This is a genomic window from Acetobacterium tundrae (assembly GCF_008086615.1).
Lineage (GTDB): Bacteria > Bacillota > Clostridia > Eubacteriales > Eubacteriaceae > Acetobacterium > Acetobacterium tundrae.
The window spans coordinates 1-57,671 of record NZ_RXYB01000021.1; the positions used below are offsets into that span (position 1 = coordinate 1).

Genomic DNA, 57,671 nt, shown 5'->3' on the forward strand with positions numbered 1-57,671 from the left:
CCGGAATGGACAAACCACTGGTGCACCAGTTGTTCCGCCAGGAGCATAGCTGGGTAGCTAAGTTTGGAAAGGATAAGTGCTGAAGGCATCTAAGCACGAAGCCCCCTTCAAGATAAGATATCTCACCGAAAGGTTAAGGTCCCTGGTAGACGACCAGGTAGATAGGCTGGATGTGGAAGTATGGCAACATATGGAGCTGACCAGTACTAATCGACCGAGGTCTTGATCCAAATATATACACTGTGCTGTTTTGAATGATTTGTCCGATTTTTGATAAAAAATCGTATTGAGCTTGGAGCGTTAGCGCGTGAAAGGTGACAAACATTCGGCATTTTTCAGGGTTTCTTATCCATTTAGAGATAAGAGAAGAAAGCCTGAAAAATACCATCCAATAAAAAAGAGATCATAAAGACAATTGATAAATGCAATCATAATTAAATAGTATTAGCTAGTCTCGCGACGATGGCGGAAGGGCTACACCTGTTCCCATACCGAACACAGAAGTAAAGTCTTCCAGCGCCGAAAGTACTTGGTGGGTAACTGCCTGGGAGGATAGGACGTTGCGGGACTTTTATAATAATGAAGCCGTGCAAAAAAATAGATATATGAATATTGATTCAAGTTCACTTGAAAATCAATGTTCATATATCTATTTTTTTATGGGGCGAAGCCCCTAACGGAGGCGCAGCGTGAGCGGAGACGGAGTTGCACGGATTCATTGAACAATAGTGATGTTAAAATTATTCTGGCTACTGACGCGACTGAGGCGCAGCGCAGCGGAGACGAAGTGTATGTCTTCATTTAAGCGGCAGTATTTCCACGAGCTATCTGACGACTGACGCGATGAAAGCAGTCCAATTGATGAGACGATTGGACTGCTTTGGGGATTTCAATTAACAGCGGCATTCTATGTTCATTTTTAGCTTTGATGAAAAAGAAACCGACGCTTGTCCAGTGCAAAATACAAAACTGAACCCAAAACAACACAAGAGATCACTTCACCGATACCAACTGTTGCCATCATAACCGGTATAGGTAAAGGGATACCATAGCTGAACTTTAAAATAAAAGGTACTACGATCATATTTGTAACAACTGGAGGAAGTGTAACCAGAAGCGGGTACTTATGGTTTCTCAGCTGATAACTGAGGACCGCGGCAATGAGGGTTGCCAGACTTCCAAAGAGAATATCAATTACGGTACATCCGGTTAAGAGATTGCTCAGTAAACAGCCGAGGAAAAGGCCTGGAATGGCTGCCGGTGTAAAAGCCGGCAAGATACAAAGTATCTCGGAGAGTCGAATCTGAATTTCACCACTGGACAAACCCAGTGAGCTGGACACAAAGGTTAGAACGACATACATTGCGGCAATGACCGCCGCCTGGGTAACAAAGAGAACACTGATTTTTTGCATAAAAAAAACTCCTTTAGTTTTGTTTTACGTGTGGAAGGTCACGAACACACGAAGAAATTTACTGAATCCGAAAAAAATATCAGTTCAATTATTATAACTATATCGGATTTATGAGAAAAATGCAAGAAAAAAGGGAAAGTATTAAAAATATAAAGAAAAGTTTATAATAGGCTGCAGTAATCTGAGCGCCCCGAAATAAGAGCTTATAGAATAACCTGATGGCGCTCTTGTGAAAGAGAAATCGGCCACAGCATCTTCGATAGCAATAATTTCAAACAATCATCTTTACATTCTGATAAACATTGATTTATTTGGTTTAATTTAGTATGATTATATTAGTAATTCAGCATGATGCTGACAAGCTCCTTAAATGAATTGGAGGAATGCGGTATTGTTCATTAGGAATCCTACAATGAGGTGCCACCAAAGGTCGAATACTCTAAGGGCAAGCTTAATGCCAATTTTATTCGAACTTGGCCGCTGGAACTCACAACTAAATATGAATAAGGATAGGGCAAATGAATAACGAAGAAAAATTTTCAACATTAGATGAGCTTATTGGAAATACGCCATTATTAAAAATCAATTTCTTGTATCAAGGAAAACCGCGTTGTATTTATGCAAAGGCTGAACATTATAATCTTACCGGAAGTTTGAAAGATCGAGTGGCTTTGCATATCTTGAAAAAAGCCTATGAAAAAGGTGAAATATTTGAAGGGGAAACCATTGTTGAAGCAACAAGCGGAAATACAGGCATTTCATTTGCGGCCATTGGTGCTTATTTAGGACATCCGGTCGTCATTTACATGCCGGATTGGATGAGTGATGAGCGAAAAAATTTAATTAAAGGTTTTGGCGGTGAAGTTCGTTTGGTATCAAAAGAAGAAGGTGGATTTTTAGGAAGTATTGCACAATCAGAGGCTTTGGCGGCAGAAGGTAATGCATTTTTACCTTGTCAATTTTCGAATCAGGAAAACAGCCAGGCACAGTATGAGACAACAGCGCCGGAATTAGAGGCTCAATTAGACAAGTTTCACGTGAAACCTCAAGCCCTAGTAGCAGGAGTTGGAACCGGTGGTACTATCATGGGATTAGCCAAATATTTCAAAGAAAAGAATCCGGAAATCAAAGGCCATCCTTTGGAGCCGGTTACTTCACCAACCTTATCAACGGGATATCGTGTGGGAAAACATCGAATCCAGGGTATTTCAGATGAATTTGTGCCTGATCTTATTAAACTGGATAAATTGGATGAGATTATTGCAGTGGATGATGGCGATGCCATCATCATGGCTCAGAGGCTTTCCCGAGAGCTGGGCTTAGGCGTTGGAATTTCTTCAGGCGCTAATTTCTTAGGTGCCATCATGGCGCAGAACTTGCTGGACGATTCGCAAGCAGTAGTGGCTACCGTATTCCCAGATGACAACAAGAAATATCTAAGTACCGACTATGTTAATGAAGAACCAATGAAAGGCCGTTATTTATCGAAAAATGTCGAGCTTATAGATTTTGACGCCTGCCGATAAAAGTTCGAATGTACAAATGAAATAATTGAAAGGTTAGGATGAGTTATGGAAAATAAATATGTTGATGTTGTAATCGAAAAAACTAAAAAGATAGCTTTGATTGCACATGATGGAAAAAAAGCGGAACTATTGGATTGGGTTGTCAGAAACAAAGAAATATTACAAACCCATTTCTTATGTGGAACGGGAACAACTGGTCGGCTGATCCAGGAAAAAACAGGATTGCCGGTGAAAATTTTTAAAAGCGGACCTTTAGGCGGTGATCAACAGATTGGTGCACAGATTGTGGACGGTAAAATCAATATGCTTATTTTTATCTGGGATCCTTTAGAGGCTCAACCTCATGATCCAGATATAAAGGCATTACTTCGGATTGCCACTGTTTATGATATCCCAGTAGCCAATAATCTGGCAACGGCGGATTTCATAATACATTCCCGATTTATGAGTGAAGAATATGTGCACCCGATAGAGGATTACAGTAAACAAATAACAAAAAGAGTTGAAAAGTTTTAATAATAGAAAGAGGAAAAAATGACATATCGATATATACCCCAAGGCGTTTGCCCCCAGGAAATTGATTTTGAATTAGACGGTGATAAAATTATAGATTTATCTTTTGTGGGTGGCTGCAGCGGTAATTTAAAAGCTTTATCCATCATGATTAAAGGAAAAACCGTTGATGAAATCAGCAGCTTGTTTAAAGGTCATACCTGTGGAAATAAGACGAGCTCTTGTATGGATCAATTAGCAATCGGATTAGAAGAAGCCCAGAGGGTATCATCATGAATGGACAAAAAAGAAGTGATGTAAAAGTTGGCGCATTGGTTGATATTGTTTTAAAGGCAGATCAGAGAACTGGAAAATTAACTCAAGGACGAGTAGGTCGATTGTTAACTAAAAGTCCTAATCATCCCCACGGGATTAAAGTGATGCTTGCCGATGGTCAGGTTGGACGTATTGCAAAAATATACGAAGAAAACAGATAATAATAAAGTGTTTTATAAAAAACAAAGCCACCAGTTAGAAAATAATCGGTGGCTTTGTTTTTTTTTTGTGCAATAAAACTCAATAAGATCGATTGACATAAAAGAGGTTGTAATATAAGATTACATACAACTAAAAAGAGCAAAACATAATAAAACATAATAAAAAAGACTAAAATAGAATGACGTAAAATTGCGGATTATTAAAAGATGCCATCATGCCATAAAAAAATAAAGTTAATAAAGGAAGTATGTTTACAAATATAAGCTAATAACGGAGGAGAAGTTAAAATGTATAAAAAACCAGGTTTTGAACCGAGTAGAAATGAAATGTTTAGCATCCTTGAAAATAATATTAAACCCATGTTAGAAGATGAAACAATATCGGTAGCAACATCACTGGGAAGAATTTGTGCTGAGGATGTTTATGCGAAAAATACCCTTCCCAATAAACCGGTCAGTGCACGTGATGGGATAGCCGTTCATTTTTCTGATTTTGCAAAAGGAACGCCTGATACTTCAGAATGGTCAGAAGGAAAAGAATATTGTTTTAGCAATACCGGGGTTGCTCTAAGTGAGGGCTATGACACGGTTATCACGATAGAAAATGTTAAATTTGATAAATCAGGAAAGGTAAGACTTTTATCGGTTCCCGAAAAGTGTGGTGAAGGTGTTGGTGTTGAAGGCGGTCAGGTAAAAGAGGGGGAACTGTTGGCGTACACCGGCGAGCGAATCAGCCCATCTTTAATCGGGATCCTTCTCACCGGTGGGGTTGCAAATATCAAGGTTCTATCAAAACCTAAGGTGGCATTTATTCCAACCGGAGACGAACTTGTTCCTAGTGGATTTGAGATCCCATTGGGTAAAAATGCAGAGTCTAACAGTCTTATGCTGAAAGCATACATAGACGAATGCGGTGGTGAAGCGATTCTTTATCCGATTATTCCGGATGTGTTTGAAAAACTGAAGGAAGCGATTCTATCGGCCATCGAAATTGCGGATTTAGTTTTGATTTGCGCAGGTTCTTCAAAAGGAAGCAAGGATTTCACAATAGACATACTGGAAAGTGTGGGTAATGTGATTGTGTATGAGTTAGGGCATGGACCAGGAAAGCATTGCAGTTTGGCGTGTTCGGGAAATACACCCATTATCGGTTTGCCGGGACCGCCTACCGGTGCGGATTTGACGGCAGCACTGTATGTTAAAAACACATTAAGATTAATGCAAATGCAGCCGATACACTTGCCATATCGAATCATTGCGATGCTTGCGGAAGATATAAATGGACGCAAGATTGATTTTGTGAGTTTTATGAGAGTGTTTATTAAAGATGGCCAATATTATGCAAAACCGGTTGAGATGCAGGGAAAAACAAGAGCAGAAGTTTATCACTTGCAAAATGGACAGTTTTATTTAGAGAAGGGATCCGGTATTAAAGCAGGAACGTCGATTTCGGTAGAAATGCGGTATCCCAGGGAATATATTACGGAGGCATAATGATGTAAAATGAAAGAAAGGAGTACCGAGTGATAAATCTAGAATCAAGTAGCAAGTCGATCCCTATAGATAAGCCCAAACCGCAAATATCCGCGGTTTGGCATGCCCATAAAATAATTTATTTTTCAATCTTTTTATTCATTGCTGCTTTTTTAATCTCGCTGTCCATCGGACGTTTTAATGTACCGCTCATTCAAGTCGTTAAAATATTGATTTCACAAGTAGTTCCGACAGGCATGGAAGTCACCTGGACAGAGCAGATGCAAAATGTAATCATCAATATTCGCTTGCCACGCTTGGTGGGGGCTTCGTTGGTAGGGGGCGCACTGGCATTGTCCGGGGCGACCTATCAGGGATTGTTTAAAAATCCACTAGTTTCACCTGATCTGCTTGGCGTTTCCAATGGCGCCTGTGTCGGTGCTGCCATCGCAATCCTGCTGGGTTTTCCGTCATTGGTGATTCAGGGCTGTGCACTTTTGACCGGTCTTTTGGCAGTCTTGATTTCAACCAGTATTCCTAAGTTCTTCAAGAACAATTCTTCATTGATGCTGGTACTGGGCGGGGTGATTGTATCTGGTTTTATGAGTTCGTTGCTCGGAATTACCAAGTACGTTGCTGATCCGGATAATCAGTTAGCTGCGATTGTCTACTGGACGATGGGCTCCTTCGCCACGACGAATATGAATCAGGTACTTTTGGTGATGCCGGCAATACTGAGCGTCATGGTTGTTCTGCTACTGATGCGCTGGAGGATCAATCTGTTGTCTTTGGGTGATAAAGAGGCAAGATCGCTGGGCGTTAATATTCGAAAAACACGTGGCCTGGCAATCTTTTGTGCTACTATCCTCACGGCGTGTGCGGTCTGTCTGTGCGGGACCATTGGGTGGGTTGGCTTGATCATTCCTCATTTTGGCAGACTGATTATTGGACATGATAACCGCTATTTGCTGCCGATTTCCACCATCATCGGGGCGGTATTTATGATTGTGGTAGATACGATTGCGAGAAATCTGACTGGCAGTGAAATTCCTTTGAGTATCATCACCGGATTACTGGGGGCACCATTATTTGTCTGGTTGCTGGCTCGTCAGAAAGTGAGAATCAGCTGATGTGTGATGAGGTAATGCTTGAAGTGAAAAACCTTGCCTATTCCTATGATGGGGTGAAAAAAATATTTACCAATATTGATTTTGAACTGCATAAGGGCGAAGTTCTTGTTATTTTAGGTGCCAACGGCGCCGGTAAATCTACGCTGCTTGATTGCATAAGCAATATGCTGACACCCACAACGGGAGAGATTCTGCTAAAAGGGAAGAACATTGCAAAATATGCAATTAACGATGTAGCGAAGCTAATGGGTTACGTCCCGCAAATTTCTACTCCGACGTTTTCCTACACAGTCAGGGATTATATTGTCATGGGCCGCGCACCTCACATGGGGATTCTCAACGTCCCTGGTCCGGCTGAGTATGACAAAGTGGATGAGGTTATGAAAGATATGTGGATCAGTGGTTTGGCTGATAAAATTTACGCCAACATCAGCGGAGGTGAGCGCCAGCAGGCGCAGATAGCTCGTATTCTGGTCCAGGAGACGGATATCATTTTGTTGGATGAGCCGACTAATCATCTGGATTACGGCAACCAGTTGAAAATTATCCAGATTATTTCCAAACTTGCCAGGAATCGAGGATTGACAGTGGTGTTGACATCCCATATACCGGATCACGCGATCATGATTGATGAAAAAGTTGGAATTATGGATAACCTTGGGCATATGACGGTCGGTCCGGTAAAAGAAGTAATCTCGGAGGAGTCCCTGAAGGAGCTCTACCATACGGACCTGCACTTGGTCTATATTGATGAGCTTAAACGTATTGCCTGTGTAGCAGGAAAATTGAATGATGAGAATCGGAAGTAATTCCGTTCCATATAAATAATGAAAGAGAGATAATATTAAATGGAGAAAAAAATGAAAAGAAAAATTGTTGGTATGATGTTGGTAGTTGTGATGATCGCAACACTGGCCACTGGTTGCAGTAGCAGTAGTAGTGCAGAGACTTCTAATTCGACCAAAACCGGTACCCATACCGTTGTTGACCTGGCCGGTCGTGAGGTCACCATTCCAAACGACGTAACCAAGGTTGCTACTCTATGCGGTCCCAGCTACGAGACGGCAATCATGCTTGGCGTAGCTGACCAGGTTGTCATGACAGGTAGCAAAAGCGGTTCAACAGGTTGGGCGAATGTCGTCTGTCCGGAGTTTGCCAGTATTCCTGTTTCAGAGAATGCCATGGCCCCCAATGTCGAAGAGCTAGTCAGCAAGGGTACACAGGTTGTTCTGTACTGGGACTCTTATCCCGATGTTATTAAAGAACTGGAAGATGCTGGTATAGCCGTTGTTGTGACGCAGCTGGATAAGACTGGCGTCAATACAGACGCGGATTTTCTTAAATTGAAAGAAAAGGAAGTAACCCTGGTGGGAGATGTTTTTGGTGGGGATGCTGTTGAAAAAGCCCAAAAATGGTGCGAATATGCGGAAAAAACCACGACTTCCATTACCAGCAAAACGGCCAATCTGACTGCGAACGAGATCCCCAGTGTCTATTATGTACGTGGCCCTGAAGCACTGAGCATCCATGGCGGTCAATCCTACACTAATTATCTAGTTGATATGGCCGGTGGCAGCCTTGTCAGTAAAGTTGATGATGAGCTGCTTTATACTACCACTATGGAGCAGGTCGTTCAGTGGAATCCCGAGTATATTTTCATGGGGCGTGTTAACAATGTCGAGTTGATCACTCAGGACCCTGCTTGGAGTTCGATCCAGGCTGTGAAAAACGGAAAAGTGTACGTGAATCTCAAAGGTGTCGGCCCGGCGGATTATTCGACCGACTGCTTCTTGCTGATGGAGCAGATCGCAAAGACTCTTCATCCAGACTTATTTAAAGATCTGAATATGACTGAAGAAGTCAAGTCCTATTACAATGATTTCTACAACTACAAACTGACGGACGAACAGGCTAATCTTATTTTGAATTTTAAGACTCCAGACGGAAAGTAGAATGAAAATGGAAACTAATCGATGGAGATTATATGATTCTCTATTGGAATCGCTGCCTGACAATGCCGTGATTGAGTCGTGCATGATCGGACCGATCTGGACCGTCGTGTGCACCTCAGTCGGCACGGGAATGGCAATGACACCACCCGATGCTCCACATGCTAATCGATTGGCAGGGACGATTGCGGGTACACCGCTCAGAGAGCTTGCCGAACTGGTGAAATCCTGGGATTTTGGAGAGGCCGCAATAGGGCTGGCCGCCATCAACGCCTGGTATAATCAACCGGAACGGGTGCAGAGCAAGTGCTGCAGATCAAAAGAAAATGAATCAATGTTTAGCGAGTTTGAGACCCGCATGGTGGGAAAAAAGGTGGCAGTGATCGGTCATTTTCCAGGAGTGGAACCATTGCGGCCAATCTGTGAGCTTTCAGTGTTGGAACGCATCTGTCAGACTGGTGATTATCCAGACCCCGCTTGTGAATATCTACTGCCCGATCAGGACTTCGTTTTTATAACGGCAACGGCATTGGAAAATAAAACAATGCCGCGTTTGTTGGAGCTTTGCCAAAAACCATTTACCGTGATTTGGGGACCAAGTACCCCCTTGACGAATGTTCTGTTTGAATTCGGTGCCGATGCACTGATTGGAAGCCTGGTCAGTTCAACGGCGGATGTAATCCGCATTGCGGGAGAAGGGGGAATCGCAACCCGTCTGCGACCCTATATGGAAAGCCGATTGTGGCTCTCTGATGGTGGGACGAGCTAAGAATACAAGGACGTTTTTGGCGGGTGTAACTGAATTGGGAGGATGAGATGAAAAAAATTGCTATTTATGGAAAAGGTGGAATAGGAAAGTCGACAACCACTTCCAATATTTCAGCAGCCCTAAGCGAAAAGGGATATAAGGTCATGCAGATTGGCTGTGATCCGAAATCTGATTCAACAAAAACATTGATGCATGGGATAAAAATCCCAACAGTTTTGGCTCAAATGAAAGAAAAAGGCGAAAATATTGAGCTTGAAGATATCGTATTTGAGGCTTCCAATGGGGTTTTTTGTGTAGAAGCGGGTGGTCCGACGCCGGGGATAGGGTGTGCCGGTAGAGGCATTATCACGGCTTTTGAAAAACTGGAGGACCTCGGAGCATATGAGAAATTCAAACCGGATGTAGTGTTCTACGATGTGTTGGGAGATGTTGTTTGCGGTGGCTTTGCGATGCCTATTCGAGGGGGATACGCGGATAAAGTATTTATCGTAACCTCTGGTGAAATGATGGCGATGTACGCGGCGTCCAATATCGTATCGGCAATCAATAATTTTGGGAAACGAGGCTATGCAAAATATGGAGGCCTGATTTTAAATTCCCGTAATGTTGAAAACGAAGTGGGACTGGTTTTTAAACTGGCGGAGGAAACCAATGGCAGTATTGTCAGTATCCTGCCACGGGATGGGATTGTGCAACAGGCGGAAGAACAGAATCGGACAGTTATTGAGTCTTTCCCTGAAGCGGATATGGCAAATTGCTATCGGGAACTTGCTGAGAAAGTTATCAATAGGCTTTGATGTGGAAAAATATTTTGAAGAATCTCTGCAATATTACAATCCTAAGTCATCAATGAGGGAGGAAAATGCCAAAACGCTGATTCCGGAAAGTCACGAATTGCACGTCGGCCCCTCTGCCTGCGCAAGACGTTTATCCATTGGTGCTTACCAATACCACAATGAGGATAGGATCACAAATTTGTATATTACCGAAGACGATATTGTTTCCGGCTCCTATGAAGATATCATACCAGATGCAGTTGAAGAGTTGCTGGAGTTGCTGGAGAAAAAACCGCGTGTCATTATCATTTTTGTAACCTGTATCGATGATCTTTTGGGAACTGATCATGAGGCGTTATTGATACTGCTGAAAGAAAGATTTCCGGATATAAGATTTATAACCTGTCACATTGATCCCCTGATTATGGACAGATCGATTAAGCCGGGAATGAAGATGCTGGAACAGCTTTATAGTGTATTGGATAAAAGCGAGCTTCGAGAGAAATGCATTAATTTGATCGGAAACAAGTTTCTATTGTCCAATAAAAGCGAATTTAGAAATATCATGAATTCCGTAGGCTGGGAACTCAAAGAGATGAATGCTTGCAAAACATTCGATGAGTACAATGAGATGGGAAAAAGCAGTCTAAATATCGTGGTTGATCCGGTTGCAAAGTATGCCGCCGAACAGATGGAAAGAGCCTTGGATATACCACTTCGACTGACATATGACTCCTATGATCTCGATATTATTGAGGAAAACTATAAAAAAATATTTAAGGCCATCGCTGAAAAGATGCCGAAATTAAGCGATTATCGTAAAAGCACAGTGAAAAAAATCAGTGAAACGGTAAAATATTTAAAAAATATCCCGATCGTTATTGACAATGGCGCGGTGAGTCGGTCGATACCGCTGGCAAGAGCACTGGACAAATATGGTTTTAATGTAAAGTTAGTATTTGATGGGACGATCATTTTCAGTGATGTTGAAGATTTAGAATGGCTGAAAGAAAATCGACCGGATATCAAAATTGCCGATGGCCGGAATTTCAACATCATGAATATGAAAAATAATTTAGGAGATTGTCTCTGTATCGGTTTCAGCTGCGGCTATACTTTAGGTGCAAAACATATTGTGGAACGGCTGCCTTCCTGCTTCGCATTTGGATACTATGGGGTGGAGTTGTTAATGGAGCTTATGATTCATGCATACAACACGGTTGTCGATTATGAAAAAATTAGAGAGCGAAGTGAGGCGTGGAAATATGAGCCAATTAAGTAGATATTTACCGCCCTTTTCAAGTGATTATTCTGGAATTTGCTCCAGTTTATTTGATTTGGATGGGATGGTTGTCATTCATGACGCCCATTGTTGCAGTATGAATTATGTCAATATGGATGAACCACGTTGGTACGGAAATAAAAAACCGATCTTTTCTTCTGGACTTCGGGAGATAGATGCGATCATGGGCGATGATGATAAACTCATTCGTAAAATCATCAAAGCATATCATGAGCTGAATCCAGAGTTTATTGCCATACTTGGTAGCCCCGTTCCAACGATTGTCGGTGCCGATATGGCGGGAATTGCTCAGGAATTGGAAAATAAACTTGAGATTCCGGTTTTTGGTTTTTCTTCAACGGGACTAAGATATTATAATCGCGGCATTTCCGAGACCATGATAAAGTTGACAAAACGTTATGCCCAGGAAGGTTCTAAAGTCAATAAAAGCGTCAATATTCTGGGCCTGAATGCGCTTGATTTCTCTGATAGCAATAATGCCGAGGATATCAGAGAAGTGCTGAAATCAGCAGGCTGGAAAGTGAGCTGCAGTTTTATGATGGGTTGTTCCATAGCGGAGATTATAAATTCTCCCCGGGCAGCGGTAAATGTTGTTGTCTCTCAATCCGGTATGGATTTAGCAGAATACATGGAAAGAACATGGGGAATTCCATACGTTGCTTTTACACCGATGGGTTTAAATGATAATAAGATGATATTCAGTATCATTGAAAAAGCATTCAGAGAGGGAAAAAGCCGGGTAATCCGTTCTGATGATTTATACGATGGCGAAATACTGATTATCGGAGAACAACTGATTGCGAATTCAATCCGTGAAGTGTTGGCTAGCCATTATGGAGTAAAGGGTGTTACGGTTGGTTGCTTATTTGGAAAAGACAAAAGACTGGCGACTGACTTTGATATCGATTTAAAAAGTGAGCTCCAGATCGCCAGAAAATTAAAAGAAAACAAATATACGGTTGTCATCGGCGATCCGCTACTAAAAGCTTTGGTGGATAAGTCACAGGCAAGGCTTTTTTCTTTACCACATGTTGCGGTATCAAGCAAGTTATATTGGCATCAGTATCCAACGTTTGTGGGCGATGAGATGGAAAATTTTATTAGTGCAGCTTTTAAGGCGTCAAAAAAATAAATCAGATGCCTGACCATCAAACGAGCTAACATAAAAAAAGACGTGCTTTTAAAAAGAAAGCACGTCTTTTTTTGACTGAAAGTTAGGGTTCAACAGAGATGAGCTTATCACCAAAATTCTTCACAAAATCATCAAAATGGTCAGGTCCTAACAGCAGGGTACGGTTGGTGGTTTGTACCAGTAAAACGGTATTGCCATCGTAAAATACGGTCGCTTCGATGCCATTTTCCAAATTGAAAACCCCTTCATGATAATGACGGATTCCGGCCCCGACAACCTTGGATTTAATGGCATATTCGGGATGCTCATCCAAGTTAATTACCTTAGCGGAAAGAATATCCTCTTTAGGTATGGTTTCATAAGTCAATCCAGACGGAAGACGAAGGGACAGATTGTTTTCATTGATGGTTATCCCGGCTAATAGAGGAAGTACAATAAAGGCGGCAATAATAAAAATAAGAACCAGGCTGCCCAAGACTATTTCTCTAATGGCTTTTCCCCGTAAATCACGATAAGTTTTATACGTATAAATGGCCTTTCCCAGAAGGAGACCGACTATAGCTAAAGCAGCAAAAAAAAGTGGATTGATGGTACTTAAAAGAGAAACTGAATAATTCATGGTTAGTTAATTATGGCAATATTCTAATTTGAAAAGCCATACCCTTCTATAATAATTAATAAATTTACTGATGACCTATTTATGATTCTTTTTTTCATAACGAGAAAGTTCGATGCTTAATTCTGATGGTGATTTGTCTTTTAGATTTGCCAATTGCACACTAAAATAATAATAATTGATATACTCAATAATGGAAAAAATATAAAGAATTAAACCGAAAATATTCATTGTTACCAAAAGATTTTCCGGCTCTGTGATGATCAGATAAAGACAAAACAAAGGGTAGAGAAAAAATAAAAACTGGTCAAATTTCTTCAATACTGAAAAAAGCGGCATGATCCACTCATCAGCTGAGCCGGGATTATCCACTTGATAATGGCGGTAATACCAATAACCGGCGCTTTGCAGGATAATGAAAATAAGGATAGCACCAGGTAAAAGCAGGCGCAAATCCAGCGGCTGATCGGTAGAATCGGTGAGTAAATACATTAATATCCCGCAGATCATCGCGGTTACCAATTCACTCATATATAAACGATAAAGTTCTTTTTTTGTTTTTTCTGCCATCTAAAGCTCCTTGTCATGTGGTTCTTGATTTGAATTCGCATCTTTTCTTTTTTTACTTTGGTGAATATAGGTGTCCAATCGTTTGCGATTAAGAAAAAGAATTAAAGCAAAAACAGCATAAATGGACACGGCGATAATAAATTGGGTGGGGGTATCATCCATGATACCGGCCCCAACCATGTTATTGATAAAAACACTGGGACATCGTGCCAGCGTGGCGATGACCAAAAATGTTTTGAAAGGCATCGTCGAAAGACCGGCTATGAAACAGAGCATATCGTCAGGAAAAAGCGGAAACAGAAAAATAAGAAAAAGAACAATGTTTAGCTTTGAGTCCTCGATATTGTCATATTTTTCGACCACTTTCGAACTTGCAAATTTTAAAACAAAAGGGCGGCCAAATCGTTTAGCTAAAAGAAAAACAATCGCAGAACCGATCAAGGTGCCCGATGCGCTTAATAAAAAACCGCCGACTGTGCCAAAAAGTGCGCCACCGATTAAACCAACAGTTCCCCCTGGAATTGGAGCAATGATGATTTGAAGAAGCTGCAATATAAAAAAGGCCAATGGGGTCCAAATTCCAAATTGTAATAAAAAGTTCTGGAGTGAATCCAGCGTTGAAAAAATTTCCATCAATTACCTCTTATATCTCTTTGATCATTTTAGCATAAAAGCGGCAGATCTTCACCATGTTTTGCAGATCTGCCGAAAGTAAAATTTTTATTTCAGATTTTAGATGCTAAGTTAGACAATGGCAAATTGCGGTGTGCTTCGCTGCCAGTTGATACGTGACAAAGTTATGGGTAAAAACTGAAATCAAAGCAATGGATCATTTGTTTAGCTAGTATTTTTCGGTTTCGAAAGACGTCCAGGGAATATCGACGGCAGCCCCGTTGTTAATAATGTTATCAACATGCATGAGTAGCGGGAAATCGCTTAACTGAAGCATACCTCTTTTGGCAAGCCGTCGCACACAACAGGCGGTACGGGTGGCAATAACGATGGACTCCAAGGTGATCCCTTCCAGTTCTCCCATGGCCTTTTCGAAAGAAAAGCCCCGTCCCAAAAGGGTGCCGATTTTTCGGGTGCGTCCGCCAAAAATGGTGACATATAAGTCTCCGGCGCCGTAGATAATATTTTCTGCGCCGCCATTTATGATTTCCAGCAGGTGTTTCATTTCTTTGACGCTTTGACCAAAGAGGGCGGCCTGGGAATTGTAATGTTCTTTCCCAGATCCATCTGTACCAATAGCCAGGCCGACAGCCAGAGAAACCCCAAGGGCATAAGCATTCTTCAGAGCAACGGCACATTCAACACCGACCACATCTGTGGAGAGACTGATATGGTAATAGGAAGTTTCAAAAAGTTTTTTGAATCGTCTCAGAATTTCTATGTCGGTTCCGCAAAATGCAACAGCGGAGTGATCCTTATCTGCCAGTTCATAGCTAGTACAGGGCCCTCCAATGGCGTTAATGGAAAGTTTCTTTCCATCCGGCAGTTTACTGATAAAGTAATCGGGGTAGGTTATCATAAAACCGTCCGCCAGAGCAATCATTCCTTTAGTGACTAAAAGCAGGGGAACGGAATCAGGAATCAGGGGCAGAATCTTTTCACAGAACCAGTCCACACCAAAGCTGCTGACACCGCAAAGAACGGCATTCGTCCCATCTAAAGCCAGTTCAACATCTTCAATTTGATAGTATTTAATCCCTTCATTGGGTAATTGCCGTTTTAAAGTCGGGTGAAATCCGCTTGCTTCGGCGGTCTCAATAATTTCTCGGTCCAGATGGGTACCAACCAGACGCACTTCGTGGCCATTTTCGGTAGCCGGAAAAGATAAGGCGGAAGCCATTTGTCCAGCTCCCACAAAGGTAATGATACTCATAATAAAGCTCCTTTTTTTATTTATTTGAATCTCAGGTTTTGTTCAGGCCAACGGCATTTCGGGAAGCGGAGAGGGCATCGTAGAAAACAGATTCGTTTTTCATGAATGCACTCAGATAGAGGATATCGATGATGGTCAGTTGGACAATTCGGGAGGCCATGGCTTCAGAATGGTACTTTTTATCATTGGTGGAGCTGGATAAAAAGACATCGGCCTTTTGAGCTAGAGATGAATTTTCAAAACTGGATAGGGCGATGATTTTGGTGTTATTCTTTTTGGCGATAGACACCGTATTCAAAACCTCTAAACTTTCACCAGTATGAGAAACCGCAAACAATACATCATCCGAAGTGGCATGGGATGCAATGATGTTCATAAAATGAGGATCGGGATAACTGCAGACATTTAGTCCGATTTTACTGAACTTATGCATGGCATCCATGGAAATGGAGGCAGAAGCACCTACTCCAAAAAACAGAATGCGTTTGGCAGCAAGCAGGATGTCCAAGGCTTTTTCAATGACCTCATCCTTAAGAGCATGTTCCAGATCATTAATGGCGGTGATGGTATGACCAATGACTTTTTTCTTAATGGTATTGATGTCGTCATCCCCTAGAATTTCCTCAATGATGCTTTCTGAGGGGGTATCCGAAAACTCTTTGGCCAGATTGATGCGAAAAATCTGGTAGGAGCTGTAATCCATTTTTTTCAAGAGTCGCATGACAGTGGTTTCGCTGGTATTGCATTTTTTAGCCAGCTCGGTGATGGAAAGCAGGGATACCGTATCCGGGTGGTCTAATATGTAATTGGCAATTACTTTTTGGGTGATTGAGAACAAGTTGTATTTTGTGCGTATTTCAGTTAGTAATGAAGTCAATGAGCGTGCCTCCGATCTATTTTCTAAGATCATTATACGTTAAAAAAGGATGTTTGACAATTGCGGGAAACCTAAAAAAGTTAATAATTGACGCAAAGAGTATTGACAGCGTTAATTTATGATGGTAGAATGAGTTTAAAATCAACGGTATCTATCAACACATAGTGTATTTTAAACGGTCTGGCATTTTGAGAAGTAGGCAATAATGATGCTTATATATTTTTAGGTAAAAAGAAAAGGGTTACATAGATCAAAAAGACTGATTTAAAGCTATTTTTAAATTCACATTAAACATTTCTTTAAGGAGGAAATAATGAAAGCTGTATGTATGTATAAACCAGGCGATTTGCGCGTAGAAGAAGTTGAACTGCCAATTGTTCAACCGGATGAGGTAATGGTGAAAGTTTGGGCAGTTGGTCTCTGTGGTTCTGATATCCCCCGGGCCTTGACCTATGGGGCCCATGTTTCTCCGATTATCATCGGTCACGAATTTTCTGGAGAAATCACCGAACTGGGTGCGGACATAAAAAATTTCAAGGTCGGCGACCGGGTGGTTATTCCGCCACTCATTCCCTGTTTTGAATGCGAGTGGTGTCAAAAGGGCATTTACTCACTCTGTGAACATTACGACTATTACGGTTCTCGCCGAAACGGTGCTCTGGCCGAATATGTAGCTGTTAAAGAAGGCAACCTTCTAAAAGTGCCGGACAACGTTTCCTACGAAGATGCCGCAACCATTGACCCCTGTGCAAACGCTTATCACAGTTTAGCTCGAGCCAATTTCCAGCCGGGAGATTCTGTTTGTGTGGTTGGAACCGGACCCATTGGTTTATTTGCAGCCCAATACGCAAAACTGGCCGGAGCATCCCAGGTCATCGCTGTGGATGTATGGGATGAAAAACTGGAGATTGCAAAAAAAGTCGGAGCAGACGTCATCATCAACTCGTTAAAAGAAGATGCAGTAGAAGCAGTTAAGAAAGCTACCAATGGAAAAGGCGCTAACATCGTCATCGATTATTCCGGGGCGCCTACCGCACAAAAACAATGTATTTTAATGGCCAGTAAAATGGGTCGGGTGGTTTATCTCGGTATCTCCCACAAAGGTTTGGATCTCAGTGAAAAAGAACTCGATACTCTGATGAGAAGTCAACTGAGTCTGATTGGTTCCTGGAATTCTTTTACAAAACCATATCCTGGCGAAGACTGGACAGAATCCTTAAAAATGTTTGCCGAAAAAGGCATGACAGCCAAAGACATTATTAGCCATCGTTTACCACTTGATGAAGTGCCCAATGTTTTTGCCGAAATAGCCAAAGGCGGTTATTTCTACAATAAAATAATGTTTTATCCATGGGGGAAAATTAATGAACACTGAAAAGTATTTTATGGGTGTTGACACGGGAACACAAAGTGTCAGAGTTGTTGTTACGAATATTAAAGGGACTGTTATTTCCGGTGATGAACAGGTTTATGAAACCTTTTATCCACAAGCTGGCTGGGCAGAACAGAAGCCGGCAGACTGGTGGCGCTGCTTTAACGAAGCCGTAAAAAATGTGATGTCTTCTTTATCAAAAGAAATACGACACAGTATTCAGGCAATCAGCGTGTGTTCGACTTCATCAACGGTTATTCCGGTTGATGAAAATGGTTTCCCTTTAGCCAATGCCATTATGTGGATGGATACCCGGGCTAAAAAAGAAATGAAAGTTATCAATGACACCAAACACCCTGTTCTGGAATACAGTGGTGGAGAAGACTCAGTGGAATGGATGATCCCCAAAGTACTGTGGATCAAAAACAATCAAAAAGACATTTATAATAGAAGCTATAAAATCATTGAACAATTGGACTGGATGAACTACCAGTTATGCGGGATTTACGCGACCTCCATCTGTAACTCGACCTGTAAATGGAATTACATTGAGTGTGAAGGTGGCTGGAACGGCGAATTCTTCAAGCAGGTTGGTTTGGAAGACTATGCAGAAAAACTGGTTTTGGATGTGAAACATGTTGGGGATTTTGTTGGAATCATCAATCGTGAATTTGCTGATCAGTACGATATCAACCCCGAAATGAAGGTTGTTCAGGGCGGAATTGATGCCCACATTGGGATGCTTGGGCTGGGCGTTGCCAGAGAAGGTAAACTCGCCATGATTATGGGTACCAGCTTTGTACAGCTGGCCTTCTCCGAAAAGAAACTGAATCTGAATGGGATTTGGGGTCCATACAACAACGCCATCGTTCCAGACCAATGGCTATTGGAAGGCGGACAGATCTCAGCCGGTTCCATTATCAAATGGTTTATGCGTGAATTTGATATGTCGAGTCATGAAAACCCCTATGCTTATATGAATGAACGGATTGCAAAAATTCCCGCCGGTTCAGAAGGTCTGGTTGCCCTTGATTTTTTCCAGGGAAACAGAACTCCATATAAGGATGCCAATGCTAAAGGGGTGATTTACGGTTTAACCCTGAGCCATACAAAAGCTCATATTTACCGTGCCTTGATGGAATCGGTAGCATTGGGAACAAAAAACATTATTGACAACTTTGAAGCACAGGGCTGTCCGATCAACATTATTGTTGGCTGCGGCGGGGTTACCAAAGATGCCACCTGGATGCAGATTATTGCCGATGTTACCGGCAAACCCATTGTGGTTACAGAAGATGCCAGCGCCAGTGTACTCGGCTGTGCCATTGTAGCTGCAGTAGGCTCAGGAGCCTATAATAATTTTGACGATGCAACCAAGGGTATGGTTAAAGAAGCCTATTCGGTTCAGCCAAACAAAGACCTTTACGCAACCTATCAGGGCGTATTTAATACCTACACCGAAATCTATGAAAATTTGAAAGACACCATGGCCAAATAACACATTATAAATTCACGAAAATTAGGAGAAGAAAATGACAAACAAGGAAATTTTAAGTCACATTGATCACACATTGTTAAAACAATTTGCAACCTGGGAAGATATTAAGGTGATCTGCGATGATGCCATTGACTATGAAACCGCATCTGTATGCATTCCTCCATCTTATGTTAGAAAAATCAAAGAAACCTATGGGGATAAACTGAATATCTGTACCGTTATCGGTTTTCCTTTAGGCTACAATACCACCGCAACCAAGGTTTTTGAAGCCGTCGATGCAGTTAAAAACGGGGCCTCAGAAATTGACATGGTCATTAATATTACAGCACTTAAGAATAAAGACTACGACCTGGTTCAGAATGAAATTGCAGAAATCAAGAAAGCTATCGGCGATAAAATCCTCAAGGTTATTGTTGAAACCTGCTTCTTGACGGAAGCGGAAAAGGTGATAGTTTGCCAGCTGGTGACCAACGCCGGAGCAGATTACATCAAAACCTCTACCGGTTTTGGTACAGCCGGAGCAACCGTTGAAGATATCCGGTTGTTTAAAGCCAATATTGGTCCCGATGTTAAAATGAAAGCTGCCGGCGGTGTAAAAACCGTGGATGACCTCATTGCTTTTATCAATGAAGGCTGTTCCCGAATCGGAACCAGCTCAGCTGTTAAAATGCTGAAAGGTGAAGAAGTCAGCAGCTACTGAAAAATAAATAAAAGTATTCCGGCATTGTGTCGGGATACTTTTTTGAGTTTAAGCATGAAACGATATTATGTTTTCAAATCCCGCCGATTAAAAGCAAAAAACGTCAGTGCAAAAAAGATCACTGAGACAATCAGCAGGATTACAGCAGAAGTGAACGAAAGCTGATTATCAAGCATCAGGGTGGAACCTTCAAAATATTTGAAGGGGGTGAAAATCTTCAGAAATGTCAGCTTATCATATAAATCAACAGCCACTGAGATAAGAAAGAAACCCAGGATAAAAGCTCCGGATACAGAGGTCGCAAGCTTGGTGTTTTTGAATACAGCGCCAAACATCGCTCCCAGAGCCAGAAAAAAAAGTTGCAGGATAAACAACGCCAGCATGGTTAACGATACCTGGTTAAACATACCATCACCATTATTATGCAGCGAAATAAAGAATACTGACGCTCCGAAAGTGACCATATTAAAAATCAGAATACTAATGACACCGGCGATGAGCTTGGGCATGATAACCTGAAATCGTCTGATTGGTTTGGCATAGAGAAAATCAGCACAGTGATCCCGTTCTTCCCGGGAAACGGCAACCGCTCCGAACATTATGGCATGGACCGCGGCCAGGAGCATGAAATACAAAAAGAAGACGGAATAAAAGCCGGCGACGTTGGTAAGATCAATGGAAGAACCGACACCAAAAATAACCATTATTTCCTTTGGAAATCCGGCCATCAGTTTGCTCATATCCACATGAGAATCGATAAATCCCTGGTATTTCATCATGCCGGCATAGATAATAAAAACCTGGGCACAGCACCAGATAATCAGAGATGTGATATTTGCTTTCATTTCTTTTTTGAATATATTCATTAGGGGCCTCCTTAATAGCCTATATGGACGGCAGATCTTTTCGTGCAAAAAGCCTGAAAGTTAAAAAGATAAACAGGCCAACTAAAACAAACCACAGTAATAAATACAGCGAGTCATAATTCATGGTTTTTGAAAGCTCAGATAGATCAAAATAACCAAACGGTGAGATGAGGCCGAGTTTTTCATCTTTTAATGTTTCATTGAGTAAAAAGATAATATAAAAAATAAATACCACGCCCATGCTGATGGGAAGAACGGTTCGAATCCGTCTTAGAAAGGCGGAAACAAAAAGCCCCAGGCTGGCAAAAAAGATCTGAATAAATAGCAGGCTGCTGGTGATCAGTACAAAAAGCTTAACATTGTAGGGTTCGGCACTGAGAATGGTAACCGTGATGAGCGCAGCCACAAAAACAAAGGCATTGGTAATCAGAATCTGAACGAGAACGGCCAGTATTTTCATTGAAATAATCCGGTTGCGGGTCACGGGTTTAACAAACAGAAAATCACCGGTTTTTTCTCTTACCTCGGAAGAAATGACAGCAACCCCCATGTTCATGGCCTGAACAGCGCCGGCCAATAATATATAGGTAAAAGGAAATTGATAATAGCTCAGAATCGTGTTAAGTTGCAGATCAGCTATCCCTAAAGCTCTTTGAAACTCAATGGGAAAACTTTTAAAGACCTTTTGAAAATCCTCCAGCTGACTTGAAATCGATGGATAGATCAACATAAACAGCACTAAAATACCCGCCAGCGACAGACACCAGATGATCAGAGCTTTTTTGCCCATTCGCAGTTCCTGCTTTAGAATATTCATAGCTAATCCTCCTTCTGATAGTAGTGCATAAAAATCTCCTCAAGACTTGGTTCTTCCACGAGAAAATTCAGCAGAGCCTGGCCCTGAAGACGTTCAATAATCCGATTGATATCACCTTTAAATAGAAAATGGAGGGTGTTTTCCTCTAGGGTTAAGTTGGTAATGCCGTCAAGGTTGAAGTGATGAACATCAATAACTCCTTTATATTCCAGCGTGAATTTCTTGTAATTGTGTTTTTGCATATCCCGGATATTCTCGATTTTCACAATGGTGCCATCTTTAATGATGGCAACCCGACCGCAGAGCTTTTGTACCTCGGATAAAATATGGGAGGAAAACAAAACTGTGGCACCTTTCTTATTCTCAGTTCGGATAAGATCAAAAAAATTCTGCTGCATCAAAGGGTCCAGTCCACCGGTGGGCTCGTCCAGAATAATCAGTTTCGGTTCATGGAGCAACCCCTGGATAATCCCAACCTTCTTTTTATTCCCGTAGGATAAATCGTCAATGCGCTTGGTCAGATCCAGATCCATGACATCGGCCAGGGTTTGAATGCGGGTGTAGTCCACATCATCATAAAAGCTGGCAGAATACTTGAGAACTTCTAGGACCTTCATGTGTTCATAATAAAAAACTTCCGATGGTAAATAACCAATATCTCGGCGGAGCTCACTGCCGTATTTAATGCAGTCTTTTCCAAAAATAGTGGCGCTGCCGCTGGTGGGATGAATCAGCGACAGCAGGGCCCGGATGGTGGTGGATTTGCCGGCTCCGTTTGGCCCGATGAATCCGAAAATCTCACCTTCTTCCACCGAAAAAGTTACATTTTCAATGCCTCGATGTTTGCCATAATATTTCGTTAACTGATTGATTTCTATTACGTTCATAAGAATGCCTCTCTCTTGTTTAACTAACATTTTTCTGTCACAGCTACAATAGGGGATGTACCCTAATATAGCAGAAATAAACGATTTGAAAAGAGTGGAAGAGAGTGGAAGAGAATAGTGGTTAGTTTGATTAAATGACAAGATTTAGGGAATATATAATAAAGTTGAAAAAGCCATTTTGAATAACTGATTGAAGTTAAAATAAAACCCAAAGGAGAAGAATAAATAATGAATAACAAAAAAGAAATGAGAGAATTGATTCTAAATACTTTCAATACCCGTTATGCCTGCAAGGGATATGACCCGGAGAAAAAGGTATCTGAAGAGGATTTCAAGGTAATTATGGAGGCCGCCAGACTTTCGCCCAGTTCGATGGGACTGGAACCCTGGAAATTTGTGCTGCTCAATAATAAGGACATTAAAGAAAAAATTAGACCATATGCCTGGGGTGCGGAAGTAAGCCTTGAAGGGGCAAGCCATTTTGTTTTGATACTGGCAAGAAAGCCAAAAGATATGAAATATGATTCGGACTACATTGAGTATATGATGAACAATGTTCAGCACTTTACGGATGAATTAAGAGCAGTCCGAAAGAATAAATTGAAAGATTTTCAGGAAAAGGATTTAAACCTTCTTGAGAGTGAGCGGGTATTTTTCGAGTGGGTCTGCCGACAGACCTATATTCCGTTGGCAAATATGCTGACAGCAGCAGCGATGCTGGGCGTGGATTCAACGCCCATGGAAGGCTTTAACTATGATCAGGTTGAAAAAATCCTTATTGAAGAAGGGATCATTGATCCCGAACATTTTGGATTGTCTTGTATGATTGCTTTCGGCTACAAAAACAGAGATCACCGACCGAAAACAAGACGGAAGATGGAAGAGGTACTGGAAATTATTGAATAGGAATAAATGGAGAGCATCCCTAAACAACTTTCCTGAGTTGATTTTGGATGCTCCCCTTTTGATCAGACTATTCTAAATTATGCTCCGCCAGAATTGCTTTGATTTTATCGAATGAAAAATGAGCAGCTGTTCTTCGGGATTCCACCGGTTGGGTCCTGATATCAATATGCGGACTGGCATCATTTCCTTGGGAAGGACCATTGTCAATATAAAGATCCACATCGTCTCCGAAATATTTGATAGACTCTTCAATTGTAGCGGCAGCCGGCAAGGCCTTTGTATTTGAAGAGCTGATGGCGAGGATCATGTTACAACATTCATAAAGATCCCGGATGGGACTGTCCTGAAAATAGACAACGATGGCATCGGAATCAGCCGTTGCTGAATCAAGCGGAGTCTGTTCCTTCTTTTGAACGTACATACTCACCGGCGAAGGTGAAAAAAGTTCGATAATACGTTGTTGACGTTCATCAATTACCGCATATTCGGGTATTTTTGTCTTGTCCATTACGATGGTAATCGGCTTGTTTGAGGGACTGTGACGGATTGCCCGTAATCGATTCAAAGCATTGCAATTAAAGGCGTCACATACGACCACATACACCGTCAGGGTAGGCATAACAACGATTTTACCTGCTCGGATCGCCTGGGCTGCTACTTCATAAGCTGGCTGACCAGCTTTCAACAACTGATAGTTGTGTTCCGGTTGTGTAGATTCACTCTCAATGCGGGCATGATTCATAATTTTAACACCTCTCTTTTATTTGCTATTATTGTTATATAAATTATTTTGTGAGGATATTATACCACCTACAATAAAAACAGTCGAATACATTTTGCACTCGTTTTCAATTTTGTATTTCCATCGAGGTACAGTAATAAGGATTTGAGGGAAATGGGTGAATTCAATAATTATTTTTCACGGAAAATCAAAGAAAACATTGACTTCTTAGGCATAAAACCGTATAATCATTGAGCATGAAAAAATTTAAAAGTTAGAATAACAACCTTGGAGAGATGTCTGAGCGGTTGAAGGAGCACGCCTGGAAAGCGTGTGTACATGTAAGTGTACCGAGGGTTCGAATCCCTCTCTCTCCGCCATTTTAAAAAACAACAATAACGGCGGTTAAGCCGTTTTTTTTTTATGCCATATTTTAAGCTTATCCGTTAGAGGCTTTTTTTACCTTTAGAAAAAGTACTGATGGAAATGGAAAGTTACCTTGACATTTGTTGGCGTGATGGTATAATGAAAAAAAGGAAAGCAAACTTTCCATGAGAAGGCGCTTAATGAAAAATCGTTTAGAAGAGATTAGGAAGCAACGTGGTATTAAGCAAGAGGAACTGGCGGCAGCTTTAGAGGTATCACGTCAGACCATTGGTTCTTTAGAAAAGGGAAGATATAACCCCTCAATTTTATTGGCCTTTAAAATTGCACGATACTTTAACATGCGTATTGAAAATATTTTTATCTATGAGGAAGAAAACAATGAATAGTAAATTTAAAAATTTAAGTTTTGTGTTGGTCGGAATTGTATTATTACTATCTGGATTATTTATTGTTAAATTTAATCCGGTATTTGCCAGAGCAATTTTAGCATTACCTTATGTGTGTATTGGTATTGGTTGTGGATTATTTGGTCATGGTATGGGAAATATCATTAGCATAGGAGCTTTGAAAAATAGTCCGGAAATTTCAAAACAAGTTGAAATTGATAAGAACGATGAACGAAATATAATCATAATGAACAAATCCAAGGCTAAAGCCTACGATATGATGGTTCCCGTATTTGGCGCATTGCTACTGGCATTTGCTTGTATGGAAGTAGAATTAACGGTGATATTATTATTAGTTGCAGCCTATTTGTTGGTGGTATTTTATGGCGTTTATTACAGATGTAAATATGATAAGGAAATGTAATTGGTGATAGAACCACACTGATTTTTCAGTGAAACTGAACCATTGTCTTCTCATTTCGAAGGTGATATCGGTGTTGAATTAAAATAATACAGACATATAGGAGATAATGATGAGCTAAATGTAGACCAACACGACAGTGATTATACACCTCGCTTAATAGAGCAAGGGTTTTTATAATCTTAGTGGTTCCTTAATTAATCAACTGTTAACATGATTCTATGGTTTCATAAAGTTTCAATGGTTATCATCATAAATGTACACAACAAACAAATCCCTTTTTCTTTTCATTCCTAATATGAAAAAGCAGCGATCCAACCGAGAGGACGTTGCTTTTTTTATTTGGATTTGTGCAGGTGTGATCTCACACTCGGAAAATACATCTTGTGCTTATTTTGACCTGCAATCATCAGATCATGCAAAAATTAAGATGCTTCTGTTATTATTTAGCGTATGACTAAAAAAAGAGGAAATAGATGACAAATACAAAAAAACAGATTATTAATGCTGTTACAATTATGGGATTATTAGGATCAGCCTTCTTCATCATATACGGAATAAAAATGCAGATCTTTACATCACAGACGGCGCTGGAACAGTTTATGAAATCGGCTGGTGTTTTTGCACCTTCTCTTTTTGTTACATTTCAACCAGTTCAGGTTGTTATCCCGGTATTGCCAGGTGGTATTGGCTGCTTGGCAGGCGTTATCATATTTGGACCCGTCAAAGGTTTTATATATAATTATATCGGTATTTGTATTGGTTCCGTTATGGCTTTTATATTGGCGAAGAATTATGGCTCGGGATTTGTGAGAAGTGTGTTCAATGAAAAAACATATCAAAAGTATGAGTCGTGGCTGCAAAAAGGATCGAATTTTGATAAATGGTTTGCGTTGGCAATCCTTTCACCAGTAGCGCCGGATGATTATTTATGTTATCTGGCCGGACTGACAGAAATGAGAGTAAAAAAATTTACTTTAATTATTTTGACCTGTAAGCCGATTGGGATTGCCGCCTATTCATTTGGTATTAATTTAATTTATACTTCTTTATTGGCCCTCTTTCACTAGAAAAAAATCGAATGACAGCTATTCATTGACAAACAATTAATCGAAGAGTATACTGTTTCTATCAGGAGGTGCTTATGCGAATTTCAAAAGAACCGGAAGTAAGAAAACAGGAAATGATTGATACGGCAATGAAAGTTTTTGCCAGAAAAGGCTATGAAGCGACCTCCATGACAGATATTGCCAAGGAAATGAATGTGGTTTCGGGTCTGTGTTATCGGTATTTCAAGTCAAAGCATGAGTTATATGAAATAGCAGTGGAAATGTATGCGAAGGAATGCAGTGCACCGGTGATTCAGATCCTGACACAGGAAGGGTTGACGCTGGAAGGATATATCGAACGACTGGAAAAGAATTTTATTACGACAGACGGCAAAGAAAAATATCATGATTTCTTTCATCAGGCTGAAAATGTGATGTTTCATCAGCAACTGGAGTTAAAAATGTTAAAAATTGTTATGCCACACATGATAAATTTTTTAGAGAACATGAAGAAGCAAGGGGAAATTCAGATTGACGACACCGAAAGTGTAGCAAAGTTCATTCTGTATGGACAAATGCCAATTATCAATGATGAGACAATAACAACGGCTGAAAAGGTGAAAAAGATAGATAAAATATTAAAAAAAATTCTATCTTAGAAGAGTGATGTTCGTTAGTGAAATTATCAATATAAACAACAACCCCCGGCTTATTTAAATCGGGGTTATTATTTAAACATCGAATGAACTAATGTCAATGATGAAAATTTAATGAAGGAGAAAATGAATGAGCAAAGAAAAGGCAAAACAAGCAACGAAAAAACATTTTGATGAGAGCGCGGAAGATTATAACAACAGTTATGATGGGAAATTTGTAAAATGCATGTATGACGAAATTGTTGAGAGAGTTCTGGCGGCCAACCCCAAATCAATTTTAGATTTAGGTTGTGGCAATGGAAACGTTCTGGAAAAAATAAAGCTAAAATCAGACGCGGATTTATATGGCCTTGATTTATCTGAAAACATGATCGAATCAGCAAAAGAAAAATTAGGCGCAAGGGTAGAATTAAAAGTCGGAGATGCTGAACAACTGCCGTATGATGATAATCAATTTGATATTATCGTGTGCAATGCCTCGTTTCACCATTACCCCAATCCAGATCAGGTATTACAGGAGATACATAGGGTTTTAAAACCGAATGGAACATTGGTATTGGGCGATCCGACAGCACCGTTTGAATGGTATTTAAAATTTTTGAATTGGGGGCTGAAATGGAGTAATTCAGGAGATTATCGAATTTATGGAAAAAAAGAGATTCATGAATTGTTATTAAGACATGGATTTAAAGCATCTGACTGGAAAAAAATTAATCACAGGGCTTTTGTTATTAATGCCGCTGGTATATAAAGGTCTGATGAAAACCGATGGCAGAGCTGAAACACATTTGTTTGGTTTTGATCCATATTAATAAAATTTTAATCCGCTCAACCTTTCGAATCAACCTTTTGGTTGATTCTTTTTTTGACTGAATCACGTAAGATTTAGTCAGAGGAGATGATCAAATGAAAAATTTAATTAATGTGCAACATTTAGAGAAAAGCTACAAAAACAAAAAAGTCATTCATGACTTGTCGTTTCAGGTGGCAAAAGGAGAAATATTGTGCTTTCTGGGACCGAATGGTGCGGGTAAAAGTACCACCATCAATATACTGACGGGAGCATTGGGCTTTGACTCAGGTAAGATTGATTATTGTGGACAGAGTATTCATAAAAATTTAGGAGGATTTAAAAGAAAGTTAGGCGTTGTCCCACAGGATTTAGCAGTGTATGAGGACCTTTCAGGAAAACAGAATGTTGAATTCTTTGCTTCCCTTTATGGCTTGAAGGGGGATAAGCTGCGGAGGCAAAGTCATGAAGCGTTAGCGTTTACCGGACTTTTGGAAAAATCTGAAGATAAGGTCGATACGTATTCCGGAGGGATGAAACGCCGATTGAATATTGCTTGTGCCATCGCTCATCAACCGGATCTTTTAATTATGGATGAACCGACGGTGGGGATCGATCCCCAGTCTAGAAATCATATCCTGAGTTCAATTAAAAAACTGAGAGATAGAGGCATGACAATTCTTTATACGACGCACTACATGGAAGAGGTAGAAGAAATTTCCACGCGCATCATTATCATGGATAAAGGCGAGCTTGTTGCCAGCGGCACCAAAGAAAGACTGAAGGAAAGTATTGAAAATGAAAAACAATATTGGATCGATATTGAAAATCCGGAAAGGATTTCTGCCGATCTGTTTTATCAGATTGAGGGTGTGAAAGCAGTCATAATTGAAGGAAAGAAGATTGGGGTCACCTCATTAAAGGGAATTGAAAATCTTGATCGCATTATCACTGTACTGATTAATATTGCCGCAAAAATTAAAGGAATATCCTGTGAATCGGCGAGTCTTGAAACCGTGTTTTTAGATTTAACAGGGAAATCCCTTAGGGATTAGGAGAATGAGATGTATCAATTCAATCGTATCTTTAAAATGGATTTAATCAATTTGGCGACGAATCCCATGTGGATTTTTTATAGTACCGGTTTTCCGCTGCTGCTTATTTTAATTATCGGTTTTCTCACCAGTGGAAGTTATGGAAAAGAAGTAACCTCTTATGATTATTATGGTATTACGATGATGATCTTTACCGTTTTGTATTCGGCAACCATTTCTGCAAACAGTTTTATGGAAGAACGGATTAAAAGTGGGAATATGCGGATTATTCATTCGCCGGTGCCACCCTTTTTTATTTATTTTTCTAAAATCCTGGCGAGTTTTGTTTTCACAACTATCTGCTATACTTTTGCCGGGATTGTGCTGATGCTGACGGTGCATGTCAATTTTGGCGGATCAAACGGAGTTTTTGTATGGGGATTGCTGGTTTTGTTGAATTTTTTTTCATGCACTTTGGGGGTTTTAATGTGTTGTGCGTTAAAAAGTGAAAGCACAACCAATCAGCTTCTTTCAATGCTGATCACATTGCTGGCAGTTTTAGGAGGATTGTTTTTTCCCCTTGACGGTTTAGGAAAAGCAATCGAAATGATCAGTTATCTTTCTCCGGTCAAATGGATTTCAACAGCGATCTTTCAGTTAATCTATGATCAGAAGGACGTTTTGCTGGCACCGACGGCATTTATTATTACCGGATTGTCGGTATTAATGATTTTGCTGTCGACGCGTTTATTTAAAAGGGAGGATTATCTATGATTTCTATTTTGAAGAATGATTTAAATCGTTTGTTATGTAAAAAGTTTCGAATTGTTCTCACGCTTACATTGACAACCTTGGCCATTATGGCTGCAATTTTTATTAATACCCACGTTCAGGGGATGGGGAATATCGCGTTAGTAACCGAAAATGGCAAGTATGATAAAGCACTGCCTTCATCGTTTAATATCACGATTACCGATGAATCTCCGGCCTTTTCAGAACTGGTATCTGGGAAATATGATGCGATAATAACCGATACGAACGGCACAGTTTCGATTGAAACCATTAAAAATGATGATTACAGAACGTCTCTTCAAGCGTTGTTTTCAGGACAAACAATTAGTGAAAATGCGGGTTCCAATAACCGGGGGATTGGAACCCGGATCATTGGTTATTTAATGATGTTCATGTTGTTAGAAGGGGTCGTGTTAATGTATATGTTTGCAGATGACAAGGAAAAGAAACAGATCACCCGTGTTGCGGTGTCACCTTTGTCGATGACAAAATATCTTTTTTCTCATAGTATCTTTACCTTTTTATTTATCTTTATTCCAACGTTGATGATTCTATACATCGTTAAATTTGTAATGGCAGCGGATATTGGCTTCAGTCTGCCTGAATACATTCTTCTATTAGGGATAATCAGTGCTTTTGCAACAGCCTTTTCGCTATTTCTCAATGCCCTTGCGTCAAAGAGTGAAACGGCGAATATGATGGGGTCGGCCATTGTTATCCTTACAACCATGCTTTCCGGCAGTTTCTATTCTTTTGAAAAAGGAAATGCGTTGCTTGAGAATATCATTAGCGTTCTGCCTCAAAAAGCTTATCTAACCTTTGTTGGTGGACTTGAGTCGGGTCTAGCCATTCAAGATATTTTACCCAGCCTTTTTTATCTCACAAGTCTTGGCCTGATATTTTTTATCGTTGCCATTGTAAAAACCAAGAAAGACTATGTCAATCATTGATCTTTATCAGAAATTGAATTACACTTAACGGAAAGAACGTTATATTATTTGGAGGAATCAATGGAAAATCATATTTTATCGACGCGAATGAAAATTCCTCAGCCGCGAAAAAACTATATTGTTCGGCAGCCGTTATTCAAAAAAATGGAAAAAATGAAAAGTTGCGGTCTAACCGTGATAAAAGGGGGCGCAGGAAGTGGCAAAACCACCCTGCTGTCTTCGTTTATAAAAGAAAAATCATTGACACAAATAAAATGGATTTCCCTTGACGAATCCTGTAATCACTTGTTTTTATTCTGGAATTATATCATTGAAGCGCTGGTTGAGTTTATGGATTCTACGAGGGATGATTTCCTTGCTTTTTTTAACGCTAGCCTCAGTAAAGAGAGTCTTGACCAGATGCTGACATTAGTAATCAATAATCTTGATGAAAAAGAAGAAATTTATCTGGTATTGGACGATTTCCATTTAATCAATGACGAGGCTATTTTAGCAAGTTTTGAATTTTTTATCAACCATGCGCCGCAAAATCTTCATACCATTTTATTGACCCGCCAGGAACCAGTGTTTTACCTGGCCGGATTAGGAATGGATGGGAACCTGCTTTTTATTGATGACCGCGATTTATATATTTCTAAAGAAGAGGGGCTGTTGTTTCTTAAAAAAACAATGGCATTGACTTTCGATGAGGAAACGCTAAAAGTGATGACGGGTTTTTCAGAAGGCTGGATCGGAGGACTGCAGCTAATCGCGGGAGCATCATTTGGAAAAAACGAGTCAGAAATTGGCAGTTTGAAATTAACCAATCGACTGATTAGTGAATACCTGACCCGTGAAATAATCGATCCAATGACAAAAGAAGAACAGGAATTTCTGGTGTGTACATCTCCATTTGCATATTTTTCAAAAGAAATAGCAAATGAACTACTGGATAATTGTGAGTTTGATAAAATATTAGAAAGTCTTCAGGAAAAGAATCTCCTGATTTCGTGCATTGATGAAGAACATGACTATTACCGCTATCATCATCTTTTACAAGAATATTTAAGAAACCGATTTAACCGCTTGCCGCAGGAGAAAAGAAGAAAGATCAGGGAAACAAGTGCTGATGTTTTTAAAGAAATGGGAGATAATGAGGAATGTCTGAATCAACTGCTCGAGTTAAAAAGCTATCAGAAAGCAATGGATTTAATTCTTCAAATGCCTCAGAATGCCGGTACTTTTTCTTACCTGAATCGGGTGCCGGTTGCTTCCGCCACCGAGAATTTTGATTTTGCCTATCAAAAATTGTTTTATCATTACGGAAATCTTGAATTTGAGAAGTGTCAGGAAATTTTTACACTGGCCAGTCTCAAAATGTCCTCCGATCCGAATTTTGACGCCTTCAAGGGAATCGAAGTGCTTGTTTTTGATAACCGGATTGATTTAAAAATGAAGTTGATGAATGAAGTCGAGATCGATCAGTTAAACCTTAATAGTACAACAAAAGCGTTGATTATGATCAAGAATGCGCAGTTCTTTTATTATCAAAGCCAGTGTCAGGTTTCGCTGAAATTGATTGATAAAGCCGAATCCTATCCTCAGGTTGATAAAAATCCTTACATTAATCTTTTTTCTTTATCGACAAAAGCTCAAATCTATGAAGAGCTGGGTTATATCAATGAGGCTTTTTCTTTATACCGCCGTGAAAAGCAACTGCTAGACAACAATCGCGGGTTGAGTGCTCTGTATCCCAGCTATTTAATTGGTATTACCGGTGTTTATCTAAAACAGATGCGTTTGGAAGAGGCCTTTGAATGCTTAGATAAAATGACCGGCATGCACATGGATGATGCCGGTTGGTATGATAGAGGTCGGGAATATAATTTGGCCGAGTATTATTTTCTCATGGGACAGGTAGATGAGGCGATGGCTCTGCTCGAGAAAATTTTAACCTTCGATATCTATTATGACCGTCTGACGATTGCTTCGCTGCTGAAATATGCACTGAAGTTTAGTCGATTGTCAGAAGGGATAAAAAATGAGTTTATGGAGGCGTATCATAATACCGAGAATTGGAATCTCAACCTTGATTGTCAGCTTTTATACACCCGGCTTTTGAAAAAGCAGGGAGAAATAGCTTCGGGAATGGCATTTTTGAATGAATTATTGGCTTATGCCCGTAAAGAAAAAAGCTATTTTAAAATTATCGAAGGTGATTTGCTGAAATTATCCATGTTAATTGAAATGGCTGGTGATGAACGCGAGATTGTTAACCTGATTAAAGAAGCTATTTATTATGCTCATCAGAATGAAATTTTACTGCCTTTTTTTTATGAAAAAGAAGTGATGATCCTATTGGATAAGAGGTATCATATCAAGATTTTGCCTTTATTATCAAAGGCTGAACGCGCATTTTATTTGGCTATGCTAAAATTATGTGAAGAAAACAACGCCTGCCCCTTAAGCGAACGGGAGTTGGAGGTTTTACACGAACTGGCAAAAGGCGATTCCAATAAAGAAATTGCGGAACAGCTTTGTATTTCCATTGCCACCGTAAAAACCCATATGATCAATATTTATGGAAAACTTCAGGTAAATTCACGAATTTCTGCGGTAGAACTTTCCCGAAAAAAAGGATTTATTTAATCCACTAACTAAATCGTAGCAATTAATGACTGGAATTATTCTAGTTAATCCAAGACCCCCTTTTCTTTTTTGTGAAAAGGGGGTCTTGGGGATAAACATAATAATTAAAATGCTGACAGTTTAGCCTGCATTTCTGGACTCAATTGGACAACCAGTTCGGCGTTGTAAGATCGGTTTTCGGTTGGCAGTTTGAAGATCTGCTCAGCGGCCAGGGCATAGGTCCGGGAGATATCAGCAAAGGAGCCTTCCTTGACAGCCGGATCAACATCTGTCGCAAAGATCGAAATGGTATTGTTGCTGTTTTTGACGATCTCGATGGTGCGAAACTGCTGGGGAAATTCTCGAAGTGAGGAGGTCTCGACTTCCCAGAAACCAAGCTCTGGTCGGCTGTCGTCCGGTGATTTCAGGGCGGTGACCATATTGAGATGGCGGTGTCCGGCAACGATCAGAATCAGATTTGGATAGGTATGAAGTTTGGCAATGAGTGCCTCTTCAGTGACAACAGCGTATTGGCTGAAGGTCATTAAAGCATTCAGACCGCTGCTTTCGGGAGTAGCACCGATGGGTATATGCACGGCGATAATCATCAGTTTATCTTCAGCCTGACCTTTATCCAGTTCGTTGACAAGCCATTCGTAGCGTTCCGCATCAAGCGAGCCCTTGCCATTGCCGTAAGGGCCACTGGGGTCTTCATCGCGCTGAGTGTCATCAACGACGATAACCTTAATAGGCATATCGGCTTTCGGTTCAAAACTGTAGCAGCCAAATCCTCTGGCAGCATCGGATTCGTTGAAGCCGTGTCCCTTTGGTTCGGTGGTGGTATCGAAAAATTCGCTGAGCCATTCTTGTCTCAGAAGCGATCGGCGATTGGGATCGGCAGGTACTTTTGGGGCGCCATCGGGAAAGTCGGAAACCGGACCAGCGCCGATGATGTCGCCGTATTGGGTTCTGCCATCGATTGAGCCCATGTAATAGCCCCGGCCATTGATGCCGGCACCGGAAGTGAAGATATTATCCATGTTGATGATGGTGTCGCCAATCAGCGTCTCTCGGATGTAGTCATCCGGCGGGAACATGCCCATCCAGAAATGATCGTGGTTTCCAAGGACCTGATACCAGGGGATCGATTTGTCAAGCCCAGCGGCCTGGTATTCATCCTGATAGTCATTGAGCGGTCCGGGAATGGGATCATCTTTCGCTCCGGAACAGGGATTGATGAGCTCGCCGTCAAGGACATCGATAAACCAGCGGAGTTCGTTGTGTTGGGTGCAGTTGCAGTCATCACCCAGGGAAATTCCAAAATCAAATGACTTTTTCTGGTGAAGGGCATTGACGGTCTGGATGGCGGCATCAAGGACATGGGTGGTATACAGCATAATTCCCGAATAACCTGAAATAATGCCCCACTCGTAGCCATAATAGGGAACCTGGGCAGGCGATTCTTTATCAGTCAGGTGGATATCCGTCATAGTAAAGAAATTCAAAAGTCGCATTGATTCAGTAATGGAGGAATGGTCGTATGCAGCGGGCATGAGATCCAGTCGCTTTTCATAAGCAAGACCTTCACCATATTGCCAGACACCATAACCATACTGCGAATATTTTGCTAGCGCGTGGATCGGAATTTTAGGGGCAGATGAAGGGATCGGAACAGGGACAATCGTTCTTTCGACTGTTGTAAAAACTTCAGAACCGATTGGATAGCTTGCTGCTGGTGACGTGCTCATTGAATCGCCAATTGCTTCAGGATTTATTTTTGTCATTTTCGGTCTCCTTTTTATTTAGATGGTAAAGATAATTTGTTATGGTTCCATGATATTTTTTATAGTGCTAGTTTACCATATTTTAAATAAAAGATGAATCTAATATAACTAAAAGCTTAAGACTCTTCATGATTTAATAAATCGTTCATGATATACTAAAAAAATAAAATTTTCTGTCAGTAAACTAGGGTAGAAATAATCATTTTGATTATTTCTGAATGACAGAGGGCAAGAAATACGGATTGAGTTTGGAGTTGACCATGTTGATAAAAAAAAGTACTAAACCAAAAGATCTTTTTCATCTGGGATTTGAACTGGGACTGATCCTAAAAGGTTTAAATGGTCTATTGGAGATGATTGGCGGCATATTGTTTTTATTTTTAAACCCGGACAGACTAAATTATATCATTGTTTTATTGACGCAAAAAGAATTGTCTCATGATCCAAATGACATGGTGGCAAATGCATTAATCAATCTAAGTCACAGCTTTTCAGTCAGTACACAACATTTTGGGTCATTCTATTTGTTATCCCATGGTCTGATAAAATGCATTCTTGTTTTTCTGCTGTGGCGAAGAAAAAGCTGGGCCTATCCTCTTACGATAGGTGCAATAGCATTATTTATACTCTATCAGTTATACCGATACATCATCAGCCCATCTTGGTTTTTGATCGTTCTTTCTATTTTCGATGCGGTGATGATTGGTTTAACTTTGATTGAGTATCGAAAAATGAGAAGTCAGCCCGTTCAACTTGAAGAGTGATGTCATTCTAGGATAAGAGTGCGGTTTAGCTGATTAAAAAGCTTATAAGTGGCTATAATGAATCTATGCAGATCATTTAGGCAGCATTGATCAGCAGGAAAAATTAAAATACTAGGAGGAAAAAATGGCTAACATTATTAAAGTAGGAGAAAAGGCACCCGATTTTAAATTGCAGGACCAAAGTGAAAAAGAAATATCGCTCAGTTTGTTCAAAGGTAAGAAAGTTCTTTTATCATGGCATCCATTAGCGTGGACGGCAGTGTGTACGGATCAGATGAGATCTTTGGAAAGAAATTTTAAACAGTTTGAAGAAAAGAATACGGTGGTATTGGGTTTAAGTATTGATTCTCAGCCGAGTAAATCGGTATGGGCAAGAGTACTGTGTTTGAACAACATAAAGATCCTGGCGGACTTTAATCCGCTGGGAGAAGTCTCAAGAAAATACGGGATTTTCAGAGAAGACCGTGGGTCATCAGAGCGAGCAAATATTCTCATCGACGAAAATGGCATGGTAATATGGGCAAAATTATATGAAATTCATACACTTCCTGATGTGGCGGAAATCTTGCAACAATTATAGGCGATATTTAGACAGAGACAGAATAACAGGAGCTTGGAATGGAAATAATATTAACAGAATTAGAAGAAAAAGATTATCGAAAAATTTATCATTTAATGGAAGTGTCTTTTGAAAAAGAAGAAATCAGAACTTATGAAAACGGCCAGAAACAATTAAGCAAGGGCAATTACCGGATTTTAATTTCCCAAAACAACAATGATGGCATCGGTGGTTTTATTGCCGAATGGGATCTTGGAACCTTTGTTTTTATTGAACATTTTGCTGTCGATAAAAAACTTCGAGGACTTGGGATCGGTTCAAAAATGCTGGAAGCCTATCTAAAAAAAGCAACCAAACCGGTGATGATTGAAGTGGAAGACAATGAAACGGAAATTGGAAAACGGCGTATCAATTTTTATAAAAGAATGGATTTTTTTCTATCTGAATTTGGATATCATCAACCAGTTTTAAGAGGAGACGGGGATAAAGAAATACTGCTTAGAATCATGAGCTTTCCTGAAAAACTTTCAGAGGAAAAGTTTCTTGCGTTTAAAAAAGAAGTTTTTGAAAAAATTTATAAAATAAAAAATTAAAGTGGGTTAGGTACTCATTTAGTGACTGCTTTTTGGCAAATTAGAACGGAAAGGGGAATTGTTAATGGAAAACAGGTATTCAAAACTATTCCAACCAACCAATATCGGAAAACTTAAGATTAAAAACAAAATATCCATGGCGCCCATGGGACCAATCGGTTTTGCGGATGATAATGGAGCATTTAATCAAAGAGGACAGGATTACTATGTCGAACGGGCAAAAGGCGGGGTCGGTCTCATTATTACCGGAATTTGCAGTGTTGATTTAGCGGTAGAGGATATGACAAAACCGGTTATTCCCTGTCCCACCGTCAATCCATTGGCCTTTATTTATGCGGGAACGCAGATGAATGAGCGGATTCATGCATATGGAGCAAAGACTATTATACAATTGACAGGCGGACTGGGGAGAAGCGCCATACCGGGATTTGTTGGTAAGTATATTGCCCCGTCTAAGCAGGAAAACCGCTGGGACCCTGCCATTATTCACCGAGAGATGACCGTTGAAGAAATTCAGGAGGCTATTAAAAAATTTGCGATGGCTGCTTCAGTCGCAAAAGCTGCGGGCTTTGACGGTGTGGAAATTCATGCGGTTCACGAAGGCTATTTGTTGGACCAATTTGCCATTTCCTTTTTCAATAAGAGAACCGATGATTATGGCGGCAGTCTAGAAAATCGGTTAAGATTCTCGACCGAGATTGTCAAGGCCATTAAAGTTGTTTGCGGAGCAGATTATCCGGTTACCCTACGTTACAGCCTCAAGAGCTTTATGAAAGGATTGCGGCAGGGAGCATTGCCGGGAGAAAAATTTGTTGAAGTCGGAAAAGACATCGACGAAGGAATCGCGGCCGCCAAGCTTTTGGTTGCGGCAGGATATGATGCTCTGAACGTGGATGCCGGAACCTACGACTCCTGGTATTGGAACCATCCGCCGATGTACTTTAAGGAAGGCGGCATGTATCGTGAGTTTGGAAGAATTTTAAAACAACATGTTACGGTGCCGATTATTTTAGCCGGTCGCATGGATGACCCGGATATGGCTTGTGAGGCTATTGGCGATTCATGTGATATTGTCAGCTATGGCCGGCCGCTACTTTCGGATCCTGATTATCCGGAAAAGGTCAGACAGGGACGTTTAGATGAGATCCGGCCCTGTTTGTCCTGTCATGACGGTTGTCTCGGAAGAATATCCCACGCGCCGCTGTGTTGTGCGGTTAATCCGGAAGTCGGGCGTGAAAAGATATATGGCATTGAACCGGCAAAAGAGAAGAAAAATGTTCTTGTCATTGGCGGGGGACTGGCCGGAATGGAAGTCGCTCGGGTTTGTGCCATCCGCGGGCATAATGTGACACTCTGTGAAAAATCGGATAAGCTGGGAGGAAACTTAATCCCCGGAAGCGTGCCGGATTTTAAAATAAATGATAAAAAGCTTTTGGCATGGTATGAAAGACAGCTTGAGCTTCTGCAGGTCATGGTTAAGAAAAATATAACGATGAATAAAGAGAAGATCGAAATCCAAGGGGATGAAATTGTTGTGGTAGCAACTGGGTCCCAGCCAATTGCCGGAAATTTCGGAAATGAAAGAGAAATGATCACGGCCAGCGAAGCATTGCTGGGAACAAAGCCGGTGGGACAAAAAGTCCTGATTATTGGTGGCGGATTGGTTGGCTGTGAAACGGGGTTGTGGCTTGCCCAGCAGGGGAAAGATGTCACAATCGTTGAGATGGCTCCTGATATAGCCGGTGGCCCCCATGGTATGCCATTTATGAATTACGATATGTTAAAAGATGAATTAGCCTATCATCAGGTTAAAATTCATAAAAGCACTCAGGTTTCCAGCGTTGAAAAAGACTGTATTACACTGGCTACTCAAGATGGCGAGGTCAAACTTTTGGCTGATACCGTGATTATTGCCATTGGCTATACGGCTGAAGACCATTTATACAATCAGATTAATGTGGATAGCAAGGTTCCGGTCTACAATATTGGAGACTCCCGGCATGTGAACAATATTATGTATGCCATTTGGGATGCCTATGAAATAGCCCGGGAATTGTAAAAAACTGTTAAAGGCCAATTGTTTTATCGTTGTACGCCGCAACTTGATAAAACAATTGGCCTTTAAATTTAGTCTTAAATTAGTTGTGGTTCAGTCGGAGCGTTTTAATCAGTTTTCCGCAGCTTGAAGTTTATTTTTTTAAAGGATAGCTTGCATTTATAATAACAAGCGTATACTTTTGCGTTGTGCTCTTGCTGTTCTGCGGAGGTTAATAAATGGCAACGATTAATAACCATCATTTGTCCAGTGTAGACGAGGTATGCTTTTTCAATGTCTTCCAGACTTTTGTCAGGCGCCGACAAACTGTGAATGGTTTCCTCGATCATAATTAATAGCCGTTTCTTAATCGCATCAGACGACAATTGCATTGATAAATTTACTTTATTCGCTTCTTTTTTTTGTGCATCGCTAATTTCAACTTGAGTGGTATCAGACGATACGGGTTTCGATAAAACTGCTTTAGTCAAATTTTTTTTGGGATGATCACCATGCTCGTATTCTTCTTTTGTTATTCTCAATGACTTTCTGCCTCCTAAAGTTGAAGATGCTTTTTTGGTTGGTATATGGCTGATAAACCGGCTGTTTTTCTCTTGATTTCTCATCTTCTGATAATAAATGATTATAATAATTTTATTATATCACGAAATCAATCAGTTGTATTGTTCCGGTGACGCTATTTCATAAAATAAATATGGCATTTCGCGATTAATTTTCAGAATAAAATTCGACCGTTTTTCCTTTTAAAATCATATTGGTGGTTCTCACGGCACACATTTTCCCACACATCGAACAGGTGTGTTTTTCGGCAGGAGGGGCGCTTTCATAATAGGCTCTTGCTTTTTCAGAATCAATCGCAAGTTCAAACATGGCATCCCAATCGAGTTTATGACGAGCTTCTGCCATGTTATTATCGATTTCTCGGGCATGAGGCAGTCCTTTGGCGATATCTGCGGCGTGGGCAGCAATTTTGCTGGCAATAATACCCTCTTTTACATCATTGATATCCGGGAGCCGTAAGTGTTCTGCCGGGGTGACGTAGCAAAGAAAATCGGCACCGCTGGCGGCGGCGATGGCACCGCCAATGGCGGAGGTAATATGGTCATAACCCGGGGCGATATCGGTTACCAAGGGGCCTAAAACATAGAAAGGAGCACCATGACACAGCCGTTTCTGAATGGTCATATTGGCCGCGATTTCATTCATTGCCATATGTCCGGGGCCTTCAACCATAACCTGAACATCTTTTTCCCAGGCTCGTTTGGTAAGCTGGCCCAGCTCGATTAGTTCGCTGAGTTGTGAGGCATCGGAACTGTCATCAATGCAGCCCGGTCTTAACGCATCACCAAGACTGATGGTAACGTCGAATTCCCGAAGAATTTCCAGAAATTCATCATAGTATTCATAGAAGGGATTTTCATTTCCGGTCATTTCCATCCAGGCAAAGAGCAGGGAACCGCCCCGGGAAACGATATTCATTTTTCGACCGGTACTCTTAAAGGCTTCAATGGCCCGTTTGTTGATGCCGGCGTGGATGGTCATAAAATCAACCCCTTCTTCAGCATGCGATCGAACGACTCTCATAAAATCCTGGGGGGTGATTTCCAATAAGTCTTTTTCCAGATAACCGATGGCATCGTACATGGGAACGGTACCGATCATGGCCGGAGAGATTTTTATGAGTTCTTTGCGAAAGGTATTGGTTTTCCCATAATTGCTTAAATCCATGATCGCTTCAGCGCCAAATTTCAGAGCGAGCTTAACCTTTTCCAGTTCAATATCATAGTTTTTACAGTCTCCTGAAACCCCCAGATTGACATTGATTTTTGTGCTCAGTCCGGTGCCGATACCCTCCGGGGAGAGTGATGCATGGTTAATATTTGACGGAATGGCAACCTGACCACAGGCAATTAGTCCCCTGAGTTTTTCGGGTTCCATGAATTCTTTCTTCGCTACGATTAGTATTTCTGGTGTAATGATGCATTTTTTGGCTGCTTCCATTTGAGTTTTGTAGTTTTTCATCGGATGTTCCTTTCAAAGTTGTTCTTTTTATAAAAAAAAAGCGCTTTCCCATTCAGGAAAGCACTAAAAGCACTTGATTAATAATATTAGCCGAAACGCTCTGCTTCCCTACGTTAGTATTAACTAACAGGTTCAAAGGGTCAGGTTTTAACCTTCTCAACTATCATCTAGTCCCCCCGCAAATAAATATTTAATTTTTTATATTATATCATACCGTAAAAAAATGTCAATTTTGGAAAAATAAAATGTGCTATAATATGAACAATTAAATGATCGCATTTCAGACATCCTTCAGGGAAAATCAGAAATCAGCTGAAATCTTTATCCGAGCCCACCGTTGTGAATGGGTGGACCACAAGTCAGTTCATCCACAAAATGTGGGGATAACTTACAAAATTGTGGATTAAATCAGAAGAAATAAAAAAATTAAGAATAAAATAGAGGAGCGAAGCATCATGCATAAATTTGAAAACTGTTTAGTGGTTGGCATATCTTCCCGGGCGCTTTTTGATTTAGAAGAAGAAAATCAGATTTTTGATACAGACGGCGTTGAGGCCTATGCACAATATCAAATCGAACACGAAAACGATATTTTAAGTCCTGGTACCGGGTTTGATTTAATCCGAGCTTTGCTTAATCTTAATGAGATCGAGCCGGATAAACGGAAAACTGAAATTATTGTCATGTCCAAAAACAGTGCTGATACCAGTCTGCGGATTTTTAACTCGATCAAATATTATAATCTGGACATTACTAGAGCCGCTTTGGTCAGCGGGGCTTTTCTGTCGCCTTATTTGGAGGCATTTCAAACCGACTTGTTTTTATCAGCTAATGAGGAAGATGTTCAAGAGGCCATCAACTCGGGGGTAGCGGCCGGAATTATCTATACTCAGCATCTGCCCAGCGAAAAAATGAAAGAAATTGATCAAATTCGAATTGCCTTTGATGGCGATGCGGTTCTTTTTTCTGATGCTTCTGAAAAAATTTATCAGGCCCAGGGAATTGAAGCTTTTCAGGAATATGAGGCTAAAAATGCCAAGAACCCTTTGCCGGAAGGTCCTTTTGCCAAATTTTTAAAAACACTGTCTACCCTTCAAAAGCAGTTCGATAAAAATCAGGCTCCGATTCGAACGGCATTGGTAACCGCTCGAAATGCACCGGCTCACGAACGGGTAATCCGAACATTAAGGGCCTGGGATGTTCGGATTGATGAGGCTTTTTTTCTCGGAGGAATGGAAAAACAGGATGTATTGAAGGCCTTTGGCGCCCATATTTATTTTGACGACCAGGTGATACATACGGATGCGACATCGGAGTTTGTACCTTCGGCCCGGGTGCCTTATAAAATGAATGAGGAATAGGCTTTTGATAAATGCAAAAAAAAAGAATCCTTAGAAAGAAAGGATTCTTTTTTGAGAGAGAGAGGATTGTTTGTTTTTAATCTATATCAAACTGATTAATTATGGAAAGTTAATTAATCGGTGTTAATCATTACGCTTAGTTTACCTCTCGCATGTGGTCAAGTTTTGACAGTTATGTGAAAATTAAGTGAATTCAGTGTAAAAATTATTTCAAGGAAAAATATTTTGTTTTCTCCTAATTTAAAATCATATTTTAAATTAGGAGATTTTTTTATGAAACATATTTTGTTGTAATTAAAAATTAAAAAAAACACAATAAAATGATTGACAAATATAAAAGAATCACTTACACTATCCTTACAAAACATATATGAAAGATATGACATATATGAAATATAGGGAGGACTTAGAATGTCAATAAACAAAGAGGAATTATACAATAAACTGGCTGAAGCTGTGCTCAATATGGAAGAAGAAGAAACAGTTGCACTCAGCAAACAGGTTATCGCTGAGAACCTGGATGCATATGAGGCAATCGTTAATGGATTGACCGTTGGGATGAATCAGGCCGGAAAACTTTTTGATGAAGAAGAATATTTTGTACCAGAACTGCTAATCTGTTCTGATGCAATGTATGCAGGATTGGAAATATTGAAACCCCATATAAAAACTAAAGATAACGAGATCAAACGAAAAGCAGTGATTGGCGTTATTGAAGGGGATACTCATGATATTGGAAAAAATCTTGTCAAGATCATGCTTGAAACCGGCGGCTTTGATGTTATTGATTTGGGTAGAGATGTTGCACCGGCAACCTTTGTTGAAAAGGCTAAAGAGGAAAAGGCCGAATTTATTGTGGTCTCCACTTTGATGACAACAACAATGGAAGGTATGAATGAAGTAATTGAGATTCTAAACGAAGAAGATATTAGAGACGATTATAAAGTATTAATCGGCGGCGGTCCAATATCACAGGGCTATGCAGATAAAATTGGCGCCGATGGATACGCAGAAAATGCAGCAGAGGCGGTAAAATTGGCAAATAGATTAGTAGCAGCCTATGGAAACGAGATCTAATATAGAATAAAACGACTGTAAAACGAAAATACAGTGTAAAGACTATTAACAGGAGGAAATCAAATATGTCATTGATACAAAGAAAAGAAGAATTAACTTCCCTGGAGAGGGTTGTCCGAACTCTGGAACGCAAAGAGGTAGATCGAATACCGGCAGTGCCACTCGTTTGCGGTGCCTCATACAGAGTTCTGGGAACGCGATATGATAAATGGTCCAACGATGCAGAATTGGCAACCCAAAGTTTACTTGCCGCACAGGAATTAATTGGACAGGACGCCTTTCTATTACTTGTTGATCTTTCTGTTGAAGCGGCTGATTTTGGCCAGGAACTTATTTTCCCGAGATACAGCACCGCTTATCCGGATTTTAATAACCAATTCATTAAAACCTATGACGACTATAATAAGATAAAAAAAATTAACCCTCGAGAAACAAAACGGATGAAACAAGTCATTGATATTATCAAAGGCCTTTCAGCAGCAAAGGGAAATGAAGTGGCAATTCTGGGATTTATCTATGGTCCCTTAGGCGTATTGTCTCAGATTAGAGGCCATAAAAATTTATTTGTGGATCTCATTAAACATCCCGATGAAGTTTTAGCGGCGGTTGATACAATAACTGACGTATTGGTGGAATATGCTATTGCTCAGGTTGAAGCAGGTGCGCATTCAGTTTGTATCGATCCGTTATATTCTTCAGGAACTGTTCTTAGAAACACGACCTGGGAGAAATTTGAGGGACCGTATTTAAAAAGAATAACCGATGCCATTCGTAAAGCCGGGGCGGCGGTATCCATCCATAACTGTGGTGATGGCGTATATTTTGAAGAAGTCATAAAATGGTCGGACCCTGTTGCAATATCCGTTGCCCATCCGGCCCATGGATCTAAAACATGGGAAGAGCATGCTAAAGCATGGGGAGATAAAGTCATTACAATTGGCTATTCCGATCCGGCTGAAACGGGTTTAGTTTTCACGGCGGATGAAGTATTGGAAGATTGCAAAAATCAAATTGATACCTTTAAAAAATATAATGCCGGATTCATTCTTTCCACTGGTTGTGAATTCCCGCCAAATGGGAACTTGTTAAATGCTGCCGCGATGGTTGAAGCATCAAAGCGATACGGACGATAAAATTATAAAGTGATTACAAAATCTGGTGATTATTATTAATATTCTGGGATTCAGACCGCTATTTTGTGTTTGAGTTTGCTGAAAATTCACGCGCTTAAGGTGAACACCAGACGGGTGTTCACCTTAACGTGTATTTGGGATTATTCAGCAAATCAGACAGATTCAAGATCATTTTAAATAATAGCAAATAGATTAGGAAGTGAAACGATGACGATACAAATTGATATTTTTTCCGGCTTTTTTGGTGCTGGGAAGACAACCTTAATTAAAAAGCTGATTGACGAAAAAGTGTACTCGAAAAAAGTGACGATTATCGAAAACGAATTTGGCGATATTCCCATTGATGGAGAATTTCTAAAAAAATTCAATATTGAAATAAAAGAAATAAAAGCAGGCTGCATTTGCTGCTCAACCGCGAATGATTTTAACGATACGTTGATAGAAATTATTGATGCAAAAGAAACAGAACGCATTATCATCGAACCTTCCGGGGTTGGAAAACTTTCGGAAATCGTTAAAATTGTAAAGAAAGTCGAAGCAGAAAATGATGTGCGCCTGAATATGATTATTTCAGCCGTCGACGTGACGATGTATGAGGAATTCAGTAATTTATTCAGTGAGTTTTATGAAGACCAGGTTATCCATGCGAGTACGGTCGTATTAAGTCGCACCCAAAGCGTTAACACTGAAGAACTGGAAGTGGTTGTTTCGAAAATAAGAGAACTCAACGAAAAAGCTCAAATCATCACAACACCCTGGGATGATCTAAGCGGGATTGAATTGGTTGAACTGTCGGAAGCGGATGTAAAACAGGAAGCATTAAAAGAAGTGTTCACTGAAACAACAACGGATGAAGTTGAATACGATCCGGAACTTCCCCATGATCATGACCATGATGAGTTTACAAGCTGGGGCATTGAAACACCAAAAGTTTATCCTTTAGATGAATTGACAAGCATCTTTCAGGGGCTGAAAAACGAAGAAAAATATGGGAAAGTGGTGCGCTCAAAAGGAAAAGTTCAGGTGGATAGTGATCATTGGATTGAGTTTGATTTTGTCCCCAGACAATTTGAAATAAGAGCATCGGAACCGGATCACACTGGCCGAATAACGGTAATAGGCCATGATCTAAACAAAGAGAACCTGATTAATATTTTTTAAGATGAAGATAAAAGTAATCGCATGTGAGGTAATGAAAGAAGAAATTCAGGCTATCGAACGATTAGATGACCTGGATTTCGAGTTCGTTTCCATGGATTTTCATCTTTATCCGAAAAAGTTGAAAACTGAATTACAAAGAATTATTGATCAGTCCCAGGGCTATGACAAAATTATTTTAGCCTTTGGTTTATGCGGCGGGGCAGCGAATGGCTTAAAGGCAACAAACTGCGAGCTGGTCATACCCAGAGTCCATGATTGTATATCGATATTTTTATGCCCGAAAAATGGTTGCGTCTGTGATTTCAAAAAAGAAATTGGCACGTTTTATCTCAGCAATGGATGGATGATTACCGAGAAATCAATTTTATCCGATTATCAGCGCATTTTACAAAAGTTTGGGCCCCAGAAAGCCAATAAAATATTAAATAGAATGTATGACGGTTATAAAAAAATTCTGTTTATTGAAACCGGCGGGGTCCGTCAGGATGAGGTTATCCGCCAGTCAAAAGAAATTGCTGAATTATTTAAAGCGGAGTATGAAACCATCCAGGGGCAATCTGCTTTTATTGAAAAAATTATCAGCGGACCCTGGGATGAAGAAAATTTTATTACGGTAGCTTCCCAGGGGATTATAACAGAAGAGGATTTTGGGATTAATGCAAAATAATTTCAATAAGGAAAGAAAGAGGAATTAAATAATGAACGATTTAACACCAAAAGAACGGATATTTCGTTCTTTAAAAAAGCAAACAGTGGATAGGGCGCCGGTTATTTGCCCGGGAGGAATGATGAACTCCGCGATTGTTGAAGTCATGAATAAAACCGGACACACTTTGCCTGAGGGCCATCATGACAGCAAAATAATGGCTGCGCTGGCAAATGATGTCCATCTAAACACCGGTTTTGAGAATTTCGGCATACCGTTTTGTATGACTGTCGAGGCAGAGGTGTTGGGGAGCGAAATAAATTACGGAACTCTTTCCTGCGAACCCAAGATACAAAGGGAAGTATTTTCCTCTGTAACAGACGTTGTCTATAAAGAATCAGGGGCAATGGAAAAGAACGCAAGAGTCAATGCAATTATTGAGGCGACTTATGCATTATCAAAAAGATATCCGGATGTTCCGGTCTTTGGAAGTGTTACCGGTCCGCTTAGTACCTCGGCATCGCTGGTTGATCCCATTCCCTTTTTGAAAGAGCTGAGAAAAAACCGGGATGGAGCTCACCGCGTCATTGATTATGTCAGCGATCAGATTATCGAATATGCAAAATTGATGATCGAAAATGGCGCAAGTGTCATTACGATTGCCGATCCGACTGCAACTGGAGAAATATTAGGACCAACGATGTTTGGCGAATATGCAGTTAAATATTTGAATAAAATTATCGATGCAATCCATGAAACGAATACACCCGTTGTCGTACATATCTGTGGAAAAATGAATGCGGTAAAAAAATTTGTTCCGCAAATCAAATCCGATGCAATCAGCACCGATTCATCGATTAGCTTGAAAAAGCTGAAAGAAGAATATAGCCAACTGACCACAATGGGTAATCTTAGCACCTACCTGTTAGAATTTGGCGAAGCAGAAAAAATTTCAATACTGACAGAAAAGTTGAAAAATGATGGCATCGATATAATTTCGCCGGCCTGTGGCCTAAGTACCTCTACGCCATTAAGAAACATCAATGCAATGACAAATAGGGTAAAGGAGTCTTAATGATGGTAAAAGTAAATTTTGTGGCAGAAAACAAGAGTGTTTTGGTTGCCAAAGGCACAACAATTTTAGAAGCTGCCAAAAAGCTGGAAATTGTTATCGAATCACCATGCAATGCTGAAGGTGTCTGTGGTAAATGTAAGGTGCAGGTTTCAAAAGACAGTCTAAAGAACATCGAGCAATATGGAAAACATCAGTTATCAGATCAGGAAAAGTCCCAAGGATTTGTTCTGTCATGTCAAACGAAAGTGATTGGAAATGTCAATGTTGAAGCGGTTTCCAAGCATCAGAACAAGACGCTGCAAATACTAAATCACGGTCAAAGCTTCGATATCGAGGTTGATAGCCTGATCAAAAAAGAGTACGACGGAAACGGAAAAACGATTATTTATGCCGGAGATCAGATTATCGGTGAGGAAGAAGGCGATACGTCATTACTTAATTTTGGTGTCGTGGTAGATATTGGCACAACAACTTTAGTAGCAACGATCGTTAATATTAATACCGGAGAAGAACTATATTCGGTTTCGGCATTAAACCCCCAGAGCTTGTATGCCCAGGATGTTTTATCCAGAATAAAGTATGCATCAAGTGAAGAAGGATTGGACACCATGTATTTTGGGATAACCAAAGAAGTCAATAATTTGATCGAAAAAGCGGCAAAACATACGGGAATTGATAGCAGCCATATATATGAAGTGATTTACAGTGGAAACACCTGTATGATTCACCTGGCGGCTAAAGTGAATCCCTATTCATTAGGCAAATATCCATATACGCCATTATTAAGGGGCGGAAGCAGTCTGAGTTATGCTGAGCATTTATTAAACATTTCAGAAAGCGGAGCAATTTATTTGCCGCCGATTATTTCAGCATTCGTTGGTCCGGATATCACATCGGGGATTTTGGCGACCCGGCTTCAAGATCGAAAAGGGGTTACCCTGTTTGTTGATATCGGAACAAATGGAGAAATGGTTTTGGCCAGTGACGGGCTTTTAACCGCCACGTCCACTGCGGCCGGACCGGCTTTTGAAGGCATGAATATTACCTATGGGATGAGAGCCGAAAAAGGAGCCATTGAGTATTTTAATATTGAAGAAGATGGAACGATTGAAGTAAAAACCATCGAAGACGGGAAACCGGTCGGAATCTGCGGAAGCGGTCTGATCGATATTGTGGGAGAGCTTGTTGCCAATAAAGTAATTGATAAAAGAGGAAGATTTTCAGCACCGGAAAACAGCGATTTAAAACAGGGACTCGGCGCACGAATCGTGAAAATCGATGGAAAAAATGCTTTTACAGTAGCAAAAGGTATTTTTCTTACCCAGAAGGATATCAGACAGGTTCAACTGGCAAAAGGTGCCGTAAGAGCCGGGATTGAATTTTTAATGAATACTAAAAACATTAAAGCCGAGGATGTCGATAAAATACAAATTGCCGGATCATTCGGCTTCCATTTGAGAGCGGAAAGTCTGATCAATATCGGATTATTGCCAAAAGAATTTGAAGGCAAGATTGATTTTGTCGGCAACACCTCGAAATCAGGCGGCCATGCATTTCTGTTGAACCAAAAATACCGCGATGAAATGGAAGAATTGGTTAAGCAAATTGAAGTTGTTGAATTGTCAAACGGCGAGAATTTTGACCGGATATTCGTTGATTGTTTATCTTTTGATAAACAGAAAAAAATCGCATAATAAAATCAAAAAAAATATTGACAAGCAAAGAAAAGTGATGTATATTAATCATATAAAACATATAGGATATATATGAAATACAATTTTAGGAGGCAAAGCAATATGGAAAAAAGTCGATTATGCACTGCAAAAGAGAGAACTATATGCATGTGTTGCAAAATAAGTGGTTGCTTATTTTCTTGTGAAATAAACTGAAATATTGCATTTGCTATTCATAAGAAAATCATTTGCAATAAATTAAGCATTTAAATGATGAGCAAAAATTCTAAGTGGGTTAAACTTTAAATAGTGATCCGGGTTCAAAAGGGGAGTTAAACAACAGTTGTGAAATAGCAAATGAGAGGGGTATTCATTATTGAGTAAAAAATCAAAAGACGGTTTTTTAAAAAAGGTTTTCAATAAAAATAAGAACAAAGAAAATACAGAAAACAAAAAAAATACAGAAAGAAATGAGAGGTCAATTAATATGAGCGAAAGAAAACTAGGATTCGATACACTACAGGTACATGCAGGACAAGCGCCAGATCCGGCAACAGGAGCTAGAGCAGTTCCTATTTATCAGACAACATCCTATGTATTTAAAGATACCGCAGAAGCCGAAGGTCGTTTTGCCTTAACCAATCCAGGAAATATTTATTCCCGATTAACCAATCCAACTACGGATGCGTTTGAACAGAGAGTAGCTGCTCTTGAAGGTGGATCAGCAGGTCTGGCCACAGCTTCAGGCGCAGCAGCAATCACCTATGCGATTGAAAATATTGCCAGCGCTGGTGATGAAATCGTAGCTGCAAGTACATTGTATGGCGGAACCTATCATTTATTTGCCGACACCTTGCCTAAATTTGGTATCAAAACAATTTTTGTTGATCCGGAAGATCCTGAAAATTTCAGAAAAGCCATCACTGATAAAACAAAAGCAATTTTTTATGAAACACTTGGTAATCCAGCTAACAATGTCATTGACTTTGATGCAGTTGGAAAAATTGCTGCTGAAAACAAAATACCAGTAATTGTTGATAATACGTTTGCTACTCCCTATTTATTCAGACCTTTGGAACATGGGGCAAATGTTGTTGTTCATTCAGCAACCAAATTCATTGGTGGTCATGGGGCAGCCATTGGCGGCATTATCGTAGATGGTGGTAATTTTGATTGGAAAAGTGGAAAATTTCCAGATTTCACGACTCCAGATCAAAGCTATAATGGCATAACCTATGCTGATTTAGGTGCGGTTGCCTATGCTGTAAAAATTAGAGCGCAACTTCTCCGCGATACGGGAGCAACGTTGGCTCCGCTTAACTCTTTCTTGTTTTTACTGGGATTAGAATCACTGTCTCTTCGAGTTCAAAAACATGTCGCAAATACCCAAAAAGTTGTTGAATTCCTGGAAAACAGTCCAAAGGTTAAAACCGTTAATTATCCAGGCACTAAGTCAAACAAATATTATGATTTGGCACAGAAATATTTACCACTTGGAGCTGGCTCGATTTTCACTTTCTCAATTAACGGAACGGTTGATCAGGCCAAGAAATTTATTGATAGTTTGGAAATATTTTCGCAATTAGCAAATGTGGCCGATGCAAAATCACTGGTTATCCATCCTTCATCAACAACACATCAGCAACTTACTCCAGAAGAACAGGCAGCCGCAGGATTCGGACCTGACACTATTCGTTTATCAATTGGGGTAGAAGATGTCGATGATATAATTTATGATATCAAGCAAGCTTTAGACAAAGCAATCACAGATTAATAAATATTTAAATGAGGCTGCTTGAACTTTGAATAGAAGAACAGCAGACCGTTAATTTATGCGAAGGCAATGAGGCAAATGAGTACCTCCTGCTCATTTGCTAACTGTTCGGGAGTCATAGAGAAATTCGCATCGCGTGTTTCTTGTCGAGCGAGAGGTGTTATGATGCCAATATGTGTTAAAGAAGGTCTTCCTGCAATTGAGGCACTTGCCAATGAAAATATTTTCATTATGTCAGAAAGTCGTGCCGAACATCAGGATATTCGTACTTTAAGAATCTTGATTGTTAATTTAATGCCCACCGTAATCGCAACCGAAACACAACTTTTAAGATTGTTAAGTAATACTTCACTGCAATTAAGTGTTGAATTTTTAAAAATATCAACACATATCCCTAAAAATTCAATTTTGGAACATTTACATCAATTTTATATGACTTTTGAAGAAATTAAAAACAAAAGTTATGATGGCATGATTATAACCGGTGCGCCGATTGGACAATTAGAATTTGAAGAAGCTGATTGTTGGGATGAATTGTGCGAGGTAATGGAATGGGCAAAATATCATGTTAATTCTGCACTGTACTCATGCTGGAGCGCCTACGCCGCGTTGCATTATCATTTTGGATTGAATAAATGTAATCTTTCAAATAAATTATCCGGGATTTATGCTCACACCGTGAATATGCGCAGACACCCCATTGTCAGAGGGTTTGACGATATATTCATGGCTCCGCATTCCCGGGATATCGCAATCAATAAAGAAGAACTGCTTAAGATATCGGAACTTGATATTTTAGCTGAATCAGAGAAAGCCGGAGTATATTTAATCGCAGACAAAAACAACAAGCAATTGTTTGTGACCGGGCATTGTGAATTTGACCGAGCGGCCCTGGAGTCAGAGTATATTCAGGATTGTTTAAAAGGACTGAATCCAAAATTCCCCGAGAATTTTCAAATAAAAGACAAATCGCCATTTTCCAAACAAACCAGTTGGAACAGTCACGCATCATTATTATTTTCGAATTGGTTGAATTATTATGTATATCAGCAAACACCGTATCGTTTAAGTGATATCGGATATAAGAATAATATTGAAAAAATGGGTAAACTGTCTGTTGCAAAATAAAGTTGGGACCAATTCATTTGAATGGTTCCAACTTTTAATTTTTAAGATAGGAGATGATTTTTTGACACATAAAGAAATAATATTATCTGGAATTGCTTTAAAATCAACACCACGTTTGCCGCTGGTAATCTTATCCAGCGGCGTGTGGATATTTTACCGAAATGGCTTAACCTTGCAGGATACTTTTGAATGTCCGCCGGAAAAAATCGCCGAATGTATGATCAATAATAATAATGAAGCAAATTCCGATATCATTTGGATGGGTGCGGATTGTGGAAATTTGGCACTACGGGCTATTGGTGCAAAATGTACTTTTAATGCTTTGGGAGAGGCCTCGACAGTCGATGAACCCCTGGTCTTAAAACCTTCGGATGTTGATAAATTAAAAATTGAAGATTTGGAAAATTCCTTGGAATTGGAGAATTTATTAAAGACAACGCAAATTGTTGCCGAAAGAGTTGGCAATGAATTTTTATTGGGAAATAGTCAGTGGGGCCCATTTACCCTGGCAGGACAGCTAATGGGAATGGAAAATTTAATGGTAACCACCTTGAAAGACAAGCCGGGGATACAGCATGTGCTCGAGTTTACAGAACGCCTACTTTTAAAATACTGGAACTTATTTATTGATGCCGGGGTTGAATTGGTTAATCAGGCCGAGCCGATGTCTTCAGGGAATGTCATATCAGCAAAAATATTTAAAGAAACAGCTTTTCCTTGGATCAAATCTGCAAATAAAGCGATCAGTAAACGAACAAAAGCTAAAATGTTGCATATTTGTGGAAATACGACGAGAATATTGGATTTGATTCCGCTTACCGAGACCGATCTATTTTCGCTGGACTATCAAGTCGATTTAAAAATTGCCAGAGAAAAGTTAAGCGGAAAGATTGCTTTCGGCGGGAATTTGAACCCAACAAGTATCATTCTTGAAGGAACGCCGGAAGACATTAAAATCGCCACGACAAAATGCATTTTCGAGGCAGGACATAAAGGGTATGTAGTCATGCCGGGCTGTGATATCCCGCCGAAAACTAAAATGGAAAATGTTCAGGCCATGGTAGACACTGTCCATCATACCTTTATCGGATGTCGATAAAACCATTTTTGTTGTAACGGGGTGCGGAATCATGATTAAAAACAGATTGACAATAATCATAGGACTTGCTATAATTAGTAAATCATATATGTATGGTATGAATTAAAACAAATTAAGGAGACTGATCAATGAGTAACTATAGTAACATTGATTCCAAACTGATCCATGGTGGAATTGACGGAGACGAAAATACTGGAGCAGTTAATGTACCAATATTTCAAACATCAACATATAAACAACAGGGTCTAGGCAAAAACAAGGGGTATGAATATTCGCGAACGGGAAATCCCACCAGACAGGCATTAGAATCTCTAATTGCAGATTTAGAAGGGGGCGTCGCGGGGTTTGCATTCGCCTCTGGAATGGCGGCAACCACCGCGGTGCTCAGCCTTTTTAAAACCGGAGATAAAATCATTATTTCAAGTAATGTTTATGGCGGAACCTTTCGGGTGTTAGATAAAGTATTTAATAATTTTGGCATCACCTATGAAATTGTCGAAACATCAGATTTGGCGATCCTAGAGAAAAGCATCGATGCGGATGTAAAGGCAATCTTTATTGAAAGTCCGGCAAACCCGATTTTGTCCATTACCGATATTAAAGAAGTGGCATTAATCGGTAAAAAGCATAATATCTTAACCATCGTAGACAATACCTTTATGACACCATACTTGCAGAGACCGATCGAACTTGGCGTCGACATTGTCGTCCACAGCGGCACCAAATATTTGGGCGGACATAGCGATTTGATTGCCGGACTTGCGGTCGTCAATAGTGAAGAACTGGCTGAACGGTTAGGCTTTATACAGAATTCAACAGGCGGGATTTTGCAGCCATTCGACAGCTTTCTGCTGATTCGGGGAATTAAAACCCTTGGCGTCAGAATGGACAGACATATCGAAAATGCCCTATTTATTGCGGAGGAGTTAAAAAAACATCCCGGCGTAAAGGCGATCTACTATCCCGGTTTGCCGGATAGTCAAGGATATGAAATCAATAAAAGCCAAACCAGCGGACCAGGTGGAATGCTGTCATTTGAACTTGATGAAAAATATAATATTCATAAGTTTTTTGAGTCACTGGAATTTATTTCATTGGCAGAGAGTTTGGGCGGCGTTGAATCGCTGATCTGCCATCCATCCAGTATGACACATGCTTCGATTCCGTATGAGATTCGACAAAAAGTTGGCATCGTTGAAAATTTAATCAGAATTTCGGTGGGGATAGAAAATAAAAATGATATCTTAAATGATTTGGAACAAGCATTCTTAAAGAGTTACGAGGGATAAAAATGGCTTATTATAATGACATTAGGGAATTAATCGGCAATACGCCAATGGTTAAACTTAATAATTTTGATATAAAAAAGGGCGTAAATATTTTTGCGAAACTTGAATTTTGGAATCCCGGGGGAAGTGTAAAAGACCGAATCGGTGTTTCAATGATCAAAGATGCAGAAGCACAGGGACTGTTAAAACCGGGTTATACCATTATCGAAGGGACGGCCGGCAATACCGGCCTCGGAGTTGCCCTGGCGGCCATCAATAAAGGCTACCGCGTTATTTTTGTGGTGCCCACTAAGTTTTCAATTGAAAAGCAGACGCTGATGCGTGCCTTCGGTGGAGAAATCATCAATACGCCACGGGAGTTAGGGATGCTTGGCGCAACCGCAAAAGCTCAGGAATTACTCAGAACGATTCCAAACTCGATCTCGCTTAAGCAATTTGACAATCCTTCGAATCCACTAACCCATTATGAAACAACCGGACCGGAAATATACCGCGACCTTGAAGGCAATATCGATTATTTGGTAGCTGGAGCCGGCAGCGGCGGAACTTATTCTGGGGTGGTGCGTTATTTGAAAGAGCAAAATCCCAATATCAAAGGGGTACTGGCCGATCCCATTGGTTCAATCATGGGTGGCGGTGATATTGGCTGTTACGATATTGAAGGCATCGGGAATGATTTTATTGCCACCACAATGGATATGTCTCTTGTGGATGAGGTGATAAAAGTGCATGACAGTAATGCTTTTGAAATTGCCAAATTGCTGGCGAAAAAGGAAGGGATTATTGCCGGCACCTCATCCGGCGCAGCTTTATTTGCAGCACTGAAGCTGGCTGAAAAAATTGACAAAGGCAACATCGTCACAATTTTACCGGATCGAGGAGACCGCTATTTCAGTAAAAACATTTATGATTAATTCTCCCTGCAAAAAAGATTCGTTGATACTATTCGTGTTAAATAGTACAATATAACAAATAATGAAGGAGTTGTTGGAAGACTCTGATTAGATGTTATTAAGCGAGGAGAAAAAAGCATGGATTTTAACACCCTTTGTATACACGGAAATAGTGAGAAATATGACACTACAGGTGCAGTGAGTGTTCCGATTTTTCAATCGGCAACCTTTGCTCATCCGGCGGTGGGAGAAAGTACCGGCTATGATTATTCCCGGCAGCAAAACCCGACTCGGGAACATCTGGAAAAGATCATGGTCAAACTGGAAGGTGGGTTTGACGCCCTGGCATTTTCAACCGGCATGGCCGCCATTGGCGCCGTCATGGAACTTTTTTCGCCAGGCGATCATATCATTGCTTCCGATGATCTTTATGGTGGATCCCATCGGCTGTTTCATCAAATTTCCATGAAAAATGGAATCAGTTTTGATTTTGTTAATACATCCGATATTTCTATGATTGAATCCCATATTCAGCCAAACACGAAAGGCGTGTTTATCGAAACGCCAACCAATCCGATGATGCAGGTCACGGATATAAAAGCAGTGGCTGAGTTGACAAAAAGACACAATCTGATTCTGATTGTGGATAATACTTTTTTGACCCCTTATTTTCAGAAACCAATTAAACTGGGGGCTGATATTGTCGTTCACAGCGGCACCAAATATTTGGGCGGTCATAATGACACGCTGGCCGGATTTGTGGTTGTGAATGATGAAAAAATATCAGATCGGTTGCGATTTATTTATAAGACCACCGGGGCCTGTCTCTCGCCTTTTGACAGCTGGCTGATGATCCGGGGCATTAAAACGCTGCCGATCCGAATGGATAAACAGCAGGAAAATGCCATGAAATTGGCGAACTGGCTGGGTGATCAACAGAAAGTTAAAACCGTATATTATATCGGCCTGCCCACTCATCCCGGCTATGAAATATCCCAACGTCAGGGCAGCGGTTTTGGGGCAATGATTTCTTTTGAAGTTGACAGTGAGAAAACGGTCAGAGATATTTTGGAAAAGGTTTCACTGATTCAATATGCAGAAAGTTTAGGAGGCGTTGAAACCCTCATTACCTACCCGATGCTCCAGACCCATGGCGATATCCCCAAAGCCGAGCGCGAAGCCAAGGGAATCAATGAATGTCTGCTGCGTCTGTCGGTGGGAATAGAAAGTGCCCAGGATTTGATCGATGACTTAGCCAGGGTAATAAAGGGGGAATAAAAATGACGTATAATTTCAACGAAATCATTCAGCGGGACAATACCAACTCCCTGAAATATGATTTCGCAAATCGCTGTGGCAAACCGGAAGGACTGCTGCCATTATGGGTTGCGGATATGGATTTTAAAACCCCTGGGCCGGTGGTGGAGGCCCTTGTCGAAAAAAGCAAGCACGGAATTTTTGGATATTCCGAAAGTGGTCAGGACTATTTCTTTGTTTTAAAAGACTGGTTCAAAACCAACTTCGAATGGGATATCCGACCAGACTGGCTGGTGAAGACGCCAGGAGTTGTTTATGCCATCGCCACGGCTATTCGCGGGATGACCGTTAAAGGGGATGGGATACTCATCCAACAGCCGGTTTATTATCCTTTTTCCGAGATAATCAGGATAAACGAGCGCAAATTGGTGGTGAATCAGCTCGTTTATGAAAAGGGCCGCTATACCATCGACTTTGCTGATTTTGAAAACAAGATCATCGCCAACGACGTGAAGTTGTTTATCTTATGCAATCCCCATAATCCAGTGGGGCGAGTGTGGACCAGAGAAGAACTCACCCGTTTGGGAGATATCTGTTTAAAACATCAGGTAACAGTTATTTCTGACGAAATTCATCAGGATTTTATTTATCCGGGTCATCAGCATCTGGTCTTTGCTGATTTAAAACCTGAATTTTTGAAGATTAGCATCACCTGTACAGCGCCAACTAAAACCTTTAATTTGGCGGGATTGCAAATATCCAATATCTTTATTAAAGACCGGGAATTGCGGAAAAAATTTGTCGATGAAATGACAAAAAGTGGTTATAACGAGCTGAATGTGATGGGAATCGTCGCCTGTACAGCGGCCTATTCACAGGGCCGAGAGTGGTTGAATGAACTAAGAACATATCTGGTCGGCAACCTGGATTTTGTCAGACGTTTTTTAAGTGAAAAACTGCCGCAGATAAAACTGGTTGAGCCGGAAGGAACCTATTTAGTTTGGTTGGATTTCAATGAACTCGGGCTGAGTGAAAAGGAACTGGAAGATTTAGTCATTAATAAAGCCGGTTTGTGGCTC

The 57,671-nt window shown here is 40.4% G+C and carries 56 protein-coding genes, 1 tRNA gene, 2 rRNA genes and 1 riboswitch (1 of these 60 running past the window's edge); of the genes, 46 read left to right on the plus strand and 13 right to left on the minus strand.

The annotated features are described in order from the left end of the window. A 23S ribosomal RNA gene (locus FZC40_RS13915) occupies window positions 1-230 on the plus strand; the annotation flags it as partial. Window positions 231-452: 222 nt separating this feature from the next. After that, window positions 453-569 (plus strand): 5S ribosomal RNA (gene rrf, locus FZC40_RS13920). A 350-nt stretch (window positions 570-919) separates the two neighbouring features. Here rrf and FZC40_RS13925 read toward each other — a convergent pair. Further along, entirely contained in the window at window positions 920-1,414 is a 495-nt protein-coding gene (locus tag FZC40_RS13925; protein WP_148605398.1) for a QueT transporter family protein, read from the minus strand. Window positions 1,415-1,932: 518 nt separating this feature from the next. Between FZC40_RS13925 and FZC40_RS13930 the strand changes: the two genes are divergently transcribed. The 12 genes from FZC40_RS13930 to FZC40_RS13985 all read left to right on the plus strand — a co-directional run bounded on the left by FZC40_RS13930 (window position 1,933) and on the right by FZC40_RS13985 (window position 12,461). Then, complete coding sequence (locus FZC40_RS13930) at window positions 1,933-2,940, plus strand: PLP-dependent cysteine synthase family protein (RefSeq protein WP_148605401.1); 1,008 nt, start codon at window positions 1,933-1,935, stop codon at window positions 2,938-2,940. Window positions 2,941-2,985: 45 nt separating this feature from the next. Then, window positions 2,986-3,456 carry a methylglyoxal synthase gene (locus tag FZC40_RS13935; protein ID WP_148566781.1) on the plus strand — a complete coding sequence of 157 codons (471 nt, stop codon included), beginning with the start codon at window positions 2,986-2,988 and terminating at the stop codon, window positions 3,454-3,456. Window positions 3,457-3,474: 18 nt separating this feature from the next. Beyond that, complete coding sequence (locus tag FZC40_RS13940; protein WP_148605403.1) at window positions 3,475-3,729, plus strand: TIGR03905 family TSCPD domain-containing protein; 255 nt, start codon at window positions 3,475-3,477, stop codon at window positions 3,727-3,729. Then, on the plus strand, window positions 3,726-3,929 hold the full coding sequence (locus FZC40_RS13945; RefSeq protein WP_148605405.1) for a YwbE family protein: 204 nt from the start codon (window positions 3,726-3,728) through the stop codon (window positions 3,927-3,929). Before FZC40_RS13940 ends, FZC40_RS13945 begins: the two co-directional genes overlap by 4 nt. Before the next feature lie 288 nt (window positions 3,930-4,217). Next, window positions 4,218-5,423, plus strand: coding sequence for a molybdopterin molybdotransferase MoeA (locus FZC40_RS13950; protein WP_148605407.1), 1,206 nt, complete (start codon window positions 4,218-4,220; stop codon window positions 5,421-5,423). A 29-nt stretch (window positions 5,424-5,452) separates the two neighbouring features. Continuing rightward, entirely contained in the window at window positions 5,453-6,532 is a 1,080-nt protein-coding gene (locus tag FZC40_RS13955; RefSeq protein ID WP_205737062.1) for a FecCD family ABC transporter permease, read from the plus strand. Beyond that, window positions 6,532-7,341: an ABC transporter ATP-binding protein gene (locus FZC40_RS13960; protein WP_148605409.1), complete on the plus strand. Its 810-nt coding sequence runs from the start codon at window positions 6,532-6,534 to the stop codon at window positions 7,339-7,341. The genes FZC40_RS13955 and FZC40_RS13960 overlap by 1 nt, the downstream gene beginning before the upstream one ends. Before the next feature lie 90 nt (window positions 7,342-7,431). Further along, window positions 7,432-8,484 carry an ABC transporter substrate-binding protein gene (locus FZC40_RS13965; protein WP_279233348.1) on the plus strand — a complete coding sequence of 351 codons (1,053 nt, stop codon included), beginning with the start codon at window positions 7,432-7,434 and terminating at the stop codon, window positions 8,482-8,484. Window position 8,485: 1 nt separating this feature from the next. Next, window positions 8,486-9,250: a Rossmann-like domain-containing protein gene (locus FZC40_RS13970; RefSeq protein ID WP_148605413.1), complete on the plus strand. Its 765-nt coding sequence runs from the start codon at window positions 8,486-8,488 to the stop codon at window positions 9,248-9,250. A 47-nt stretch (window positions 9,251-9,297) separates the two neighbouring features. Continuing rightward, complete coding sequence (locus FZC40_RS13975; protein WP_148605415.1) at window positions 9,298-10,047, plus strand: nucleotide-binding protein; 750 nt, start codon at window positions 9,298-9,300, stop codon at window positions 10,045-10,047. A 52-nt stretch (window positions 10,048-10,099) separates the two neighbouring features. Continuing rightward, a complete protein-coding gene (locus tag FZC40_RS17490; RefSeq protein WP_243135829.1) occupies window positions 10,100-11,308 on the plus strand; it encodes a nitrogenase component 1 in 1,209 nt (402 codons plus the stop codon). Next, complete coding sequence (locus tag FZC40_RS13985; RefSeq protein WP_186843706.1) at window positions 11,292-12,461, plus strand: nitrogenase component 1; 1,170 nt, start codon at window positions 11,292-11,294, stop codon at window positions 12,459-12,461. The genes FZC40_RS17490 and FZC40_RS13985 overlap by 17 nt, the downstream gene beginning before the upstream one ends. Window positions 12,462-12,543: 82 nt before the next feature. Here the strand turns inward: FZC40_RS13985 and FZC40_RS13990 are convergent, their stop codons facing one another. From FZC40_RS13990 to FZC40_RS14010, 5 genes are all read right to left on the minus strand, one after another. Further along, the gene (locus FZC40_RS13990; protein WP_148605422.1) at window positions 12,544-13,080 is read right to left on the minus strand and encodes a PH domain-containing protein; all 537 of its coding nucleotides are present in this window, start codon (window positions 13,078-13,080) and stop codon (window positions 12,544-12,546) included. A gap of 75 nt (window positions 13,081-13,155) precedes the next feature. Then, the gene (locus FZC40_RS13995) at window positions 13,156-13,647 is read right to left on the minus strand and encodes a hypothetical protein (RefSeq protein WP_148605425.1); all 492 of its coding nucleotides are present in this window, start codon (window positions 13,645-13,647) and stop codon (window positions 13,156-13,158) included. After that, a complete protein-coding gene (locus FZC40_RS14000) occupies window positions 13,648-14,280 on the minus strand; it encodes a TVP38/TMEM64 family protein (protein ID WP_148605427.1) in 633 nt (210 codons plus the stop codon). A gap of 208 nt (window positions 14,281-14,488) precedes the next feature. Then, entirely contained in the window at window positions 14,489-15,532 is a 1,044-nt protein-coding gene (locus tag FZC40_RS14005) for a glycerol-3-phosphate dehydrogenase (RefSeq protein ID WP_148605429.1), read from the minus strand. Between the two features lie 31 nt (window positions 15,533-15,563). Further along, window positions 15,564-16,409 carry a MurR/RpiR family transcriptional regulator gene (locus FZC40_RS14010; RefSeq protein WP_148605432.1) on the minus strand — a complete coding sequence of 282 codons (846 nt, stop codon included), beginning with the start codon at window positions 16,407-16,409 and terminating at the stop codon, window positions 15,564-15,566. Window positions 16,410-16,722: 313 nt separating this feature from the next. Between FZC40_RS14010 and FZC40_RS14015 the strand changes: the two genes are divergently transcribed. The 3 genes from FZC40_RS14015 to deoC are packed head-to-tail and all read left to right on the plus strand — an operon-like array spanning window position 16,723 to window position 19,979. After that, a complete protein-coding gene (locus FZC40_RS14015; protein WP_148605434.1) occupies window positions 16,723-17,784 on the plus strand; it encodes a galactitol-1-phosphate 5-dehydrogenase in 1,062 nt (353 codons plus the stop codon). Further along, window positions 17,774-19,279, plus strand: coding sequence for an FGGY-family carbohydrate kinase (locus tag FZC40_RS14020; RefSeq protein WP_148605436.1), 1,506 nt, complete (start codon window positions 17,774-17,776; stop codon window positions 19,277-19,279). Before FZC40_RS14015 ends, FZC40_RS14020 begins: the two co-directional genes overlap by 11 nt. A 34-nt stretch (window positions 19,280-19,313) precedes the next feature. Further along, on the plus strand, window positions 19,314-19,979 hold the full coding sequence (deoC, locus tag FZC40_RS14025) for a deoxyribose-phosphate aldolase (RefSeq protein ID WP_148605439.1): 666 nt from the start codon (window positions 19,314-19,316) through the stop codon (window positions 19,977-19,979). 65 nt (window positions 19,980-20,044) lie between these two features. Here the strand turns inward: deoC and FZC40_RS14030 are convergent, their stop codons facing one another. Genes FZC40_RS14030 through FZC40_RS14040 form a run of 3 tightly spaced genes read right to left on the minus strand, consistent with a single transcriptional unit; the run spans window position 20,045 to window position 22,549 of the window. Beyond that, the gene (locus FZC40_RS14030) at window positions 20,045-20,845 is read right to left on the minus strand and encodes an ABC transporter permease subunit (protein WP_148605441.1); all 801 of its coding nucleotides are present in this window, start codon (window positions 20,843-20,845) and stop codon (window positions 20,045-20,047) included. A 19-nt stretch (window positions 20,846-20,864) separates the two neighbouring features. Further along, window positions 20,865-21,662, minus strand: coding sequence for an ABC transporter permease subunit (locus FZC40_RS14035; protein ID WP_148605444.1), 798 nt, complete (start codon window positions 21,660-21,662; stop codon window positions 20,865-20,867). A 2-nt stretch (window positions 21,663-21,664) separates the two neighbouring features. Then, window positions 21,665-22,549, minus strand: a complete 885-nt coding sequence (locus tag FZC40_RS14040) for an ABC transporter ATP-binding protein (protein WP_148605446.1) — start codon at window positions 22,547-22,549, stop codon at window positions 21,665-21,667. Window positions 22,550-22,777: 228 nt separating this feature from the next. Here FZC40_RS14040 and FZC40_RS14045 point away from each other — a divergent pair, with 228 nt between their 5' ends. After that, window positions 22,778-23,455 carry an NAD(P)H-dependent oxidoreductase gene (locus tag FZC40_RS14045; protein ID WP_148605448.1) on the plus strand — a complete coding sequence of 226 codons (678 nt, stop codon included), beginning with the start codon at window positions 22,778-22,780 and terminating at the stop codon, window positions 23,453-23,455. Between the two features lie 67 nt (window positions 23,456-23,522). On the opposite strand, the gene FZC40_RS14050 is transcribed toward FZC40_RS14045, so the two are convergent. After that, entirely contained in the window at window positions 23,523-24,197 is a 675-nt protein-coding gene (locus FZC40_RS14050) for a Sua5/YciO/YrdC/YwlC family protein (protein ID WP_148605450.1), read from the minus strand. Window positions 24,198-24,466: 269 nt separating this feature from the next. On the opposite strand from FZC40_RS14050, the gene FZC40_RS14055 reads away from it, so the two are divergent. From FZC40_RS14055 to FZC40_RS17615, 10 genes are all read left to right on the plus strand, one after another. Continuing rightward, window positions 24,467-24,556, plus strand: a tRNA-Ser gene (locus FZC40_RS14055). A 186-nt stretch (window positions 24,557-24,742) separates the two neighbouring features. Continuing rightward, window positions 24,743-24,949 (plus strand): helix-turn-helix transcriptional regulator, encoded by a 207-nt coding sequence (locus FZC40_RS14060; RefSeq protein ID WP_148605453.1) that lies wholly within the window; start codon window positions 24,743-24,745, stop codon window positions 24,947-24,949. Beyond that, window positions 24,942-25,373: a hypothetical protein gene (locus FZC40_RS14065; protein ID WP_148605455.1), complete on the plus strand. Its 432-nt coding sequence runs from the start codon at window positions 24,942-24,944 to the stop codon at window positions 25,371-25,373. Before FZC40_RS14060 ends, FZC40_RS14065 begins: the two co-directional genes overlap by 8 nt. Window positions 25,374-25,846: 473 nt before the next feature. Next, window positions 25,847-26,440: a TVP38/TMEM64 family protein gene (locus FZC40_RS14070; RefSeq protein ID WP_148605457.1), complete on the plus strand. Its 594-nt coding sequence runs from the start codon at window positions 25,847-25,849 to the stop codon at window positions 26,438-26,440. A 74-nt stretch (window positions 26,441-26,514) separates the two neighbouring features. Continuing rightward, window positions 26,515-27,078 carry a TetR/AcrR family transcriptional regulator gene (locus tag FZC40_RS14075; protein WP_148605459.1) on the plus strand — a complete coding sequence of 188 codons (564 nt, stop codon included), beginning with the start codon at window positions 26,515-26,517 and terminating at the stop codon, window positions 27,076-27,078. Between the two features lie 127 nt (window positions 27,079-27,205). After that, window positions 27,206-27,826 (plus strand): class I SAM-dependent methyltransferase, encoded by a 621-nt coding sequence (locus tag FZC40_RS14080; protein ID WP_148605461.1) that lies wholly within the window; start codon window positions 27,206-27,208, stop codon window positions 27,824-27,826. Window positions 27,827-27,981: 155 nt separating this feature from the next. Continuing rightward, window positions 27,982-28,920: an ABC transporter ATP-binding protein gene (locus tag FZC40_RS14085; RefSeq protein WP_148605464.1), complete on the plus strand. Its 939-nt coding sequence runs from the start codon at window positions 27,982-27,984 to the stop codon at window positions 28,918-28,920. A 9-nt stretch (window positions 28,921-28,929) separates the two neighbouring features. Continuing rightward, complete coding sequence (locus tag FZC40_RS14090) at window positions 28,930-29,673, plus strand: ABC transporter permease (RefSeq protein ID WP_148605466.1); 744 nt, start codon at window positions 28,930-28,932, stop codon at window positions 29,671-29,673. Then, window positions 29,670-30,641 (plus strand): ABC transporter permease, encoded by a 972-nt coding sequence (locus tag FZC40_RS14095; protein WP_148605468.1) that lies wholly within the window; start codon window positions 29,670-29,672, stop codon window positions 30,639-30,641. The genes FZC40_RS14090 and FZC40_RS14095 overlap by 4 nt, the downstream gene beginning before the upstream one ends. A 60-nt stretch (window positions 30,642-30,701) precedes the next feature. Further along, window positions 30,702-33,269: a winged helix-turn-helix domain-containing protein gene (locus FZC40_RS17615; RefSeq protein WP_279233346.1), complete on the plus strand. Its 2,568-nt coding sequence runs from the start codon at window positions 30,702-30,704 to the stop codon at window positions 33,267-33,269. Between the two features lie 104 nt (window positions 33,270-33,373). On the opposite strand, the gene FZC40_RS14105 is transcribed toward FZC40_RS17615, so the two are convergent. Then, a complete protein-coding gene (locus FZC40_RS14105; protein ID WP_148605470.1) occupies window positions 33,374-35,032 on the minus strand; it encodes a TIGR03768 family metallophosphoesterase in 1,659 nt (552 codons plus the stop codon). Window positions 35,033-35,292: 260 nt separating this feature from the next. Here FZC40_RS14105 and FZC40_RS14110 point away from each other — a divergent pair, with 260 nt between their 5' ends. From FZC40_RS14110 to FZC40_RS14125, 4 genes are all read left to right on the plus strand, one after another. Beyond that, complete coding sequence (locus FZC40_RS14110) at window positions 35,293-35,796, plus strand: DUF2127 domain-containing protein (RefSeq protein ID WP_148605473.1); 504 nt, start codon at window positions 35,293-35,295, stop codon at window positions 35,794-35,796. A 124-nt stretch (window positions 35,797-35,920) separates the two neighbouring features. Next, on the plus strand, window positions 35,921-36,376 hold the full coding sequence (locus FZC40_RS14115; protein ID WP_148605475.1) for a redoxin domain-containing protein: 456 nt from the start codon (window positions 35,921-35,923) through the stop codon (window positions 36,374-36,376). Between the two features lie 38 nt (window positions 36,377-36,414). After that, window positions 36,415-36,948 carry a GNAT family N-acetyltransferase gene (locus tag FZC40_RS14120; protein WP_148605477.1) on the plus strand — a complete coding sequence of 178 codons (534 nt, stop codon included), beginning with the start codon at window positions 36,415-36,417 and terminating at the stop codon, window positions 36,946-36,948. A gap of 64 nt (window positions 36,949-37,012) precedes the next feature. Next, entirely contained in the window at window positions 37,013-39,007 is a 1,995-nt protein-coding gene (locus FZC40_RS14125; RefSeq protein ID WP_148605480.1) for an FAD-dependent oxidoreductase, read from the plus strand. 104 nt (window positions 39,008-39,111) lie between these two features. On the opposite strand, the gene FZC40_RS14130 is transcribed toward FZC40_RS14125, so the two are convergent. Both FZC40_RS14130 and thiC read right to left on the minus strand, forming a co-directional pair. Continuing rightward, window positions 39,112-39,525 (minus strand): hypothetical protein, encoded by a 414-nt coding sequence (locus tag FZC40_RS14130; protein ID WP_148605482.1) that lies wholly within the window; start codon window positions 39,523-39,525, stop codon window positions 39,112-39,114. A 187-nt stretch (window positions 39,526-39,712) separates the two neighbouring features. Next, window positions 39,713-41,026, minus strand: coding sequence for a phosphomethylpyrimidine synthase ThiC (thiC, locus tag FZC40_RS14135; protein WP_148605484.1), 1,314 nt, complete (start codon window positions 41,024-41,026; stop codon window positions 39,713-39,715). An 87-nt stretch (window positions 41,027-41,113) separates the two neighbouring features. After that, window positions 41,114-41,214, minus strand: a riboswitch (TPP riboswitch). Window positions 41,215-41,481: 267 nt separating this feature from the next. Here thiC and FZC40_RS14140 point away from each other — a divergent pair. The 14 genes from FZC40_RS14140 to FZC40_RS14205 all read left to right on the plus strand — a co-directional run. After that, window positions 41,482-42,387 (plus strand): 5'-nucleotidase, encoded by a 906-nt coding sequence (locus tag FZC40_RS14140; RefSeq protein WP_148605486.1) that lies wholly within the window; start codon window positions 41,482-41,484, stop codon window positions 42,385-42,387. A gap of 411 nt (window positions 42,388-42,798) precedes the next feature. Continuing rightward, window positions 42,799-43,464, plus strand: a complete 666-nt coding sequence (locus tag FZC40_RS14145) for a corrinoid protein (protein ID WP_148605489.1) — start codon at window positions 42,799-42,801, stop codon at window positions 43,462-43,464. A 65-nt stretch (window positions 43,465-43,529) separates the two neighbouring features. Beyond that, entirely contained in the window at window positions 43,530-44,597 is a 1,068-nt protein-coding gene (locus tag FZC40_RS14150; RefSeq protein WP_148605491.1) for a uroporphyrinogen decarboxylase family protein, read from the plus strand. A gap of 207 nt (window positions 44,598-44,804) precedes the next feature. Continuing rightward, the gene (locus FZC40_RS14155) at window positions 44,805-45,758 is read left to right on the plus strand and encodes a CobW family GTP-binding protein (protein WP_148605493.1); all 954 of its coding nucleotides are present in this window, start codon (window positions 44,805-44,807) and stop codon (window positions 45,756-45,758) included. Window positions 45,759-45,789: 31 nt separating this feature from the next. Next, a complete protein-coding gene (locus tag FZC40_RS14160) occupies window positions 45,790-46,425 on the plus strand; it encodes a DUF1638 domain-containing protein (protein ID WP_243135827.1) in 636 nt (211 codons plus the stop codon). A gap of 31 nt (window positions 46,426-46,456) precedes the next feature. Beyond that, window positions 46,457-47,479, plus strand: coding sequence for an MtaA/CmuA family methyltransferase (locus FZC40_RS14165; protein ID WP_148605497.1), 1,023 nt, complete (start codon window positions 46,457-46,459; stop codon window positions 47,477-47,479). Next, window positions 47,479-49,173 carry an ASKHA domain-containing protein gene (locus tag FZC40_RS14170; RefSeq protein ID WP_243135828.1) on the plus strand — a complete coding sequence of 565 codons (1,695 nt, stop codon included), beginning with the start codon at window positions 47,479-47,481 and terminating at the stop codon, window positions 49,171-49,173. Before FZC40_RS14165 ends, FZC40_RS14170 begins: the two co-directional genes overlap by 1 nt. Window positions 49,174-49,639: 466 nt before the next feature. Then, window positions 49,640-50,926, plus strand: a complete 1,287-nt coding sequence (locus FZC40_RS14175) for an O-acetylhomoserine aminocarboxypropyltransferase/cysteine synthase family protein (protein ID WP_148605499.1) — start codon at window positions 49,640-49,642, stop codon at window positions 50,924-50,926. A 162-nt stretch (window positions 50,927-51,088) separates the two neighbouring features. Beyond that, window positions 51,089-52,054, plus strand: coding sequence for a homoserine O-acetyltransferase/O-succinyltransferase family protein (locus tag FZC40_RS14180; RefSeq protein ID WP_475638848.1), 966 nt, complete (start codon window positions 51,089-51,091; stop codon window positions 52,052-52,054). Between the two features lie 61 nt (window positions 52,055-52,115). Next, a complete protein-coding gene (locus tag FZC40_RS14185) occupies window positions 52,116-53,153 on the plus strand; it encodes a uroporphyrinogen decarboxylase family protein (protein ID WP_186843705.1) in 1,038 nt (345 codons plus the stop codon). Window positions 53,154-53,281: 128 nt separating this feature from the next. Beyond that, window positions 53,282-54,442, plus strand: a complete 1,161-nt coding sequence (locus FZC40_RS14190) for a trans-sulfuration enzyme family protein (protein WP_148605503.1) — start codon at window positions 53,282-53,284, stop codon at window positions 54,440-54,442. Between the two features lie 2 nt (window positions 54,443-54,444). Then, a complete protein-coding gene (locus FZC40_RS14195) occupies window positions 54,445-55,356 on the plus strand; it encodes a PLP-dependent cysteine synthase family protein (protein WP_148605505.1) in 912 nt (303 codons plus the stop codon). A 117-nt stretch (window positions 55,357-55,473) separates the two neighbouring features. Then, window positions 55,474-56,613, plus strand: coding sequence for a trans-sulfuration enzyme family protein (locus tag FZC40_RS14200; protein ID WP_148605507.1), 1,140 nt, complete (start codon window positions 55,474-55,476; stop codon window positions 56,611-56,613). A gap of 2 nt (window positions 56,614-56,615) precedes the next feature. After that, window positions 56,616-57,671, plus strand: partial view of a MalY/PatB family protein gene (locus tag FZC40_RS14205; protein ID WP_148605510.1) — the 5' portion only. The gene runs 120 nt beyond the window's last position; the window shows 1,056 of its 1,176 coding nt (coding positions 1-1,056); it begins with the start codon at window positions 56,616-56,618; its stop codon lies beyond the right edge, outside the window.

Bases quoted from the DNA above. Each gene is read 5' to 3' on its own strand.
- FZC40_RS13925 (WP_148605398.1), bottom strand. From the start codon at position 1,414: ATGCAAAAAATCAGTGTTCTCTTTGTTACCCAGGCGGCGGTCATTGCC.
- FZC40_RS13930 (WP_148605401.1), top strand. From the start codon at position 1,933: ATGAATAACGAAGAAAAATTTTCAACATTAGATGAGCTTATTGGAAAT.
- FZC40_RS13935 (WP_148566781.1), top strand. From the start codon at position 2,986: ATGGAAAATAAATATGTTGATGTTGTAATCGAAAAAACTAAAAAGATA.
- FZC40_RS13940 (WP_148605403.1), top strand. From the start codon at position 3,475: ATGACATATCGATATATACCCCAAGGCGTTTGCCCCCAGGAAATTGAT.
- FZC40_RS13945 (WP_148605405.1), top strand. From the start codon at position 3,726: ATGAATGGACAAAAAAGAAGTGATGTAAAAGTTGGCGCATTGGTTGAT.
- FZC40_RS13950 (WP_148605407.1), top strand. From the start codon at position 4,218: ATGTATAAAAAACCAGGTTTTGAACCGAGTAGAAATGAAATGTTTAGC.
- FZC40_RS13960 (WP_148605409.1), top strand. From the start codon at position 6,532: ATGTGTGATGAGGTAATGCTTGAAGTGAAAAACCTTGCCTATTCCTAT.
- FZC40_RS13965 (WP_279233348.1), top strand. From the start codon at position 7,432: ATGATCGCAACACTGGCCACTGGTTGCAGTAGCAGTAGTAGTGCAGAG.
- FZC40_RS13970 (WP_148605413.1), top strand. From the start codon at position 8,486: ATGAAAATGGAAACTAATCGATGGAGATTATATGATTCTCTATTGGAA.
- FZC40_RS13975 (WP_148605415.1), top strand. From the start codon at position 9,298: ATGAAAAAAATTGCTATTTATGGAAAAGGTGGAATAGGAAAGTCGACA.
- FZC40_RS17490 (WP_243135829.1), top strand. From the start codon at position 10,100: ATGAGGGAGGAAAATGCCAAAACGCTGATTCCGGAAAGTCACGAATTG.
- FZC40_RS13985 (WP_186843706.1), top strand. From the start codon at position 11,292: ATGAGCCAATTAAGTAGATATTTACCGCCCTTTTCAAGTGATTATTCT.
- FZC40_RS13990 (WP_148605422.1), bottom strand. From the start codon at position 13,080: ATGAATTATTCAGTTTCTCTTTTAAGTACCATCAATCCACTTTTTTTT.
- FZC40_RS13995 (WP_148605425.1), bottom strand. From the start codon at position 13,647: ATGGCAGAAAAAACAAAAAAAGAACTTTATCGTTTATATATGAGTGAA.
- FZC40_RS14000 (WP_148605427.1), bottom strand. From the start codon at position 14,280: ATGGAAATTTTTTCAACGCTGGATTCACTCCAGAACTTTTTATTACAA.
- FZC40_RS14005 (WP_148605429.1), bottom strand. From the start codon at position 15,532: ATGAGTATCATTACCTTTGTGGGAGCTGGACAAATGGCTTCCGCCTTA.
- FZC40_RS14015 (WP_148605434.1), top strand. From the start codon at position 16,723: ATGAAAGCTGTATGTATGTATAAACCAGGCGATTTGCGCGTAGAAGAA.
- FZC40_RS14020 (WP_148605436.1), top strand. From the start codon at position 17,774: ATGAACACTGAAAAGTATTTTATGGGTGTTGACACGGGAACACAAAGT.
- deoC (WP_148605439.1), top strand. From the start codon at position 19,314: ATGACAAACAAGGAAATTTTAAGTCACATTGATCACACATTGTTAAAA.
- FZC40_RS14030 (WP_148605441.1), bottom strand. From the start codon at position 20,845: ATGAATATATTCAAAAAAGAAATGAAAGCAAATATCACATCTCTGATT.
- FZC40_RS14035 (WP_148605444.1), bottom strand. From the start codon at position 21,662: ATGAATATTCTAAAGCAGGAACTGCGAATGGGCAAAAAAGCTCTGATC.
- FZC40_RS14040 (WP_148605446.1), bottom strand. From the start codon at position 22,549: ATGAACGTAATAGAAATCAATCAGTTAACGAAATATTATGGCAAACAT.
- FZC40_RS14045 (WP_148605448.1), top strand. From the start codon at position 22,778: ATGAATAACAAAAAAGAAATGAGAGAATTGATTCTAAATACTTTCAAT.
- FZC40_RS14050 (WP_148605450.1), bottom strand. From the start codon at position 24,197: ATGAATCATGCCCGCATTGAGAGTGAATCTACACAACCGGAACACAAC.
- FZC40_RS14060 (WP_148605453.1), top strand. From the start codon at position 24,743: ATGAAAAATCGTTTAGAAGAGATTAGGAAGCAACGTGGTATTAAGCAA.
- FZC40_RS14065 (WP_148605455.1), top strand. From the start codon at position 24,942: ATGAATAGTAAATTTAAAAATTTAAGTTTTGTGTTGGTCGGAATTGTA.
- FZC40_RS14070 (WP_148605457.1), top strand. From the start codon at position 25,847: ATGACAAATACAAAAAAACAGATTATTAATGCTGTTACAATTATGGGA.
- FZC40_RS14075 (WP_148605459.1), top strand. From the start codon at position 26,515: ATGCGAATTTCAAAAGAACCGGAAGTAAGAAAACAGGAAATGATTGAT.
- FZC40_RS14080 (WP_148605461.1), top strand. From the start codon at position 27,206: ATGAGCAAAGAAAAGGCAAAACAAGCAACGAAAAAACATTTTGATGAG.
- FZC40_RS14085 (WP_148605464.1), top strand. From the start codon at position 27,982: ATGAAAAATTTAATTAATGTGCAACATTTAGAGAAAAGCTACAAAAAC.
- FZC40_RS14090 (WP_148605466.1), top strand. From the start codon at position 28,930: ATGTATCAATTCAATCGTATCTTTAAAATGGATTTAATCAATTTGGCG.
- FZC40_RS14095 (WP_148605468.1), top strand. From the start codon at position 29,670: ATGATTTCTATTTTGAAGAATGATTTAAATCGTTTGTTATGTAAAAAG.
- FZC40_RS17615 (WP_279233346.1), top strand. From the start codon at position 30,702: ATGGAAAATCATATTTTATCGACGCGAATGAAAATTCCTCAGCCGCGA.
- FZC40_RS14105 (WP_148605470.1), bottom strand. From the start codon at position 35,032: ATGACAAAAATAAATCCTGAAGCAATTGGCGATTCAATGAGCACGTCA.
- FZC40_RS14110 (WP_148605473.1), top strand. From the start codon at position 35,293: ATGTTGATAAAAAAAAGTACTAAACCAAAAGATCTTTTTCATCTGGGA.
- FZC40_RS14115 (WP_148605475.1), top strand. From the start codon at position 35,921: ATGGCTAACATTATTAAAGTAGGAGAAAAGGCACCCGATTTTAAATTG.
- FZC40_RS14120 (WP_148605477.1), top strand. From the start codon at position 36,415: ATGGAAATAATATTAACAGAATTAGAAGAAAAAGATTATCGAAAAATT.
- FZC40_RS14125 (WP_148605480.1), top strand. From the start codon at position 37,013: ATGGAAAACAGGTATTCAAAACTATTCCAACCAACCAATATCGGAAAA.
- thiC (WP_148605484.1), bottom strand. From the start codon at position 41,026: ATGAAAAACTACAAAACTCAAATGGAAGCAGCCAAAAAATGCATCATT.
- FZC40_RS14140 (WP_148605486.1), top strand. From the start codon at position 41,482: ATGCATAAATTTGAAAACTGTTTAGTGGTTGGCATATCTTCCCGGGCG.
- FZC40_RS14145 (WP_148605489.1), top strand. From the start codon at position 42,799: ATGTCAATAAACAAAGAGGAATTATACAATAAACTGGCTGAAGCTGTG.
- FZC40_RS14150 (WP_148605491.1), top strand. From the start codon at position 43,530: ATGTCATTGATACAAAGAAAAGAAGAATTAACTTCCCTGGAGAGGGTT.
- FZC40_RS14155 (WP_148605493.1), top strand. From the start codon at position 44,805: ATGACGATACAAATTGATATTTTTTCCGGCTTTTTTGGTGCTGGGAAG.
- FZC40_RS14160 (WP_243135827.1), top strand. From the start codon at position 45,790: ATGAAAGAAGAAATTCAGGCTATCGAACGATTAGATGACCTGGATTTC.
- FZC40_RS14165 (WP_148605497.1), top strand. From the start codon at position 46,457: ATGAACGATTTAACACCAAAAGAACGGATATTTCGTTCTTTAAAAAAG.
- FZC40_RS14170 (WP_243135828.1), top strand. From the start codon at position 47,479: ATGATGGTAAAAGTAAATTTTGTGGCAGAAAACAAGAGTGTTTTGGTT.
- FZC40_RS14175 (WP_148605499.1), top strand. From the start codon at position 49,640: ATGAGCGAAAGAAAACTAGGATTCGATACACTACAGGTACATGCAGGA.
- FZC40_RS14180 (WP_475638848.1), top strand. From the start codon at position 51,089: ATGATGCCAATATGTGTTAAAGAAGGTCTTCCTGCAATTGAGGCACTT.
- FZC40_RS14190 (WP_148605503.1), top strand. From the start codon at position 53,282: ATGAGTAACTATAGTAACATTGATTCCAAACTGATCCATGGTGGAATT.
- FZC40_RS14195 (WP_148605505.1), top strand. From the start codon at position 54,445: ATGGCTTATTATAATGACATTAGGGAATTAATCGGCAATACGCCAATG.
- FZC40_RS14200 (WP_148605507.1), top strand. From the start codon at position 55,474: ATGGATTTTAACACCCTTTGTATACACGGAAATAGTGAGAAATATGAC.